Genomic DNA, 57,671 nt, shown 5'->3' with positions numbered 1-57,671 from the left:
TCCAAAAATAGTTATCTATGGAACCGAACTCCTCTATGATCTTTAAAAACCTTTTTGCGTTTTCTATGATGGAGGTTATCTTTGGCCTGCTTTTGATAACCAGTCCGCTCTCAATGATACGGTCAATATCTTTGTCATCGTATTTTACGATTTTAGCGATATCAAACTCTTCAAAAGCCTTGCGGTACCCTTCTCTTTTTTTCAGCACCGTCAGCCAGCTGAGCCCTGCGGATTGTGTTTCCAAAGAGAAAAGTTCAAACAGCGCCCGATCGTCATGAAGAGCTCTGCCCCACTCTTTATCGTGGTATTGCACATATAGGGGATCGCTTAGTTTGACCCAGCCGCAGCGATATCTGTCCATCTCGTCTCTTTTAAAGATTTGTTGCTCTAAATGCGCTCAGATCGGGAGGCGTGGCATTTTTCACTTCATACGCACGGAGTTTGCCTTCGCGTTCCTGTTGTACGCAAAACTCCCTGTTCTGTTCGCGTTCGCCTTGATACTCCATATAAGGCACGCTCATTCCGCAGCTGTGTTCGACACAATAGATATGCAGTTTGACAAAACGGCGCATCCCCTCCAGATCTTTTTCATCATAAAGCATACGCATCTTTTCATCAGACTTATCGATGAGCTCTCCTTTACAAAAAAGCCTTAAGATACGGGGTTTTCCTTCAAACGAGCAAAACATCACCGTAACTTCGCCGTCGGCTTCGATATCTCTTGCCGTTCTGTTGCCGCTTCCAACATAGTCTAAAAACACGGCTTCGTTATCGCCAGTGACGCGAAATACGTCATATCCTCTTGGACTGAGATTGACTTCACCTGCGTTACTTGCACTTGCTATAAAGAACATATGCTGCTTTTTGATGAACTCTTTGTATTCCTGGCTCAACCCTTCATATCGTTTTCCCATATTTTTACCTTTTTATCATATTTTGTATTGCCACAACACGGATATAAGCATATCCACCGTATCCTCGTAATCTTTGACATCACCGCTGGCTTTTGCGGAGAGGATAGCGCCTTCTACCGTCGATGTTATAAAAAGTGCCATCTTATCGGTGTCGCACTCTTTCATCTCTTTTGCTTCAAAAGCCTTGTCTAAAATGCGTTTCAGATAATCCCGAAACTTCTTGTATATGGCTTTCATGGCACGATCGAAATCTTCATCCAGATTACTCATCTCCTGCACGATGTTCGCAATAGGACAGCCTCTGCGAAAATCCCTTGCTTTCGTATTTGAAAGGGTATCTGCAAGTGCTTGCAAATATCCGTTTTCAAGTTCTAGTATTCTTACATATTTGGCAAGATTTCTTTCAGCCACTTTTTCCTCTATGGCAGCAAGTGCCATCTCTTTTTTACTGCCGAAGAAGTGATACATGGAACCTTTATGCACACCTGCGTTTTTTAATATCTCCGTGAGTGCGGCACCTTGATAACCGTGCGAATACACCTCTTCAAACGTAGCGTCTATGAGTTTTTGTCTGGTTGTTTCTTTCATAAGAAGTATTATAGCACATCCTCTTGACTAATCGGTCAATTTTTTACTATAATGACACTTGACCAAACAGTCAACAAACTTCCAAAGGAGAAAAAATGCCGCTTATCAAGACATATGAAACGAATGAAGCAACAGGTGAGCTAAAAGCTCTTTACGACGAGATAACAGCTCTTAGAGGAAGAGTTGGGAACAATGCCAAGCTCTTTAGCGTCAGCCCCGAAGCACTGCGCCAGCAATTGGACTTTATAAAATACTATATAAACCACCCTACGCTCTCCATGCCGCTTTTAGCAGCCATTCGCATACTTGTCTCAAGCGGTGAAAACTGTGAGTTTTGCGTGGATTACAATACCGGACTGCTTGTGAACATGATGGGATGGAGCATAGAAGATGTTCATGCAATGCGTAAAGACATTGACAACGCCAACCTGCAAGAAAAAGAAAAAGCGCTTTTGAAGTTTGTCGTAAAAGCGGTGCAAAATGCACACGGTGTCAATGCGAACGATCTGGACGAACTCAGAGAGATGCAGTGGAGCGACAAAGATATCTTCGATGCAGTTGCACACGGAGCGAAAATGCTTGCCACAGACATCCTTTTCAATGCATTTAAAATAGAAAAAGATTTCTAAAATGAAACGCGCTCTGATCATCATAGACGTACAAAACGAATACTTTACGGGAGCTCTTCCCGTGACCTATCCGCAAAACAGTATGCAAAACATACAAAGCGCCCTAAAAGCAGCAAAACAAGCAAATGTTCCTCTTGTCATGGTCCAGCATACCGCGACGGCAAAAGACGCTAAAGCTTTCGTGAAGGGAACATACGGCTGGGAGCTGCACGATTCTATAAAGGATATCGATGTCGATCATTATGTAGAAAAAGAACTTCCGAGTTCTTTTGTAGGCACAGATCTTGAAGAATGGCTACGCAAAAACAATATCGATACGGTTGTCATCAGCGGATATATGACACAGCATTGCTGCGATACAACGGCAAGATATGCTCATCATCTTGGCTTTAACGTCGAATTTTTGTCCGATGCTACGGGAACACTGGATTTTGAGAACAAAGCCGGGAAAGTCATTGCAGAAGAGCTTCATCGTGCCGTGCTCGTCGAACAGCAGTTTCGGTTCAGCGATGTTGTGAGCACAAAAGAGTGGTCGGATAAGCTAAAGGTCTGATGATTACATAAAACTTGTTTTCAATGGCTGTCACAGGCAATTACAATCTTTTTATCCCGTGCATACTCCACGCCCCAAGCACTCATCATCGCTAAAATAGGACGAAGAGCTTTGCCGTGTTCTGTCAGACTATATTCGACTTTTGGCGGTATCTGTTCGTAAATGACCCTCTCTACCAGGCCGTTTTTTTCCATCTCACGGAGCTGCTGCGTCAGCATTTTTTGGGTTATTTTCGGCATAAGGCGCAGCATTTCACCGTTACGCAATACTTTCTTATCGTGCAAATGCCACAAAATAAGCCCTTTCCATTTACCTCCTATGACCTCAATGGCCAGTTCAAACGGACAATTTAGCATATTGTTTGTCATTTATAGTTACCTTTTAGTATGTACAGTACTTTTTAGTACGTTCTTGATTTAATAACAAGTATAATATAAAATGCCTCCTTGTAAAACAATAAAGGAGCTTATCTATGAACTATCTCTGCATAAACGGCAGTCCGAGAAAAAATATGAACAGTGCCAAACTTCTTGATGCGGCAGCAGCCGAGTTAAAGAAAAATGGCAAAGAAGTAAAAATCTATAATCTTTATGATCTAAATTTCAAGGGATGTCACAGCTGTTTTTCATGTAAAAAAGAGCATAAAAAATCGTATGGCGAATGTGTTGTTAAAGATGACTTGCAAAATATACTACAAGAAGTAGATAAAGCAGAGGGCCTTATACTGGCTTCACCAATCTATTTTCAAGATGTATCCGGCGAGATGCGATCATTTCTTGAGAGATTGCTCTTTAGAAAATTTATCTATTCGAATCCGCCGAGAACATTGGTCGAAGAGGAAAAAAGGGTCGGATTTATATATACGATGAACATAGCCTCTGCGGTATTTGAAAAAAGTCCGTTAAAAGGACATTTAGAGGGCTTGGAAAGATATATAAGGTTCATCTACAAGGATATAAATACGTATCATAGTTTCAGTACAAATCAATTAAAAGACTATACCGGAATTGAATACACTTACTTCGACCCTAAAGAAAGACTCAAAAACCACAAAGAGAACTTTCCAAAAGAGATTGAAAATGTTAAAAATTTTATTCAAAAGGTACTACATTAAACGGATGCTCTTTTGTCATATTATTATAAATCCGGAAAATTACAGATCATCTCATCGTAGCTCTTATACTTTTTAAGAGCATCCATGACTACAGCCAAAGGCTCGTCGTAGATATCAGGAATATCCGTCTCGCCTTTTTGCAGTTCAAAGGCCAGCTTCTCCTCTGGAGGTGTGAACTGCGCATCCATTCCCTCTTTGTTGCCTCTGGCGTCTATTCGGTACCAGCCGTATTTTTTGAGATACACGGCGTTTAGCCCATGCAGACAATAAACGTCTTTTACATACTCAGAACATGAAAGCCTTTGATAACAAAATCCGGCAGGTATGCCGTTTGCCCGTAAAAGTGCTGCAAGCAAAATGCTTTTTGCATAGCACCACCCCGTCTTGTACTTTAAGACATCACTTGCTTTATATGTGGTGATATCGTCTTTTGCATCTCCGCTGTGACGTATCTCGTCTCTTACATACAAAAAGCATATTTTGGCGATCTCTTCATCCGAGGTCAAACCTTCTGCCAAAGTATATGCCAAGGTTTGGATATCGGGATGAGAAAGATCTACAAGTTCGCTCTCTTTTAAAAACTCTTTCATTCCCTGCACTCCTTATTTTACAACTTAGATGGCTTTGATATATCGCAAAGCCTTTTTTTGATCTTCAGCATCTCATTGGCCCCTTTTTGAAACTCGTAATCCGTCTTAACGATCTTTGCTTGAAAGCCTTGCTTTAATAATCTTTCCATCACTGCTTCTATATGTTGCGACTTTTGATTGTAAAGGTCGTAAATAGGAAATATTCTCACCTCTTGTCTTGCGACTCTACACATTTCAAGTATGGCATCAATATGAAACTGCAGATCAAGATGCTCGCTATATAAAAACAAAAAATGTGAACTTAGAACCAAATCAAAACTCTCATCATCAAAAGAGAGCCGAGGCAGCTCTTGATGGATATATCTGTTTTCTTTTTTACCGTCTTCATAATCCTCTAGAAAATCACGCATGGCATTTAACCTGATACTCACAAGTGCATCGACAGACTTTATCTTTTTCCAGACATAATCATCTTCATGTTCTTGAAGCTGTTTTATAACGACTGATGATGTTTCATCAATCCTCTGCCCTATCTCATCTTTTGTAAATTGATATATCGGATCTATTGAAATCACATTGCATCGGAGTTTCGTAACTTCTGCATTGAAGCTGGATGGACCATCGCCGCATCCTAGTATATTAGATTGCAGATCTTTGTCCGAAAGTCGAAACATTTCCCTGTACTCTTCAAGATTTCTTCCCCAGGGGACTACATTTTCTAACGTCACTGTATCTTTCCATGGAAGTTTTTCACTTTTTCATACATCTATAACCCCTTCAAGATATTTTACTCCATACCCTGCTATCTCGACTCTTTGTCCTTCAATTCTACAAAACACCTCACCGCCCCTTTGCGAAGTTTGTTTAGCTTTTAACCCGTTTTTTGCTAAAACATTACTCCAGTACGGTACAAGCTGAGTGAAAGCAGAACCCGTCACCGGATCTTCGTCGATGCCGTATTTCGGAGCAAAAAAACGGCAGATAAAATCATACTCCTCACTTTTGGAAGTGATGATAACTCCTCTGGCGTCGATATTTTTGAGTTTCTCAAAGTTGGGCTTCGCATTTAAAACCTCTTTTTCATTCTCAAAGATCAAGAGATAATCCATAGCTTTGTAGCACTCTTTTGGCTTTGCTTCAAACGCTTCGCGCACGGCATCGGGAAGGTTACATGTCAAGATCTTTTGAGCGGGAAAGTCCATCACGAACAGCTGCCCCTCTCTCTTTATACGCAGGTCACCGCTTTTGGAACTGAATACTATCGTCTCGTGTTCATATTTCAAGATCTCAAACAGTACAAAGGCGCTCGCTAAAGTGGCATGCCCGCACATATCGACTTCGCTCGTCGGAGTAAACCATCGTATATGAAACTTCTCGCCCTCTTTGACAAAAAAAGCCGTATCGCTCAGATTGTTCTCTAAAGCGATCTTTTGCATCAAAGTATCGCTAAGCCACTCGTCCAACGGACAAACCGCCGCAGGATTTCCTTTGAAAACTTCTTTTGCGAACGCGTCTATTTGGTAGAACTTTAGATTCACTTTTTGCTCCTTACGAATATATCTGTATACAAAAACCCTCTGCGTTGCCGGGTGCTTCAAAATATCCGGTGATCGCGTCAAAAGTTTCTTCGCTCGTCAAAGGCGCATCTTTTGGCAGATTTTCGTTTCTTTTTCTTAATTGGGCTTTGCAGACATCATCTGATTTATCTACAAAATGAAGCACATGTTCTACATTTGCACTCTCAAATATCTCTCTAAACCAAGCTCTTTGATTTTTTGTATTTGCAGGAAAATCCAAGACTATATCGTTTCCTTTTTTCAGCAGTTCTACTATATGCTCTTTGAGCAGTTCTTTTAATCTCTGAGAGTATTTCAAATAGTCGTGAATAGTCGTGATCTCGGCAGGATAGAGTTTTTCCAGCATCGTATCTTCACACAAAAGAAGCGCATCATGTTTTTCGGCCAGTTTTTTTGATAAGGTCGATTTTCCGGCCGCCATCTTTCCGCATAGAAAATGTAATTTATTCATACTTTTCATAGCATCGTTTTCATCTTCCGTCCGCCGGTAATTTCAAATGATTCTTTTTCATAAAAAGACAGAGTTTCATCAAACTGCGGCAACGGCGGAGTAGTGACTTCCAAACGTTTCCATCCGCGTTCACTTCCAAATATTTTAACCTTTTCAATCAACATCTTACCGATCCCCTGCGAACGATACTTTGGACAAACATACAACTCTGCTATAGTTCCAAACGCTCCTTCGGCATAAAGAGCAAAACTTTCATAAACCGATATAAAACCCCTGATCTTTTCCTCTTCTTTAGCTATAAAAACAAAGTTTTTCTCACTCTTTATAAACTCTTCCAAGCGTTTTGTTGTTTGCTCCAAGTCAAAGTTAAAAGCATTTGTATTTATTTTCTGCATTATCTCTTCAAGTAGTTTTTCCACAAACTTGGCAACAACGTGTGCATCATTTTCTTTTGCACGGTGAATGGTGATCGTTTCTTTCATTTTCAATCTTTATATATTTAAAATGTTCAAAATTCAATTATAACTTTATTTCATTAATTATAAAAACACTTTCTCCACTCCTGCACTTTCTTTTCGCTGTAAAACCGTGAAGGCGTCGAAAGAAAACGAAACTTTATGCCGTGCGCGTCGCAATACTCTTTTATCTTATGTATCTCGTCTCTTATGCCCGCAACGCTTTTGTCAAACGATTTTCTGGTAAAATAGACCTCTTTCGTTTTTCCTTTTTTTAGAGATTCCAAGATATTGTCCGTGTTGTACTTGATGACGTTTTGAAGCTTGTCATCGCCGTAGCTGCAGAGCTCCTTTTCATCCATCTCGACCGTAAGTATGAGATCCGTGAGTTCTATGCCGCGTCTTTGCAAAAACTCTTTTTGCCCTGCAGTATCGCCTTTAAGACTCGGCTCATCGAACATTGCAGGCAAAAGCCTCCAAAAGAAGTTTTTTGCTCTTCCGTAGAAAAAAGCGGCATCGTTACACTCTACTTCGGGATTAAACGTTCCGATGATGAGGATATTCTTGCATAAGAGAGGCTTGTCTTTTAAAAACCTGTGTCTGATTTTCATAAGGTTATTGCAATGCCTTTTCAAAATCACCTAAAGGCATAGGCTTGTGATAGTAATATCCTTGAATGGAATCTATACCGTTGTCTTTCAAAAACTCCAGCTCTTCTTGCGTTTCGACGCCTTCTGCAAGAACTTTCATGTCCAGCCCTTTAGCCAAGGCGATCATCGTTTTTACTATGGTCTGGTTCTTTGGCTCTTTTTTGATATCCCTTATGAAAGACTGGTCTATTTTCAGCTTGTCGATCGGCAGATTTTTGAGATACGCCATAGAGGAATATCCCGTCCCGAAATCATCGATAGATATATGAAAGCCTATCTTTTTAAGCTTATTCAAAAGAACGACCATCCCGCTTGGATTTTCAAGTATGGAGCTTTCCGTTATCTCCAGCTCTATAGAAGACGGATCACATCTTGTCTCTTTGAGTATCTCTTCCAACGACGACAGAAAATTCGGATGTACGAGCTGGCGAACGGATACATTAACAGACAGTCTTCCGCTTAATAGTTTTTTATCAGACAGCTCTTTTGCGGCAGTAAAACTCTCTTTTAAAACAAACTCGCCGATCTCGAGGATAAGCCCCATCTCTTCGGCGATGGGAATAAATATCGCAGGAGATACCGCTTCATCCTCTAAAAACCAGCGAAGAAGAGCTTCGACGCCGATTATCTTTTGGCTATACGGATCGATCTGCGGCTGAAAGAAAAGCATCAAGTCTCTGTTGAAAAGAGCTTTTTTTAAATTTGTGGCAACGGTGGTTTTGTGCAGAGCATTCTGAGTCAAAGAGACATTATAAAAGCTAAATGTATTTTTACCCATCTTTTTTGCATTGTACATCGCAGCATCCGCATTTTGCATCAGTTCTTTGGTTGTTTTGGCATCGTCCGGATAGATAGCTATCCCGACACTGGCGGTTATATATACTTCGATGGCATCTATCTTGAACGAATGATTCAAGATATCGATCAGGTCGTTCATATATATGTTGATTATATCGTCGTCATTTTGACACTCTATTACCACGACGAACTCATCTCCTCCAGTCCTGACGATAAACGCTTCGGGAGGAAAGACCTTTTTGAGCACGCCTGCTATCTCTATGAGCAGTTTATCTCCGAACTGATGCCCGTATGAGTCGTTTATCTCTTTAAAGCCGTCCATGTCAAAAAACATGAAAGCAAATCTGTTTTGTCTGGAACACTGCGACTCCAGGTGTTCTATAAGACTTAGTCTGTTAGGGAGGTTCGTCAAAGAGTCATGATGTGCGAGATATCCGAATTTTTCTCTTTCCATCATCAGTTTTTTCTGATCTGCCTTTTGTTTGGATATATCGGCAAATGTCACGACCGAGCCGATGAATACGTCGTCTTTTATGATCGGGGCAACTGTTATGAAAACCGGCAGCAGACTGCCGTCTTTGCGAACAAACTCCTCTTCGATGTTTTTAGGAATACCGGAAATGACAGCCGTTTGAACCGGACATTTTTCGTTTTCATATACGTTTCCGTCGCTATACTTGCTGTGAAAGACGTTATGCGGGTTTTTACCCAAAATATCCTCCTCTTTTAGTCCTAAAAGGTCCAATGCGACATCGTTGATAAAGGTACACATGTTGAATCTATCGACCGCATATACGCCCTCGGCGATATTGTCAAAGATGATCTTATGCTGCAAAAGCCTGATCTCGTTGTTTTTACGTTCGCTGATATCTCTGGCAGAAGCATAGATGTAGTTTTGATCATCGATCACTATGCCTTTTGAAAATATTTCTACATCAAAAATGGTTCCGTCTTTTCTGGTATGTTTCGTCTCAAATATTCTAGGCGCGTCCATGACCTTTTTTATCATCGTCTTTATCTCGTTGTGATCAAAATAGTGATCCCAATCGTAAAGGGACAGTTTTGAAAGTTCTTCTCTGGTATAGCCGAGCATATTTGCAAACGAATCGCTGAACATAAGCAGGTTTCCGTCAGGATCATGCACATGTATCCCGTCGCTCGCATTTGAAAGAATCAGCTTTATCTGTTCGGACTGCTTTTCTATATGCAGCATCTGATAACGGTAGATAACTGCCATAACGACTCCGCCAAACGCCAAAAAGAGCAGCAATCCGATGATCTCGTAAAAATAAGTTTGGATCACCTCTTTTATACTCATCCGCGTCTGTTCAAAAGGAAAAACATGATATTTTTGCATCAGTTCTCTGGTTGATTTGTAAGAGAGCGGCATGCTGAACTCATGATATGCCAGACTTGTACCCGAATGTATCTGATAGAGTGCAGCGGTGACGGCTTTTACCGTTTTGGCTTTTGGCTTTGATGTCGCCAAGACCGCCCACTCAGGATAAAGCGGCGTGGAGTGGGCATAGGGATAATTGTCATTTACTATCTTGTGTATAATCCTTAGCTCGCCGGGTTTAATTTTGCCTCTTGCAATCAGCTCCTCGATATAACCCGTTCTAAAAAATCCGACATCCGCTTTATGCTCCCTGAGGCTTTCTACCACTTTGTCCATCGGCTGACCCGTATAGAGAATATTGCACTCTTTTGTTATATCTACACCTGCATTATGAAAAAGTTCTCTTTGCACGAGCATAACGGCAAACCCCTCTTTATGCGTCGTTGCTATGGTCTTGCCTATAACATCTTTTAAAGAATGGATATCTTTATTTGAGGAGAGCACCGCTATAACCCCGCCGTAATTTTTAAGATGATATTTTCCGTCTTTTGTCTGACGCACAAGAGATGCGATGTTTGAAACGCCGTACTCAGTTTCGAGTTCAACATAAGCGCCCGGATGAACAACGGCAAAATCAAATTTTCCCTGCGCGATCTTTTTGACAAGTTGATTTTGCGGGTAAGAGGTTATATTAAAATCAAACTGCGGTGCATATTTGTGAAGCTCTTCTCTCAGCGGAAGCCAGATCTTTTGATTTTCCGATATGGGACGAAATGAAAGGACGCCGATATTTATGACCTGTTTTTTATCTAAGGTCGAAGCATATAGATCGAGCCCGAGAAGAAGCGATAAAAAAAGATATATAAAATACTTCAAAAATCACCTTCATAAGTTCTAGTTCGTTTATTCTAACACAGATTTATAAAGAAAACAACATTCGTTTTTTCAAATTCTTCTACAGAGGTATATAATATTTTCTAATTTTAGGTAGAATATTCGAAGACGCTTATTTAAAAGGCTTGCTATGAAACATCAAACAGATACTATAGATGCGAATGAAGCGGTGGCACGAGTTGCCTATAAAATAAACGAGATAATAGCCATCTATCCGATCACTCCGGCTTCGGTGATGGGAGAGCTGTGCGATATCTATGCCACGCAGTCTCAAAAAAACATCTTCGGAACAATTCCCGATATAACGGAGATGCAAAGCGAGGGAGGAGCGAGCGGCGCCATTCACGGGGCGCTTCAAAGCGGTGCGCTGACGACGACCTTTACGGCTTCGCAGGGACTCTTGCTGATGATGCCAAATATGTATAAGATCGCAGGAGAGCTGACCCCGACCGTGTTTCATATAGCAGCACGTTCCATTGCCGCACAGGCACTTTCGATCTTCGGCGATCACAGCGACGTTATGAGCGTACGCCAGACAGGTTTTGCAATGCTTTGTTCCAACTCCGTCCAAGAAGCGCATGACATGGCGCTTCTCTCGCAGGCAGCCACTTTGCACTCACGCATCCCTTTTTTACATTTTTTCGACGGGTTCAGAACTTCGCATGAAGTTGACAAGATAGAGCTTCTCGACGACGCTGTGATGAAAAAGATGATAAGCAAAAAGCTGGTACAAGAGCACAGAAAACGTGCATTGACACCGGATAATCCATTCATACGGGGAACTTCTCAAAACCCGGACGTTTATTTTCAGGGAAGAGAGAGCGTAAACAGCTACTATCTCGATACGCCCCGCATACTTCAGGAGTATATGGACAAATTTGCTTCACTGACGGGAAGGGCTTATCATCTGTTTGATTATGTCGGACGAAGCGATGCACAGAGGATCATAATCATCATGGGGTCCGGTGCGGAAGCCGTACATGAAACGGTTGAATACCTAAACAGTACGGGAGAAAAAGTCGGTGTGCTCAAAGTAAGACTGTACCGCCCTTTTTCCATCAAAGACTTCATATCGGCCCTGCCAAAGACCACAAAAGCCGTCGCCGTTTTGGACAGAACAAAGGAGGCGGGTTCTGTAGGAGAACCTCTGTATCTTGATGTCGTGAGTGCTTTTAACGAAGCAAAAGAGGAAGGAATTCTGGATTTCAAGACGCCTTTCATCATAGGCGGCAGATACGGTCTTTCATCAAAAGAGTTTACGCCGTCCATGATAAAGGCCGTATTTGATGAACTGAAAAAAGATGCACCGAAGATACACTTTACGATCGGTATAAACGATGACGTAACACATACCTCGCTCTCATACGACCGCAGTTTCGCACTGCCAAAAAAAGATACTTTTGAAGCCATATTTTTTGGCTTAGGCTCGGACGGTACCGTAGGTGCGAACAAAAACTCCATCAAGATCATAGGAACGCAGACCCAAAACTACGCTCAAGGATATTTTGTCTATGATTCGAAAAAATCGGGTTCCATGACAACCTCGCACCTTCGTTTCGGGCCCTCGCCGATACACTCGACCTACCTTATAGACAAAGCCGATTTCGTAGCGTGCCATCAGAGTGTTTTTATGGAGAAGTTCGATATTTTGCAGCATGCAAAGCATAAAGCCGTTTTTCTGCTCAACTCCCCTTTTGACAAGAAGGAGATCTGGGATCATCTTCCAAGATCGATACAAGAAGAGATGATAGAAAAAGAGATAGAGTTTTACGTGGTAGATGCCTACAAGGTAGCAAAAGACAGCGGAATGGGAAGACGAATCAATACCGTTATGCAGACCTGTTTTTTTGCGATATCCGGAATATTAAAACGTGATGAAGCTATCAAACAGATAAAAAAATATATACAAAAAAGTTACGGCAAAAAAAGCGATGAGATCGTCAAACTCAACTTCGATGCCGTAGACAACGCACTAAAATATCTTTATCAAGTGAAGCTGCCAAAAGAATCGACCGGGACAAGAACCCTCCGTCCTCCGGTAAAAGGGCATGTCAGCAAGTTTATAGCCGACGTAACGGCAAATCTCATTGAAGGAAAAGGCGATGAAGTACCGGTAAGTTTGATACCCGCAGACGGGACATGGCCAAGCTGTACCACGCAGTATGAAAAAAGAAATATCGCACTTGACGTACCCGTATGGGAGCCGGATATCTGCGTACAGTGCAATGAATGTGTTCTTGTCTGTCCTCACGCGGTCATACGCTCGAAAATAGTCGATAAAGCTTTTTTAAATGATGCACCCTCCTCTTTTAAGAGCATAAAAGCAAAAGGAAGAAATTTCGGGGAAAATGAGATGTTTACTATACAAGTCGCGGTCGAAGACTGTACGGGATGTTCTCTTTGCACCGAAGTCTGCATAGGAATAAACAAACAAGACCCAAAACGCAAAGCCATCAATATGACACCCATAGAACAGGTACTCGACGAGGGTATAAAGACCTGGGACTATTTTTTGAGCATTCCCGAATATGACAGAGCAAAACTCGATCATTCAAAAGTAAAAGAGAGCCAGTTCCTCCAGCCTCTTTTCGAATTCTCCGGAGCCTGTCCCGGATGCGGAGAGACGCCTTACATCAAACTCGCGACTCAGCTTTTCGGCGATAGAATGATAGTTGCCAATGCAACGGGATGCTCCTCTATCTACGGAGGCAACCTTCCTACCACACCATGGGCGAAGAACAAAGACGGTCTGGGACCTGCCTGGTCAAATTCCCTTTTTGAGGACAACGCCGAATTCGGTGTGGGGTTCAGGCTAACGATAGACAAACATGAAACCCAGGCAAAAGAGTTGCTGGAAAAACTTTCCGATAAACTCACAAAAGAGTTCTGCGATACGATACTGTATGCACCTCAGATTGAAGAAGAGGATATCTTCGCACAAAGAAAACGGGTCAAGGAGCTTAAAGAAAAAAATAAAAAGCCTAAAAAGCGAAGATGCACAGAATCTTCTCTCGCTGGCAGATTATCTCGTAAAAAAATCCGTTTGGATCATAGGCGGCGACGGCTGGGCATACGATATAGGATACGGCGGGCTCGATCATGTCCTTGCAAGCGGCAGGAACGTAAATATCCTTGTCTTAGACACACAGGTCTATTCCAATACGGGCGGACAACAGTCAAAAGCCACACCTACCGGAGCTGTCGCCAAATTTGCAGCGGGAGGAAAACCCTCTCTTGCCAAAGATCTGGCGATGATGGCCATGGCATATGAAAACGTTTATGTCTCACGGGTAGCGATGGGTGCGAACTATGCCCAGAGTGTAAAAGCATTTATGGAAGCAGAAAGACATGAAGGACCCTCGATCATCATCGCCTACTCCCACTGTATCGCTCACGGATATGATCTCAAAAACGGAATGAAACAGCAAAAACTTGCGGTAGAGTGCGGATTATGGCCTATTTTCAGGTACAATCCTGCGCTAAAAGAGCAGGGGCGCAATCCTATGAAACTTGATTATAAAGGTCCTCAAATCCCTGTTCAAAACTATATGTATAACGAGACAAGGTTCAATATGGTCGAAAAAGCAGACAGCATAAGCGCGGAGATATTCTTAAAGACAGCCAGCGCCCATGCGGACGCGATGTTTAAAAAATACAGCGATCTGCAGGAAGATTACGACAGGTGATCACTTGATGATCTTACGGGTGTTCTCGTTCATCCATTTTTCCAGCTCTGATGCCGTAAGCGGCAGACTGTACAGATATCCCTGGACTTTTTTACAACCCTCTTTTATAAGAAAGTCTGCCTGCTCTTTCGTTTCGACGCCCTCGGCAATCACGTCGAGATTCAGGCTTTTCGCGAGGCCTATAATGGCTTGCGTTATATTCATATCGTCTTTGTCAAAAGGAATTCCGCTTACAAAAGACTGATCGATCTTCAGTTTGTCGATAGGAAGATGTTTCAGCCTCGACAAAGATGAATATCCGGTACCGAAATCATCGATGGAAAGACGGATGCCTATCTCTTTTAAACTGTTAAGCAGATCGATATAAAGCTCGTCTTTCATAATGACGCTCTCCGTTATCTCGATCTCGATATATTTGGGATCGAGGTCTGCGTCTTGCAGCGCCTTTTTTATAGTCTCTATGATATTGTTGTGTGCAAGCTGACGGCCCGAGACATTGACTGCTATATACTGTAAAGGCCTCCCCTCATCCAGCCATTTTTTCATCTGAAAACAAGCTTGACGAAGTATCCATTCGCCAAGAGGAACGATCAGTCCAGTATCTTCAGCCAGCGGTATGAAGCGGATAGGTGAAACCAGACCCATCTCCGGGCTGTTCCATCTCACCAGTGCTTCGGCTCCAAGGATCTTGCCCGTTTTCATTTCATATTGAGGCTGGTAGTAAACCAAAAACTCCTCTTTGTTCAGTGCATTATGTAAAGCGCTGTGTAGATACAAAAGATCAAAACTCGAAGAAGCCATGTCGGCAGAGAAAAATTCAAAACTGTTTCTGCCAAGCTCTTTTGCACGATACAGCGCCGTATCGGCATTTTTTAACAGCGTCACGGCATCTTCGCCGTCCATCGGACTGATAGCAATCCCTATACTTGCTGTTATCGTGACTTCATGCTCTTTTAAGAAAACGGGACTGTTTAACAATACTAAGATCTTTTGGGCAACTATAGCCGCATCGTTTGGCGAATTTAGATCTTCGATGACCATAACAAACTCATCACCGCTTACACGCGCGACGGTATCCTCGTCGCGAAGAAGTTCCGATATCTTTTTAGAGACTTTTTTCAACAGCAAGTCACCGTAAGGATGCCCCAGAGAGTCGTTTATCTCCTTAAACCTGTCGATATCAAGGTACAAGACAGCAATACTTTCATTTTTTCTATGAGAGCGCTCTAAAGAATGCTCCAGACGCTCGTTTAAAAGCAGACGGTTAGGCAGATGCGTAAGAGCGTCGTAATGGGCTAAGAATCGTAGTTCGTCTTCCGTTTTCTTTATCTTGGAGATATCGGCGAACACGGCGATATAGTTTATGGTCTCGCCTTTTTCGTTTTTTATACAGCTGATGGAGAGCCATTCGGGATAGTTTTGACCGTTTTTACGTTTGTTCCAGATTTCACCCTGCCATTTTCCCGTCTTTATAAGCGTATCCCAGATATTTTTGTAAAACTTGTAATCATGTTTTCCCGATCGCAATATCTTCGTATCTTTGCCAATCACTTCTTCCTTTTCATATCCGGTTATTTCGGTGAAAGCGGGATTTACGGTTATGATTCTCGATGCGGCATCGGTTATGATGATACCTTCGGCTAAATTCTCAAATGCCGTCGATGATTGAAGAAGCTGCCTCTCTTTCTCTTTTTGTTCACTGATATCTCTCACAAAAGCTATCATATATGTTTTATCTTCTTCATGCAAGATACCGACCTTCACATCCATATCTATCACATGTCCGTCTTTGTGGGCATGAACTATTTCAAAACGCCCATGTCCGTTTTGCACTATGCTTTTTATATCGCTTTTTATCTCTTTTTTCGTTTTGGATAGTACCAGCTGATCTATTTTCTTAGAGACAAGCTCTTTTTTCGTGTACCCTACAAGATTGCAGTAAGCCGTATTCACATCCAGTATTGTGCCTGAGAGATCTATCATTATATAGCCGTCAAGAGTACTTTCCAAGATCAGGCTCGAGCGTTTGTATTCCTGTTTCAGAGTATCTTCGATTCGCTTTTTTTCCGTGATATCTTCAGATATTCCAAGAAGATATTTTGCCTCTCCGCTGTCATCTACGATCGCAACCTTTTTCGTATGCAAAACACGTTCGCCGCTTTGGGTATGTATCGGTTCCTCTTTGATGTCCAAAACGGTTTTTTTCTCTAACACTTCCCTGTCACGAGACGTAAAGAAATCGGCTTCCTCTTTTAAAAAAAAGTCATAATCGTTTTTTCCCAGCAGAACATCTTTTGATATCCCGGTAAGCTTCTCTCCCGCTTTATTGAAACGAACATAACGCAGATCGTCGGACCTTTTAATAAAGATCATCATCGGGATATTGTCGATAATGTCGTTAAGTTCCTGTTCCTTTTCTCTCAAATCGTTTTCGGCACGCTTGCGGTCCGTGATGTCAATCAGCGAGACCAGCGTCTGTGAAGTCTCCGGCAAAAACACCGCATTGAGCAGACCCACACCCTTTTTTTTATCTTTTGTTACAAAAGCCAGTTCATAATGTTCGGGAATCTTTTCTCCGCTCAGTCTTTTTTTGTGGTATTCGTATACCCGCTTTTTATCGGTATCGTCTATCAGATCGATGAAGCTGCTTCCGATCAGTTCCTCGACCCTGCAATGCGCAAGATCGGCAAAAGTTTTGTTTACCAGAGAAAACGTTCCGTCAGATTCGATGATCGCCATACATGTACCCGTACGACTAAAAAGGGTATGATATCTCTCTTCAGCCTCTTTATGCTTCGTAATATCTTCTGAGAAGATTATGATACCGCCGATCTCACCGCTTTCTATGAACCAAGGATGTGTCTCCCAACGGAGCCATTTTTCGCTCCCGTCTTTACGTGTAAAAATTTCTCCGTCACTCTTGGTCGACTCTCCTTTGAGAGCCTTTTCATACGCTTCTTTCCAATGTTTTGGTATATCCGAAAATATATCGTAATGCGATTTTCCTATAATATCTTTTCCGGCAAGGTCATAATCCGTTATCCACCGCTTACTTACCGCGATATATTTCATCTCTTTATTTAACATTGCCATCGCAAAAGGAGCAAACTCTATAAACAGTTCCAGTTTCCGATCTTTTTCACAAAGAACGATGTCAACTTTTTTATCTCTTTTTATCATACTAATTCACCAACTCTTACTATTTTAGCTCATATCCGCTTTGAACTTTCGCTTTTTTCGCAAGTTCGGAGACCGTACTTGTAACCTCACGGGATGCGATATGATAATGCGACTGAAGCTTTTCAAGCGAGATGTCTATCTTTTCTATAAGTTTTTCACTCAGCTCGTCCACTCTGTTTTTCATAATTTCCAGCTGCTCTTTTTCCGTACTGTTTAATGTATTTGCAAGCCCGCTTAGTTCTTTATATGCGGTTTTATACTCAAGCTTTACGGATTCTATCTCGCCGATAAGATCTTTTAAAGGGTTATAAATATTGGTCAGATTGCGGCTGTGTTCTTCTAGTATCTTCATATTGTTGGATGAAAGAACTATCTGTTTCATGACCATTTCACTTTGCTTTCGGATAGAATCAAGTATGTTTTCTCCCTCAAAGAGCGAAGTGGAAACACCCTCTGTCTGTGCACGAAGATGGTTGAGCTGTTTTTCGAACTCCAGGGTGACGGCAGAAAGTTCTAAAAGGGTTTTTTCCACGATGGAGCTCGATATCTCCTGTGAAACGTTTTTTATCGACTTTATATCTTCTCTTACTTCGTCCATCTCCTCTTTTATATCGTTTCTAAGAGCATCTGCTCCGTCAAACGCTTTTTTAATGCGGTTATAATGATCCTGTTCGGACACACGCAGCATATCGATATGCGAGTGCATTATCTCATCAAGCTCGGGAAGTTGAACCGTCCTAAACTGTTCTACGCTGTGCATGACCTTTGACTGCTGCTGGGTCATGGTTTCAAACTCTCCGATAAATTTTTCCTGATTTGCCTGAATCGATTTTAACGACGCAATATCCTTTTTTATCTGTTCTCTTATTTCAAAAAGCGACCGCTGCTCTTCATCATGCATAGAAGTCGCTTTGTCTTCGAGTACCGCAATATATTCTTTCATCTGAGCAACTTTAGAGGATAAAGAGAGCGCAAACTCTTTTTGAGTTTTATCATCTTCGGTCTTTTGCGCCTGATGCAGTATGTTCATGATTATAAAAAGAGACAGGGCTATAACGATGACGGATAGAGATTCTTTTAAAATGAAGACTATGTTGCCCGATTGTATGAAGAGCATAAAATGTACAGTCGCAAACAGCGCACCGATAGAAAGCATCAAAGGGGCATAGTTTATCTTATTGGGACGTTTTAAGATACTGACCTGTCTTAAGAACAAAAGCGCCATAAAGGTATATGAGACCATCAAATCAAGCTCGAGCATAGCCACACCTCTCTTTTTGCCCTATTTTATCATAAAAATTCTATTTTACGATTTCAAGTACCTTTAAAGGATGTGAGGCCACATAATCGCCTTCTCCGTGGCTGCTAAATCCCCAAGTGGCAAAGATTGATGAGATGGATATACTTTTTGCGGCTTCTACATCTTTTGAATTGTCTCCTACCATCCATGTCGTTTGGGGACGATGCTTTGAACCGTAATTTGAAAGAATGATCTCCAGCATCTTGGGATCAGGTTTGGAAGCGCCTGCCTCATCCGCGCCTATGATCGTATCGAACATATCGCTGACTTGAAGGTGCTTTAACATCCTCTTTGCAAATATCGTAGGAGCATTTGTCGCGACGTTGATATTTATCTGAGAGGATTTTAATGCCTGCAGGGTCTCTGCGATCCCGTCGTAAAGATAGGGAGAGCGTATACACTCCTCGAAATAATGTTCTTCAAAAAGATCTCTGTCGCTTTGCAGATAAACGGGTGTGCTGTAAAAAAGTTCGGGAAGGTTCCTCACGGGCATATTGATGGCGTCTACCACGAACTGCTCATCTACAGGAGGCAGGCCATGATGGGTTTTTCTGACATAGTTTATGGAGGTCGTTATATCTTTTTTCGTATCGATAAGCGTACCGTCCATGTCAAATATTACGATCTTCATACTACTCTTTTTTCATCTTGCCGTATATCTCTGCGAGCGCTTTGACAAAGAGTTCATGATCGTTTACGCATCTGCAGACCCTGTAATCTTTTATGCCGAGATCATGAGCGATCTCTTTGTACTCCATTGCCAGCTCGTAATCGGTTTCGGAGTTGTCGACCGTAAACGCTATGGGATAGATGACGACGTTTCTTTCCTTTAGCGTTTTTAGCATCTCTCCAAGCGAAGGTTCAAGCCACTTCATCGGCCCTACTTTGGACTGATACGCCAGATGCACCCCTTTAAAATCCATACCGCTTTTTGTCATCATCTCTTTGAGTATATCTACGTTTTTTATGACATGCTCTTGGTAGACATCGCCCGCATCGATTATCTTTTGCGGGAGTCCGTGAGCCGAGAATACGATATCGTAATCCTCATACCTTTTATCGCCGACACTTTCTTTGATGCGGCTTAAAACAGCTTCGTTGTAACTTTTGTTGTCATAGTATTCTTTTACGTAGACCGTTTCGGCTTTTATCCCGCTTTTTGCAAAAGCATCTAAAAAGTCTTCGACGGATGATTTTGTAGTCGTCGTGGAGTATTGCGGGTACATAGGGATGAGATACACTTTTGATATCTCATGCTCTTTGAGCGTTTGAATGACTTCGTCTGCAAAGGGCGGTGTGTAACGCATGACAAAATCGACGATCACGCCCTCTTTCAGCATATCCTGAAGTTTTTTCACTATATTCTTTGTCAGATCGACAATCGGAGATTTTCCGCCTAGAGTTTTGTATATCTCTTTAGAAGATTCTGTTCTAAAAAACGTTATCATACTCGCCACAAACCTGCGCAGCAAAGCACTTTTCATAGTGAGGATGTTTGGATCGTTGAACATGTTTTTTAAAAAAAGTTCGACCTCGTCCAGATTATTCGGTCCACCCATATTAAGTAATATGATAACATCTTTTTTCAACTTAGTACCCTTTTTACTAGATTTATCGTCTCATCCGAAAACAAGATTTCATCGTGGCTGCAGCCTGAAAGCTCTTTGTATTCCGTCAGTTTTTTTATTCTGCTCTTGAGGTTGCGCGCGTTTTCTATCGGCACGACATCGTCGTCTTGGCTTGATATCAGATAGGTATCTGCATCGACATCCTTAACATATAAGGCTGTGTTAAAATCGTACTTTATCAAAAAAGAGGGAAATCCCCTTTTTAAAAAAATATTCCTGACACTGTCAAATCCGCCCAGCAAGAACAACCGCTGTACTTTGAGCTTCGAAGCCGCATACGCGGCGGCGCTGCTTCCTATGGAAAACCCGATTATACTGAAATCTCCGTAATGTGCCAAAAATCTTTTTGCGACGTGTAAAACGTCGCCGTAAATGTTCTGTTCGCTAGGCATGCCTTTTGAATCGCCGTATCCGCGGTAATTGAAAGTCAGTATCCTGCAATCTTCAAAACTACGGGAAAGCTTGTGGATAAGTCCGACCGTATCTTGAGATCGGCCGCCGACATAAAAAAGCGTATGTTTAAAGTTCAAAGGACAATACTCCGCTCCTTCGAGCAAAGTGCCGTCTTCTGCTTTTATCTCCAAAAGAGAAAACTTTTCGTCAAGCTCCTCTTTTCGGTGTTTTTTCGGATCAAACACTATGAAGTACTGCACCTGATATAAAAAGACCGCCAGTATCAAGATCGTTGCGATAAAAAAAAGTAAATATATCATCTTTTTCTGCCTGGCGTCCGCAAAATCTTAAGGGCGCTTAGGAAACGGATATCTCTTTAATATCCGCTATATGCAGGAAGCTTTTATATATCAGTGCTACAAGGGATTTTCTATTGTTTCTGACCTCTTCGTCATCGGCATTTACCATGACGTTGTCAAAAAATGCATCCAGCTGCGGTTTTAATTCCAAAAGCATATCGAGCTCTTCGATGTAGCTTGCATAATCTCCCGCCAATACGGCGATATAAGCATTAAAGAGCTCGTTTTCCGCATCATCTTCAAAAAGAGCCGGGTTTACCGAAAGCTCCTGACTCATGTCCATATCTTTTGTGATGTTGGCAAGACGTTTGAAAGTTGAGAATGTCTGCGCGAAACTCTCGCTTTGCACCATTGTCTCGACCGCGGCTATCTTCTTGCCTATCGCTAAAAGTTCACGTTCTCCAGAAGCCAGAACAGCTTCGATGATCGACGGATTTACCTTGTAGTACTGTCTTAAACGCTCCAAGAAGAACTCTTCAAGTTTAGAAAGATCAAACGCTTTATAGTTGGACGCAAGCTGCGTGAACGTTTTGACGATATCAAACTTCAGTTTGTGTTCATTGACTATTCGCACTATCCCGTTGACCGCACGGCGGAGTGCGAACGGATCACGCGATCCTGTCGGGATCTGTTCGATACTGAAAAGCCCTATAAGCGTATCGAGCTTAATGGACATGGAGATGATAGCGCTCAATGGAGTCGAAGGAACGTCACTCTCTTCACCCTCCGGCAGGTACTGTTCTTTTATGGCAAGCGCCACTTCGCTCTTTTCACCCAGAGCAAGCGCATAGTAGTACCCCATGATTCCCTGGAGTTCGGTAAACTCATAGACCATCTCGCTCATAAGATCGGCTTTTGCCAGCGTGATGGCACGTTCTACGATATCTTCGTCTCCTTTGATATCATCTTTGTAAAGATGAAACAGCTCTTTGGCTATAAGAGTTTCACGTTTTATTTTCTCTTTTAACGTTCCAAGACCATCCATGAACACGACTTTTTCCAAACCATCAAGCGTAAGTCCGCGTTTGAGATCGTTGTCATAGAAGAAAAGACCGTCTGCAAGACGCGGACGCAGTACTTTTTCATTTCCCTCGACCACTTTGGAAAAATCATCCGTTAAAGCGTTTGAAACCACAACGAAACTGTTTACAAGTTTGCCGCTTTTAAAGACGGGAAAATAGCGTTGATGCTCTTTCATAGATGTAATGATAACTTCTGGAGGAAGACGCAAGAACGCCTCGTCGAAATTACCGACAAGAGCTGTCGGATGTTCTGTAATAGCCACGACCTCTTCAAGCAGATCTTCATCTATCTCGATCTCTATATCTTGTTCGTTTTGCAGTTTTTCAAACTGTGCAAGGATATTTTTCTTTCTTTCGTCCGGATACAGCGTTACCGCACCGTTTTTCAGTGTCTCGAAATACTCGGCTATCGTAGATATATCTTTTACCTCAAACGAGCTGATTCTGTGCACATAGGTCTGTTTTGACGATACGACATCAAAAAGCTTCATATCGACAAGATCATCGTCAAACATGACGTTTACCCATCTGATCGGACGGATAAAACTCTCGCTAAGACTTCCCCAGCGCATCGCTTTACCGAAATCCAGAGATTTTACCCACTCCTCTATCATCACAGGCAGAAGCTCTGCAGAAGCTCTTCCCTTGATCTCTTTTTTGTAGTAGAGAACCTCTTTTCCGCCCTTTTCACCCTTGCCTATCTCGCTGATATCCACACCGCATTTTTTAGCAAAACCGAGTGCCGCGGGCGTAGGCTCGCCGTCTTTATATGCCATAGCCATCGGAGCTCCGAAAAACTCCAATTCACTGTCTTCTTGAGATGTCTTGAACTCTCTATGCCAAAGAACCAGACGGCGGGGAGTGTAATAAAACTCGAACTCGCTGATAAGAGAGTTCTCCTCCAGTATCTTTAACCATTTTTTTTCAATATTTTTCAGCTCTTTTAAAAGCGGAACCGCCGGCAGCTCTTCCACTCCTATTTCGATTAGTAAAGGTTTTAACATTCTCGTCTCGCATATATTATTTATCGCGATTTTAACCTTTTTTTGCTTTAACTCCAATTATGGCAAAGCCGATCAAGCTGTCAATGATGTACGACTTTAGACTGCACTATCAATAAAAACAGATCAAAAAATATTATAAGCGAACTAAAAAAAGCCGCCGTCAACCTGACTTTTAACGAGGACGTAAAAAGCCCCGTACGCGTATACATCAAGATCATGCTCCAGATCGCAGCCACATACCCTAAAATACCGAAACTATGCACCCAGCCGTCTTTAAACGATGCCAAAGGCTTTACAATATGCTCGCTGCCCATCAGCCATAGGTACGCTTTTGCAAGTTCACCGCTGTAGCTTACAAAGAAGAAAGTCCCGATATGAGACAGAGAACTTATGAGCATAAGCGGTATAAGAGCGTAGCTCATAGAGTGCAAAAACTCTTTATAATCCGCTTTTACTATCTTCGAAGCTATATAAAAACCTCCAAATACCAAAACAAAAGTAGAGACAAGCGCCATGGATAAAGCACTAAATCCGACCCAGTCTACGCCTGCAGGCATAAAACTCTCCATCCATTTGCCTGTTTTGTACCATGGAAGCGTCGTCTTGATGGAGGAGTGCCCCAGCCCATGGTGAAAGCGCATGGTTATGAGAATGACCGCCAACAGTAAAACAAACACCCATGTATGCGAAGTCGATCTGTCATTGATATTTTTGCTTAAGGTCGATGCCGGTCTGACAAAAGAAAAAGATACCGCTTCACAAGCCTGTGCACAATCCATACATAAAGTACAATCGCGCATGGAGTTCCTTTTTTCAAACAGATAGGGTTGCAGACCGTATGTACAGGCAGAAGCACAATCAAAGGTCTTACACTCCGAGCACTCATCTTTGTATGTTTGCAGCTGCGTCATACCCATTTTTCCGTATCCCTTTGTAACCGAACCGATGGGACAGAGGTATTTGCAGTAGCTCATCTCTTTAAAAAGATAATAGTTCCCCGCCGCAAATATCGTCAATACCAAAAACAGCAAGGAAGATGTAAAAGGCGATTTTAAAAGATCGGGAAAAAGATATGCGGGCGTCCAGTAGGCAAAAAGCAGTATTCCAAGTCCTATGCCGCGGTGACGCAGCCATTTGGGCATCTCTTTGTTCAGAGAAAAACGGCTTATGAATCTCCCCATAACGCCATGAGGGCAGATCCCGCAAAATGCAGGACCTATCAGTGCGAGGGAAACGATCATGAAAAAAGGCCAGAATAAAGACCAAAAAACAGCCGTCGTATATGGATTTTGCTGCAATGAGGGATATGTGAACCCGAAATACAAAGCAGACACAAACAAAAACATCACGAATGTTCTTACCAAAAACAGCGCCGTTTTGTTTTTAAACAGAACTCCCAAGAGAGGCCAGCCGAAGATATCGCTCTTGGCTCTTTTTACGTAATCAACCATTTTTCAGCCTTTGCTTAGAACTCGTAAGTATACGTCAGCATCGCAAAACGAGGCGACGCCGGAGTGTAGTAATAGGTTGTAGTGAATCCTGCTACTTTTTCAGCCTCGGTCGCATATCTTTGATCAAAAAGATTGTTGATGTTGAGCTGTATCTTGTTTTGTTTGTATTTATATGCGAGCATCATGTTCGTGACCAGCGTGTATCCGTTGTATTTTTCCGTATTTGCATCATCCATATAGTAAGGACCGTAAGTGACGCCCTCTACACGTCCGGAGAAACCGCCTGTCGTAAAGCCGCTGAAAAGAGAATATTGATAATCCGGGATAAATCTCTGTTTGTTACCGGAAAAATCTCCATCGGAACTCACATAATCGACATAGGTATAATCAAAATACGAGCCTGTTCCTCCGACATGCAGACCGTCTGCTACTACGTAGTCCAAACTGAGTTCGGCTCCAATGCGTCTTGTTTTCCCGGCATTTTTATAATAAGTGTTGTTAAATATATCTTTGACCGCCACTATCTCGTCTCTGACTGCGTTATAGTAAACAGAGAAGTCCATGCTCAAGTCTTTGCTTCTTTCTTTTAAACCGACCTCATAGTTCGTCGAAGTAGAAGCTTTTAAAGAGGCAAGCGTAGGATCGTAGGCACGGTTTGCTTTGATCTCGTTGTCCGTCGGTGCTTGGTTTGCAGAAGCAATAAGCCCGTAAACGTTCAACGTATCAGTAAGACCGTAGGTGATACCTATCTTCGGCGAAAAGAGGTTATAGTTTTCAGATATGCTGTATGTACCTACACCCGCTACATATTTACCCGATGAGTAATCATATTTTGTTATCTCGTTTCCGTCTGCACTGAACGAAAGAGCATCGTATCTCAGACCGATATCGATCAAAAGTTTATCGACGGGAGAAACGGTTTCTTGCGCATAAAAGCCGTAAAGCTTGCTAAGAGCGTCTTCGGTACTTGCAAGAGTCCCCTCTTTATCGGAGAGAACTTTCGTTATACGTCCTCCAAAACCGGTCGTATAATCGCGGTATTGATATTTTTTTGCATTATCCTGTATATCCGCCCTCGCCGTCAATCCGAAGACCAGATTCGCTTTACGGTTGAACATATTGTGTTTGTAGTCAAATGCCAGATCTGCTCCTGTCACATAGTTGCCATCAGCATCGTTGATAATTCCCGTTACGGGATGGTAATGGCTCCATTTCGTCAAATAAGCCTGTGGTCTGAATGTGATATCTCCGAAATCTTTTTCATATTTGAGATTTAAAAAGTAGGTTTTTGAGTAGCGCCCGCTTTTTTGCCAAGCTCCCTCATCATCCCCATCATTTGTTTTTCCATTGTCTTTATAGTAGTCAAATCCCGTCTGTTTCAAGGTTTGAGGAAGCTGCAGGTTTGCGTCTGTGTAGGAGAGTTCCATCTCCAGCGACGAATCGTCTTCAAAAAAATGTCCGTACTTCAGACTCACCTGCGTTGTATCGAATTTGTTCCACTCCCTCCAGTCATTGTCGGATTGACGGCGGGAGATGCTTACACCCATGTAGTTGGATTTGTCTATCTCAAAAGATGCTTTTATATTTGCATTTACGCTCTTAAATGAACCGTAGCCGAGTTTTATGCGGTTGTTGTCCGTATTAAATACGGATTTTGATTTTATAAATACGACCCCTCCGCTCGCATTTGCCGCATATATGGAACCGGGCCCCTTAAATACTTCGACACTTTGCATATCGTCGATATCCACGAAATCCATACGCGTGAAGCTGTCGGGATCTGTCATCGGAACACCGTCGCGCATGACCATGACCTCGCGTATGCCGTAGTTCGCTTTTAATCCCGCTCCGCGGATTATCAGACGGCTGTCATACCCTCCGCTTTTATCTGCTGCTATGACACCGGGAATAGTGCTGATCGCATCTTTTACGTTTAGAACGTTTTTGTCTTCGATCTGTTCTGTATTTACAACCGATACACTTTGAGGAACCTCTTTTGTCTCACGTTCGAACTTTGTTGCCGTTACACTTATCGAATCCAGGGACAGATCTTCGGCATAAGCCAAGTTTAAAGCAGAAACAACCGCTAAAGACAAAGCAATTTTGTGTACGTTTTTCATTTTCACTCCATAATATATAATATAACGGCACCGACATTACATATTATGTTTACTAAACGATGATACAATATTGCCGGTGCCAGTCGCCATTTCCTGTCTTGTAGTCGCCAAACTAAATGAAGACAGGAAACTTTTGAACTAAAATTCTAGTTAAGAAATGTTACGAAAGTGTTAAGTTTCTTTGACCGAAACAGGACCAATATTGTCCTGTATACGGCTGTTTTCGAGCATTTTGAAGACAACCTTCTGCCATAAAAATCAAAAAAAACAATCAGTTTTCTGAATAATAAATATTACTTTTTATATATAATTTAACATTAATGTAACACTTTTTTCATAATATAGGGCAAATTTTTTAGGAGCTCGTCAATTATGAAAAAAACAATAATCACCCTTAGTTTTGCAGCTATGGCGGTACTAGCCGATTCTTCCGTCATCGAGTTGTCGCCGGTAAGCGTAACGGCGACGGGAAGTGAAGAAAAAGTCCTTGCTCAACCGCTGAGCATATCCAAAAAAAGCGAAAGCGAGATCAAGCTCGATCAGGTAATATTCCAAAAAGACCTTCTTAACTCTCTTGCGGGTGTGCGCATAGTGCAGACCGGTTCGGTTATCGGTAATACAACCTCCATACGTATGCCTAACAATACGGATTCTTACTATCTGTTCATGCAAGACGGCATACCGGTACAGTCATCGGGCTTTTTCAACCACAACGGTCTGGCATATACTACTTTTGAATCCGCGACGTCTGTGGATGTGCTCAAAGGCCCGGGTACGGCGCTATACGGTTCCGATGCGGTGGCAGCGGTCATAAATGTACAATCGGTAAAAAAACCCTCAAAACAAAAAGAGATCACCTTTAAAGGGATGGGAGGCAGCAACGGATACGGTTCCACTTTCTTGGAAGTAAGCGATACCGTCGATGAGAACAGCTCATACCGCGCGAACGTGAACTATATGCACAGCGACGGCTGGCGCGACCATACGAATACAGACAGATTCGAAGCAAATGTCCGTTATGATCATAAAATAAATAGCGACAACGATGTCAAAGTCATCTTCAATACAAGTTACACCGACGCAGAACAGGCAGATACCTTCAATGATTATGACAACATAAAGAACGGTTCGACCGCCGCGAGCGATGACGCTACCTATTTTAGCGCTCTTCAGCAGACGGATGTGAGAAGAAAATTTGACTATGCCCGTCTCAGTGCGGAATTTACCAACTATTCGTTTAACGATCTGGATATATCGTTCACGCCGTATCTCCGCTATAACAGAAACAGATATGTCGCTACATGGGAGAAGAACCTTCCAAGCAACGACAACAAAATGTTTACCGCCGGTTTTTTACAAAAGAACAAATATACAACCTCTTGGGGCCGTCTGATAGGAGGAGTCGATGCAGAGTTCACAAAGTCCACGCTTTTGTATAATCAGGATTTCGATATCACGACCGGAGGCAAGACATATCTGCAAGGCGCCATTTACGACTATGATGTAAACTACATGGCCATAGCTCCTTACATACACGGCGAATACGATATCACCAGCGATCTCATGCTGAGCGCGGGATTAAGATACGATTACAATCAATACGAATACAAGAACAATCTTACTGCAGACAGTACGGACGCTTCTGGAGTATATTATCGTCCCGGAGACAGAAATGATCACTTCTCGCATCTAAGCCCGAAACTTTCACTCAACTATAAAATAAACAAAGACACAAACATATATGCGCGCTATGCGAACGGTTTTAGGATCCCGCAATCTACTTTGCTGTATTCGATGAAAGCCGGATACGAGAACGTAAAACTCGATCCGGAGACCTCTAACACATACGAGATCGGCATCAAATCGGAAATGGGTAAAAAAAGCTATACCGAACTGGCCGCTTACTATATGACTATAAACGATACCATTACGAAATATAGGGACATCCCTTCAGGTTATTACTATTATGATAACGGCGGAAGCACTACGCATAAAGGCGTAGAACTGACAACACAGATTCAGGCGACGGACGAGTGGGCCGCCCGCATCGCTTACTCTTACTCTATGCACAACTATGTGAACGATTCCAATTATGGCGACAATGAGATATCTCAGGCGCCGAACAATACGGGAAATGCCCGCTTGGTATACACTCCAAAAAACATCAAAGGTTTATCGGTAATGGGTGAATATATCTATGTCGGCTCATACTGGATGGATGATGCACATACCGTCGATAAATACAAAGGCTACGGTATTGGCAACTTAAAAGCCGATTATGTCTATTCAAAACATCTCAGCCTGTTTGCAAAGATCACAAACATAACGGATGAGAGATATGCCGTCAGCGCAAGCTATGCTTACGGCAAAAGCGATTATACGCCGGGTGATCCGCGTCAGTTCTATGCAGGACTTTCATATCTATGGTAAAAGCCGTTACCTTACATAAAATTGCCGGGATCGGCACAGGGCTCGTTTTACTCCTTTTGGGTATCACGGGCTTTTTCCTCGACCATAAACAATGGGATTTTTTATATACGACTACATTCAAACATCTTCCAAAAGCGGCACTAGAGGAGGATAAACGATTATTTGAAGCCTATTGGCAGGACCCGGTATCTCCAAAACATAATATCATTGGCGGAAAACGGGGTATATTCGAGACATTTGACGGAGGAGCAACCTACCGTAAAATGTCAAATATTCAATGCCAGGCGATCAAAGACGACAAAAATAAGATGTTTGCAGCTACCTCCGATGGTATCTATGTACTAAAAGACTCTATATGGAGCAACTACGCATTGTCCGGCGAATATGTAAACGCTCTTTGCCTGTCACCAAACGACATTGTCGCCGTTGTCGATAAGCGCGAGATAGTAAGGCTTACAAAGACCGATGCACAGATACTCGGCCGAAGCAGCGTTAAAATATCATCCTCGAAACTGCAAGAGGCTATTACCCTCTCAAGGCTTGTCAGAGACCTGCATTACGGCAGAGGTTTGCTTGAGGGTGACTGGTCGCTGTACATCAATGACTACGGAGCTCTTTTTCTTACTGCACTGGCATTTGGAGGCTATCTCATCTGGTGGCTGATACATAAGAAGAAAGCTCCCAAAGTCACCAGAAAGCTTATACGTCTGCATTCAAATGTTTTTTCGCTGGCGGCTCTTATACCGCTTGTCATACTGGCGGTGACAGGAGTATTCTTAGACCATGCAAATACGCTGGCAAGATTTATGGCATCGGTGAAGATACCGCATGCAATACTGCCTCCCGTATATTCTACCCTGCAGCATGATATCTGGTCGGTGGACTTTGACGGTAAGATATATCGCATAGGCAACAGATACGGTGTATATAAAAGCGAAGATCTGCGCGATTGGGAAATGGAGAGCAAAGGCTTTGCGTTTCGCATGATCAGAAAGGACAATGTGCTGTATGTAAGCGGAATGGGTTCATCCAACCGTAAATATGACGGCAGATGGGAACGTTTAAACAACACGCCCCATATGTTCAGAGATGTCGTGAACAATAACGGCAAAATTAGCTATTTTGCGGCTACAAACGACAAATTTACCCTGCCTGTTTTTAAAGATGCAACGCTGTACTCTTTGTTTTTTACTCTGCATGACGGAACTTTTTTTGCCTCTTGGTGGATTTGGATAAACGATATTTCCGTTCTGGCTTTTTTCGTTCTTGGCGCCACGGGCGTTATCCGTTGGTACAAAAGACGCAGAAGTCATATCAAAAAGAAAATCCCGGTATGAGTTTAGATTTTGGTTAATAAGTATCATTTCAATATGAAATTTAATTTTTTAAAAGCGAATAAGGATATACTGCCGCTATAAAAACCAATTCGAAAAGGAATAGAAAATGCCAAAGATCAACAAATACGTCGACATAGACACGGTAGAACGCGAAGCGAAAAAAGACTATATCGACCGCCATTCACCGTTTATCCATTGTGCTAAAGAAGCCAAAAAAGGAGAGATGTTCGCAGTAACCGTAAAAATGGGTAACGAATATCCTCATCCAGATGATTTTGACCACTATATAGCAAACATGGCTCTTTATAACGGTGAAGTCCTTTTAGCAAGAGCAGATTTTGTAGCGGGTACTTTGGGAAATGAGAAATCTCATACGGAAGTAACTTTCAATATCCGCCCTATGGGGAAAAAACTTGATCTTGTAGCTCATGCCTACTGTACAAAACACGGTGTGTGGGAATCAACGCCGGTTGAAGTAACCGTCGTCGACTAACTCTTAAGCCCTCTTTTTAGGGCTTAAATTTCAAAATACTCTTCATCTTTTCTTTTACTTTTACGACTCCGAGTCTTACGCCGCTGTAGCGCATAACTTTAGCCAGCTTCTTCCATTCGTTCTTTTCATAACATGGGTTCGGGCATGTTCTGCATCTTGGCTTGATCTCATGAGGACACTCTTCTAGCCTTTTAATGGAATAATCTATAAGCGTTCGGCACTTCCCGCAAAGGTCGAGTTCCACCGTATAGGAAAAATCTTTATGGGTACATACAGAGGAGTTTATAACTCTGTTTTCATGTTCGTTTGAGTGACAGTAGGTTTCAAAGAAGCTTTTTAAGGTTTTGACTTCGGTTTCAAATTTATTTTGTTCCATAATCGGGTGCCTTCTTTATTATTCTTGAATAATAATTATATCCATGCACGATATTGTATAAAAGCAGTGACGAGGATACAAAAAATAGTCCTGCTGCTGCTACGATCAGAGGTTTAAACAACAACGCGGCCATAAAAAAACCGTAACTTGCCATGAACACATAGTACTGAATACGGATCATCTTGGCTTTGATGACCTCTCCCATTTCTGCTTCGTAAATATATTTTGAACTCAGATGAAACCATGTCAAAAACGGCACTATCTTATATATCATCCCGTTTATAAGAGCAAAGACAAATCCCAGTCCCAACACTACGCCGAAGATAAGATCGGCTTGCAGATCAAAAAGTACGGTGATTATCCACAGCAGCCCGCCAATGGCAAGGTTTACACTCGAAAAATAAAACAGGTTTACCGTTATGTCGCTTCTTGCTCTTTTTCTCTTTCTTAAAAGATTGACGGTCAAAACGGAAAAGCCGATGATCAAAATGCCAAGCAGCGTTTTAAAAATCTTCAATGCCGTGACATATTCAAAAAGTGTAGCAAAAACGATGGATAAAAGGATGAGAGACAAGACGAGAAACAAACCGTTCTTTACGCTTGAAGGGTACTCCTGCGTAACATAAAACATAGGAATGATTTTGTACACTACGGCCGCAAACAGCATAAATACGACACCGAATATCATGACAGTGAAGTGGATGTCGCCAAACTTCAAAGCACCCAACATTCCCATATGCTGCAAAAATGCCAAAGCTCCAAAGAGCGCACCTATGATCAAAAAAAGAAACACGGCTATAAAGCTTTTTACGACCTCGTTCTTATCTTCCGTCCTTAAGACGGTACCGAGGGAATACAGCGCAAAATAGATAAAACTGCCCGATAACAACACAATACTCACATAGGCGGATGATTCGATATTGAAAAGGAAATAGCCAAGAAATCCCAATATACCGATATTCAAAACGATAAGCAGGATCTGAGCATTAAGATTGACATTTTTATAAGCTTCGCTGATTATTACGGGCATCATCTGAAACAATGTCCCGAAAATTATATGCGTAAAAAAGCCAAGCGTCATAATATGCGTGACGGCGATGGCTTGAAGGTAGTATCTGTTATCTATATGCGGGGCATACAATAACACCGCTATGGAAAACCCCAACAGATAAACCGCTCCGACTATATAAAAAAGAAGCGGAATCCTATAAGGCGGTGCTTGCTCTAGCGAGAGTCCCTGCATATTCATAATTTATATGTCTTTATTTGCCGTAATTCATAAGTTTATCGACGATCTCGTCATTTTGCTCGGACAAGACGCTTTGCATCATCGTATAAAGCATTTGCTCCTCTTTTGCATTATGCTGCTGCAAAAGGATCATCAACGACTCCGTAAGCCCGAAAAATCTGTCACCATCTTTTTGCGCGATCGTCTCGTCAAGTTTGGAGAAAAGCATTCTGACCTGTTCATGCTCCATTCTCATCACTTGTGTCGGCCCATGTCCGCCCATACCGCTTTTTTCTTCAAATGTAGGGAACAGATATCCCTCTTCCATATCAAAATGTTTCAGTGTCTCGTCTTTAAACTTATTATACTTCTCTTGCGCATCTTCAAAATCTTTTTTATCGACAGCTTCCTCCGCTGCAGCCAAAAGCTGATCGCAATCTCTATGATGGTGTGTCATAAAATCTTTAATAGTCATTATATCCCTTTATTTTTTTTGTATTTTTGCATACAATGTTAATAAAAAGATTGACGAACGTCAAGAAATGGGACAAAAATGGAATTAGAGAAATTTTGGTTTTTTGAATCGCTTGACGAGCAGGAAATAACAGAGTTAAAAAGCATAACCGTTAATAGAAAATATAAAAAAGGAGATATCCTTTTTTATGCAAAAGATGAGCCGAAATATCTTCATCTGCTTGCCAGCGGCGTAGCAAAGCTGTATATTTACGATTTCAAAGATAACGAGGTGGTTTTACATAATCTCTGCGCACCCAATCTCATAGCCGAAATAGCAAATTTCGAAGAATCTCCCTACCCCGCCAACTGCTCATTTGAAAGCGATGCTGAGATCTATCTCATCGACTACAAGAAGTTTAAAGAGAAGTTCTTAAGCAAAACGGAGATATCTATGGTTTTTATAAAATCGCTGACGAAAAAGATCAAAGCTCTTGAAAGCTTCATAAACTACTCTATCACCGCTGATAGTTACACCAAGATCGCAAAGTTTTTATATGAGAACGAAAGCATACTCAAAAGCCTCAAACAGATAAAGATCGCCTCCATTTTAAACATTGCGCCCGAAACATTGTCGAGAAACGTAACGAAGCTGAAAAAAGAGAAGATCATAGATAAAGACGGCGGCTACATCAAGATCATCGATCATGGAAAGCTTAAAGAACTGATCGCATAAAGCATATTGAATCAATAAATCAACATATGTTGATTTATTTATGTTATACTTTCATAATCTAAAATCCGGATTTAAAAATGACTCAAAAAAAACAGATTCTTATTCTTTGTACGGGCAACAGTTGCCGCTCTATCATGGCTGAAGCACTTATCAATGCAAAACTCAGTGATTGTGCAGAAGCACAAAGCTCGGGAGTAAAGGCGAGCGGAACCGTTAATCCGAATGCGCAAAAGCTTTTAACGGACAACGGGCTTTGGAGAGATGAATACCATTCAAAGCTCATCGAAACTGTTTTAGACACTCCATTTGATCTTGTAGTGACCGTTTGCGACAATGCCAAAGAGACCTGCCCTATGTTTCCAAAAGCGGTCAAAACCATACACGTCGGTTTTGAGGATCCGAGCGGAAAAGAGTATGCAGAGTATGAAAAGACTTTAAAACTTATAGAGCAGCAGCTGCTCCCCGTCATAAAAAAAGAGCTTTGCTAAGTGCTTAACTAGGAAGTTTCGGTGTAGGTTCGTCTATGTAATAGCCCTGCGAATAATCTATTCCGAGCTCTTTAACCACCGATTCGACGGTACTTGAGTGTACATACTCCGCTATGGTCTCGATACCCATCTTTTTGGCAAACTCTACGATGGTCTGCGCTATAAGCCTCGAATTTTTGCAGATATCGATATCTTTTATGAGCATCCCGTCTATTTTGATGTAATCTACCTGTATCTTGGTAAGATATGAAAAGTTCGAATATCCGCTTCCAAAGTCGTCTATGGCGATCTTTGCTCCAAAACGTTTTACTTCCGTTACGAATCTCGTCACTTTATTATAATCGATGATCGCTTCTGATTCCAAAAGCTCGAACGTTACGCGGTTTCCAAGATCAGATTGCTTCAAGCGTTCTATGATAAAAGTGTATATCTCTTCGCTCATAATATCTTCGATCGAAAGATTGATGCTGAACTCGAACTCGTTGTCCTTAAAGATATCGAACGTTTTTTCTATTACGCTTTTTGTGACCACAGTATAGACTTTTATGGTTTTAGCTATAGGTATGAATTGTAGAGGAGAAAGTATATTGCCGTTTTCATCCTTGAGCCTCGCAAGAGATTCAAATCTCACTATCTTTCCTGTTTTGTTCGATACTATCGGCTGAAAATAGGGAATGACCCCCGAATTCTCTATGGATTTTCTGATCTTGAACGACGTGATGAGATTTTGCTCATACTCGTTTTCGAAGTTCATTCTGTCTTCATATATCCAAAAAGGCAGTTTCATCTGTTTTGCATATTTTAAAGCCATATTCACTTTAGAGAAAAGATTTTCAAAGTTTCTGCCCGCAGAAGACGCCAAAGTCACATCGGTATAGATCACATTGTTTTGATACTCAAACGATGAGTTTTTAAGCATACTGTTTAGCTCTTTCAAATAGCTTTTTAGCGTATAAAAATCCATTATCTCATCAATCAGTATTCCGAATTCGGCACCGGAAATTCTGTAGACTTTGGAGTTTTTCACATTGTTTTTCAATTTAAACGCCATCTGTTCAAGCAGATAATCACCGACGACAAAACCGTAAAAATCGTTTATCACCTGAAAGTTATCCAAAGCAACACAGATGTAGGTCCTGTCTTCTATGTCCTGCATGTCGCGCCGCATCTGGTAAAGATTGGGAAAGCCGGTCAGAGGGTCGGTGAAAAATCTTTTTAAAAGCTGTACTTTACAATCTTGTACATCTGTTTCTACTATTTTATTTTTGTTTTGCAGTTTGTAGAGTATCTCGTCTTTGGTAAGCTTCTCATCCGAGCTGTAGACCACTATGTTTACGTCATTTTTGTCTTTTGATTTCAGAAGTGCTATTTCAATGCCGTCTTTTGAGTTTTTCTTAAGATAAGAGGTAAGATTATGAACAAGGACGGTATTGTGGATATATGCCGCTATCTGGATATATACATGTTCCTTGGACTCTTTATATATCCTCTGTACTACATTTTCGACTTCACTCGAAGAGGATATCGTATATTCGTTTATCATAAAGCCGTTTTTCATGTCCGTCCATTTTATCTATATTTAACACCTCTTAAACTATACTACAAAATATTTTAAAGAAGGTTAGAGAAACGTATTATTGAAATCATATCAAAATCTTGCGATGTTACAAAACCTATATCGGCTTAAATCATTAGGGTTTGAGTATACTGACCTTGTTTCGGTAAATCAAAAGAGCTTAGATGTTCTGCCCGACGATATCGGCTCTTTGCATGCAAGTATCGCATCATGCCATCTTTGCGATCTGAGCAAATCCAGAAAACAAAGTATGAGCGGATACGGGAGCGGCAAGGCAAAGCTGATGATCATCGACTCTATCGTATCAAGCAACGAGAACGATTCGGCAAGCTATTATACGGGAAGAGCCGGCACTTCGCTTAGAAAAATGGTCGAAAACGTACTTGAACTCGATATAGACGATATCTTTTTTACGCATGCGGTAAAATGCAAACCGCTTGGCTCAAACAAGCCTTCCGATTCGGAATTCAATAGCTGTAAACCCTACCTTTTTAAACAGATTGAGCTCATCAAACCGAAAGTTATCGTAACTTTAGGAGATGAAGCCTATAATATCTTTTCTCAAACAAAAGAGGAGTTTAACAGCGTGAGAGGACATATCATCGACCTGAAAGATTATAAGCTCGTTCCTATATATCATCCTCAATTTCTGCTGCGCAATCCCTCTTTAAAAAAAGAGACCCTTAACGACCTTAAAATAATAAAGAGCCTGTTATGAAATTGAAACTTTTTTTACTTCTTTTGCTGCTACCCGTTTTCGTATCCGCAAAAAGCTATCTCGCTTCTCCGATTCCCCTTCCTAAAACATATATGCAGGATCTTGATCCTTACGTATGCGACGAAGAGTGTCTCAAAGAGGAGCTGCAAAAGGGATATATCTTTTCATTTCTGGCACATTCACCGACAAAACTCGATAATAAAGAGCTTAACGAACAGCGTCTTTTAAATCTTTCTCTCTTTAATATCGGTGCACCGATATCCACGGATAAACTAAAGATAGCTATCATCATCCCCTATAAGATCATAGGCAGATATGCGGCTTCCACGACAAACTCCGTCTTTGCGTATCTGCTCACCAAAAATCGTGCATTTGACATCAAAACCTTCAATATCGACTCTCAGGACAAAGACGTTTTAAGCAAGACGATTCATGAGATCGAAAATGAAGGTTTTTACTACGCGATAGCACCGCTGACAAAAGACGGTGTCGATACGGTTATCGGTATAGATCCGCAGATAAACATATTTTTCCCGACCGTAAACAAAGATGATGTAGTCTCATCGTCGAACTACCTGTATTTCGGAGGGATAGACTACAAAGCACAGACAAACCTTTTACTAAAAGAAGCCGTCTCCCCTCTTGTGGTCTTCAAAGACAAATCGATCTTGGCGGACAGGCTCAGTAAATACGCCGAAGACAAATATCTGCATAAAGACATCGATTCGACGGGCTTTGAGCAAGCAGATCCTCAATCAAGAAAAGTCTTTACGTTCAGTATCGATAAAAGTTCTACGAACCTCAAAGACGAGCTGTTTGAGAACAAGGACGTCCAATACGGTTCCTTCTTGACAAATACACCCGTCGTCAAAACAGGAATGATCATGTCGCAGCTGACACTTTACGACGTAAACGAGACGAACGTCCTCTCCACGCAGATAAACTATGATCCGCTGATACTCTCGATGACCCAGTTTCAAGACAGAGAAAATATGATCATCGCCAACTCGATCTCCAAAAACAACAATATTATCATAGAGACAAACTCTCTTTTGAGCAATGACATAGTATATGATTGGATAAACTATGCCACAACAGTCGGTATAGATTACTTTTTCAATCTGATAACAAACGTACCGCGTGAGTATCCGCTGCAGATGGTAGACCACCAGATCATCTATCCTATAACTCTTGTCAAGCCCTCATACGCAAGGTTCAGGACGTATAAATCAGGTGAAAAGTAGGTTCAGTATCTCTAGATTTTGAGGTTCCAGTTTTTTGATTTTTCCCTCAAAATCGACAAATGCAAGTGTTATATCCATCTCAAAAAGTTTTTCTTCGTCTCTATATACCTCCTGACGGAGTTTAAAAGAGACTCGCTTCAATTCCATAAGAGCAGTTTTTACATACAAAATCTCTCCCAATTTTGCCGAGGCGATATACGACGCCTGAATATCTTTGACGACAAAATGTCCGTTTTGCATCACAGGTGACATCCCCTTCTCAAAAAAAGCTTCGCTTCTGGCTCTTTCGCAAAAATTCAGATAGTTTGAGTGGTAAACGACACCGCCGACATCCGTATCTTCATAATAGACTCTAATTTTCATTTACTAAATTCCGATCATAAATATTTCACTATTTTATTAAGATAGCCCTTTAACACCGCTTTTTTTTATTAAGGCTAAAGGGAACAAATATATTATTGATAATAGTTAATTATAACATAAGGAAAAATTCGTAATCGTTTAACTCTACAAACAGGAAAAGCATAGCGGATCGCTTTTTCGCCGTGCTTCGGCAAAATACGGTGCAAATATCCTCAAGGATATTTGTCAAAGAACAAAACAGATAGACTCTGACAAGGGAGACAATCATGCAAGATTCAAACCGAAGAAGTTTTTTCAAATATATGGCCCTACTGGGAATGGTAACTTTTAGTGCCACTCCTTTGCTGGCGAAAAGCCCTAAAAAACAGTTTTTGTATCAAGATCATCCAAAAGACGGCAAAGAGTGCAGCGAATGTCTGCAATTTTTTCCAAAAACAAATGAATGCAGGATAGTAGAAGGTTCTATCAGTCCTCACGGCTGGTGTGTGGCGTTTAGCAAAAAGCCTTAGTAAAACGCCCTGTTCTCTCATCCGTTATTTAGTATTTGAATCCGCTCCGAAGCAAAAGAGAAAAGGCTGTCTGCTAAACCGATTTTTGCAACATCTCTAAAATTTGCCTATAATTGGAGGATTCAAATACCAAAGGATAAAAAAGATGGACGGTAATATCGTGGTCACATACAAAATATTGTGTGAGACGGACCTAAACAAAGAGATAACGATCAAAGAGCTGCTACAAAACGAAAAGATAGCAAAAACGATAAAATCGGAATTTGCCAAAGGGTATAGAAATATAACGCTCTCTTCAGATATAGACGCTGCAGTGAAAATCGAAACCTCAAAAGAGCTCCACACGGTAGAAGTATCTAAAAATGACTTTGCAGATCTTCTTGTACTTGCCGAAGAGGACGCAAACAACAAAAAACTTCTAAAAAAAGATTGCGAACGCGTTGAGCTGGTCAATATCGAAACTTTATAAAATATATTAAAAAAGACTCTTTTTTTAAATAATTATAGTATATCATTGCAGATTATTTTTTAGGAGAATCTCTTTGGTACAGATCAGCGAACATATCTTTTGTGACGACTCTATACAAGAGTGCTATATGGAAAGCAAGCTGCTTCCAAACCCGTATCATAAATACCCGTTTTTAATCATCGAAGATTTTTTTACGCAAGAAGAGTGCAATCTGATCGTAAGCGATGTAAAAAATGACGCCCAGGCGGATAAAGCCATGGTGAAAACGACTCTTTTAAACAGCGTAGTTTCTCCCTCTGTCGTAGAGGAGATAAGAAAAACTTCGATCTACGATCTCGACGAACACTTTAAATCTCTCTATTACAAAAATTTTCAGTTGTATCAGCCAAAGATAGAAAAGTTTTTTTCGATGGCTCTCACCACGGCAACGGATATTCAGGTTTTGGAATATAAGACGGGAGATTTCTACATCAAACATGCCGACGATTCAAACGAGATTCTCGATAAGAACGGCCATACGACGGGCTTTATCTGTGTGGCTCCGCAGAGAAAACTGACAACGGTTCTATTTATCTCCTCGCATAAAGCAAATGCAGACGAAAAAACCGTAAACAGCTTCGAAGGAGGAGAACTGATTTTCAATTATCTTTACGATGCAAAAGGCCATCAGGTAAAACTGCAGCCCAAAGCGGGGGATATGCTCGTATTTTTAAGCAACCCCGTCTTCAGTCACGAAGTACTGCCGGTAAAATCCGGATATAGAGCAACATTGGTCCAATGGCACAATAGCATAAGTTGATTTTTAACACATATTACTATATAGTATATATATGAAAAAGATCATCTTGCTCCTGACAATATCTGTTTCATTATCTTCAGCGGCCGAGTTCAGCTACAGAAAATATCCGCATGTAAAAAAATTTTACAAAGAGCTGGCTCCACAAGCTATAAAAATAGCACATGAGTACCATCTTCCACCGGCAGCCGTTTTAGCTATATCTGGACTGGAATCAGGTTACGGCAGAGGTTACGTAAGCCGTATAACGGGCAACGTCATGAGTCTTGGAGCCTTTAAATCCGACCATGAACTGCCTTCTGTATTTTTGCCCTGGTGCGACACGCATGAAAAAATACTCATAGACCCCAAAGAGATCGAAAAACATCCCAAAGAGGTATTACATTACAAAAAACGGGATAACAGCCTAAAAAGAGATTACCGCCCCGCCCCTTTTGCCGGTACCTGCAAAGATCTCGAATATTTCAAATACCATCCCAAAGAAAGATCAAAAGCCAGATACAGATGCATGGAGGATTTTGCAACAAGATGGATAAGCAAAACAAGCAATAAAAAAAGCTTTGCAAAAGCCAGAATATGGCTGGACGCACTTGTTAAAAAAAACGGAGAAAAGATACTGTATGAAAAAAGGACGAACGAACAGTTTATAAAAATGATAGGAGGACATCCCGATTCTTTCAACTATAGAAAAAATTGGCCTAAAAAAGCGTTGCAGATAATGAGAAAAGCGGGCTTGGTGGAACTTTGCAGAGATATGTATATCGGTAAAAAAAGTTTTATAGCGAGCTGGAGCAAACAACAAAACAGCAGGAGGATACAGTGAAAACAGTTACACTTACGGACAATCAAAATAAAAAAAGTTATGAATTTGAAGTATTACAAGCAACTGCGGGACATAATGTCATCGATATAAGAACGCTGTTCACACAAACAGGACTCTTCACTTATGATCCGGGATTTACTTCAACGGCAAACTGCAGCTCAAGCATAACCTTTATAGACGGCGAAAAAGGCAAGCTGACATATCGGGGATACGACATCAGCGAACTCGCCACGAAAAAAAGCTATCTGGACATCTGTTATCTTCTGCTCAATTCCGAACTTCCATCCCAAAACGAAAAAACTGCATTCGATCTGGAACTTCGAAAAAGATCGTTCGTACATGAAGGGATCAAAAACCTCTTTGAAGCTTTTCCCGATAAGGCGCATCCGATGGCGATGATGGCTTCGGCGATATCCGCTCTTTCTACTTTTTATTTCGAACACCTGAACATAGAAGATGAAAACGAATATCAGGTGATGGCAAGACGCATACTGGCAAAGATTCCGACTCTTGCCGCTTTTTGTCACAGACGCTCATACGGACTGCCATTTATATATCCCGATCTCAACCGCTCTTTTACGGAAAACTTTCTATATATGATGAGGGCTTATCCCTCCGGCGAACTTGAGATTCCGGAAGTCGAAGTACGGGCGCTGGACACCATCTTTACCCTTCATGCAGATCATGAGCAAAACGCTTCCACTTCGATCGTCAGAGGAGTCGCTTCTACGGGTGCTCATCCCTATGCGGCGATATCCGCCGGCGTCAATGCGCTGTGGGGAAGAGCACATGGAGGCGCGAACGAATCGGTCATAGCGCAACTGGAGTATATCGGCGATATAGAAAATGTGGACGAGTTCATAAAAAAGGCAAAAGATCCTAACGACAAATTTAAACTGATGGGATTCGGACACAGAGTCTACAAAAATTTCGATCCCCGCGCAAAAATTCTAAAGATGCTTTTAGATGAATTAAAAGATGAACTCGGAGTCGATAACAAACTGTTGCAGATCGCACAGAAAATAGAGGAGATCGCGCTTAACGACGAATATTTCATAAAAAGAAAACTCTACCCGAACATAGATTTTTACTCAGGTCTTATCTTAACGGCTCTTAAGATCCCAAAACCTATGTTTCCCATTATCTTCGTTATCGGCAGATCGGTAGGATGGATAACACAGTGGATAGAGTTAAAACATGACAAAGAGATGAAGATAGCACGCCCGAGACAACTCTATGTCGGCGAAGTAAACCAAGAAATTTAAAAAAAACTGTAGTATAATCTCGATATGAACAAGAAACAACAACTCATACAAGATATACAAAACCTTCTTAACAGCTATGACGATATGAAAAAAACAGACATCAACCCCTCGTTATTGGAGTTTATGGATGAAGAAACGTTAAAGGGGATCATCTCATCGCTGCTTGATCAAAAAGAGCAGGAAAAAGAGACAGACAAAGAGTGGTTAGAGCAATTCAAAAAATATACACATTAAAAATTATTTGATTCCGTTTTATTCTATATAGAAAGTTAACAGAATATGATGTATAATTGCAACACGAATTTTAACAGGGAGAATAAAAAATGTCAAGTATAGATTTAGTACAGCTCACAGAACAAACAAAAAAACTTACCGCTATGGTCGTAGAGGACGAAGCTGTAGCCAATGAGCTTTTGAGTTCTACGTTTAAAAACTTTTTTGCCGATGTAACGTCTGCTTTTAACGGAAAAGATGCTTTGGAGATGTACGAAAGACTTATGCCGGACATCGTATTTTTAGACATCATCATGCCGGAAATGGACGGAATCGAACTTTCCCGCCGCATCCGTGAAATCAATCCAAATCAGATCGTCATCATCATATCTGCAAGCAACGATATTCAAAAAATATCCGAATCTATCGAGATCGGCGTAAACAGCTTCATTCAAAAACCGATAGATACGAAAAAAATCATAGAGCTTATCTCTAATATAGTCGCAATGATAAACAAAAAGAAAAAGATAGAAACAAAAACATTTTCGATCTCTTTACCGCTGGACCTGTATGAGATGGTCGACGAAAATGCAAAAGCAGAAAGTATCTCCAAAAACGCCGTAATAATAAGAGCCCTCAGAAACTTTTACAACGACTGATTTTATATGCATACATCCCCCTGTATGCGCATATAAACGACAAAGATGATTTTTATATTTTCTTAAGATTTTAAAAGATATAATTTCGGCGCAGATACACGTATCTGAAAGAACGGCTCCATCATCTAATGGTTAGGATTCAAGGTTTTCATCCTTGCCATAGGGGTTCGAATCCCCTTGGAGTCACCACTTTTTCTTTCTAACTCCCTATTTTAGCCACTTTAACAATTTAGTGAATGTCACATAGCGCGTTTTGTACACATTTTTGTCACACACGGTGGTCAAATTATGAGTAACTTTTTTCTACAACGCAATAAAACTTTCTATTTTCGCAGAAGAATCCCCAAAGAATGTTTAAAATACTTCAAAAATCGTGAAGAAATCCGAATCAAAGTGTCGCAAAGCAGCCATTTCCAGGTTACACTGTCGATAAAGGTACTAAATTCAATCTATGAGGAGCTTCTCACTATGCTAGTTTTATATGGCGGAAACAATAAAGATGCACTTGTTATGCAGTACATGACACGGATGAAAGAGTTTGCAGAACTCAATACTCCAACTCTTCCAATCATCACCTACTCAACAGAGCAGTTCTACCATGAACAAAACGAAGAAATCAACGATCAGATATTAAACAAGATAGGAAACTATACTCTCCAAGAAAAAAAGAAACTCCTCAAGAACCTCGATGCATTAGAGACATTCACGCAGATCATTGATGTGCGTTCAGACTTTGCACCTCAAATAAAAGAGGAACCAAAAGAAGTAAAAAGAACGACCATCACCTTTAAGGAACTCTATGAGCTTTTCATAAAAGAGAAAAAGCTCACAGCTCCAAATACTACTCAAAGTACATGGAGAGATTATGAAGCTGCATATCAAGACTTTATCTATGTCATTGAAAATGCAGAGGCTAGAGACATTACCTCCTTTACAAAAGAAGACCTAAGAACCTTTGCAGATGCACTGCATAACCACCTTCCCTCTAGCAGAACTAAAAAACCACAGTTTAAACACCTTACCTACTCTGAGCTTAAAACCATAGAGTTAAAAGAGAATGAAAAAACAGCATTCGCTACAAAGCAAAAGAAGATGCTCTCAATAAAACAGATATTCGATATTGCAAGCGATGCGAGATACAGCTATATAACAGAAAACATAGTCGAACCATTCTTGATGAAAAAACCAAAAAACAGCAAGAAGATTCAAAAAGAGAGAAAACCACTAAGCGAAGAGAATCTTAAAAAGCTTTTCACTTCTAAACTCTATACGGACAAGCTGAAGCATACCCTCACATTTGCACCTGAGAAATACTGGATTCCTATAATTGCTGGTTATTCTGGTATGCGACAAAACGAGATATGCCAGCTCTATGTAGAAGACCTTAAAAGTATTACAACAGACATGGGTGAGATTATATGGTACTTTGACCTCAATGAAGAGAAAGACAAACATCTTAAAAATGAGAATGCCTTCCGTCTAGTGCCACTTCATCCTAAGCTTATTGAGCTTGGATTTATTGAATACTACAATTCCATAAAAAATAAACAGCCAAGACTATGGAAAAACCTGAGCTCCACCCGAAAGAGGAAAGGTACAACACGGACTATGGCAAGAATTTTATGAAGTATTTCAGGAAGCATGTAACTGAAGAAGAAGATCAGGTATTTCATAGTCTTAGACATAATGTTGGAGACCAGCTTATGAAAAATGCTGTTCACTATAAGCTGCCAAAAGACCTTATGAATCGCATTATGGGTCACGAACCTGACAAAGATATGACCTCTGTTGTTTATTCGCAAGGGTATGGAGTTGAAGAGCTTTATGAGGGGATTAAGACACTTGACTTCAAAGATCTTATTCACTTGAAATTAAATTCAACCTGCGCTATGCTTCCTTTTCAGAATTAAAGCTCCTGGTGTTTTAGACATGATTCGATAATTATTGCGGATAGCTTTAAGGCCAACTATTCCGCCCATAACCACTCCTAAACTTATCATTGCAATCGCCGCAGGCATACCAATCAAAACTGACACTCCACCAGCGGCGATAGCTGATACGGGAGTTGTACTTCCTCCTGTTGCTGGTGTTGCAAGGAGACTATATATACCTGCTGCCACTAGGCAAATTGCCACACTCCATGTAACTTGTTTAATTCCATGAATAAGAATAATCCATTTTTCTAGCTCTGGATTGTCAACTTTAATTTCATCTTCACCGCTTAGAATAGCATCTTTCAATGTTTGCTTTGATTTTACTTCTACCACTATTAGATATTTCCTTATAAATAATACAAATAGATTCACCTAAAAAGATAAGTGATCTATACTTAAAAATCGCCTATTAATTTATCTGTTTCACTTAAATATCTAACAACATAATTATCTTTAATCTCTTGTAGATTAGTTGCATTATTAACAACCTCAGATACTGTAGTAATAATCGTTTGAATATTTTTTGCACCTAATTCTTTGATGGCAGTATACACACCATCTTGATATGTATTTTTATCACCATCAAAAGGACTATCAAAAGCAACAAATTTTATGAACTCTTTATCTTTATATGATTCTGCCAGTGCAGCAGCAAAAACAAAACATAAAAGCTTTTTAAGCGTATGCCCTTCATCTAAAGCATTATCAAAACCTTGACTATTTTCTACCTTCAAGTCAAATTCAATATTATCTGAAGTATTAAATCCTATTGAAAAAGCCAATTCTCTATTAAAAACAAGCTTACCGTATTTAATTAAATTAGATTTCAATTGAGTTATAAATGGACTAGTTATTATTCTTTTATTTTCTTGAATTGTCTTACTAAGCTCTTCTCGTCTAGAAGTTAAAGTTTCTTTCATTAGTTGTATCTCATCAAAAATATTTAATCTATCTTTGTGAACTTCTATCTTTGTTCTAAAATTAATGATTTCTTTTTCTAACTCTTTGAATTTGGCCATTGTATCTGTATTTTTTAATACAGATAGGATCTTACTTCTCTCTTCATTCAAACCAAGTAATTCTTTTTCAATATTTTCAATTTGTGCTAAAAATTCTGTCTTATTTTCTTTAAATACTACTATTCTTTCTTCCAAAATTTGTTTGTTAAAAGCAATGACACTGGTATAGTTCTTTTTTAAATCTGTAGGAAATAGAACTTTCATTTCATCAAATAAACCATTAATATCCTCTTCATCAATTGCTATTTCTTCTTCCAAAGATTTATTTATATAATCTATTTCTCTATTGAGTGAGTTTCGCTCTTGGTTTAATAATGATATTTCTGTTTCTATGTTGTTAATAAGTTCTTTACTTATATTCTTTTCACTTAAATAAAAGTCGAAATTAGCATAGAGTTCTTCTTTTTCGCTTAATTGCTTTTCATAAACAGATATTTCTTCTATAATAGATTCTTTAGTTCTATAATTGCCTAAATCATTTTCTTTTACAATAATTTGTTTTGATATCTCTTCTATTTCATTATCAAGTTCATATTTTCTTCTTATCTTGTTTCCATCAATGCCTAATAGATTTGAAATTATTGGCTTATAATGAATATCTCTCTGTCTTATAAATTTATTTAACCTAAAAACATCACTTTGATTATCTTGATCTCTTAAAAAGTAACTCACATATTGTCGGTAATCATCTAAACAAAATCCTATGCTTTTTTGAATGTACGCTTTAACTACTTCGACTCCACCTACAATATCAAATGTATCAGTATCTAGTAAAAGATCTTTATGATCTAAAATCTTTGCTGTAATATTGCTTGAACCACGAGTTGGTCTTTTTATTGTCAAATATTTATTTGAATTTACTTCCAATTCTAAGTAAAATGTAAAGTTTGAAAATTGTTCTCTGCTTAAGAAATCTTTACTTCCTTTTAACAAACAAAAGTCAATTAAACTAAATAATGTACTTTTACCAACACTATGATCATCTGACAAGATAAAATTTATACTATCTCTAAATACTATGCTTTTAAAATTCTCATTATCTGAATATATTTTTGATAATTTCATTTAGATAACCTTATTGTGTCTTCAGCTTTAATATATTCTAACTTGCCTAAGATATACAAAAAATTCAATGTATAAACAAAATCTTTTTGTTGTATTTTTAATTTATTTTTCAAATATTGATACATATCATTTAATTTGTATTCTTTATGTGTTTTCATTTCCATCATAAGATGATATGACACTACCAAAACACTTCGCTTCAAATCTTTACTTCTATGAGTCATAATATATCTAGGCATCTTTAAGCCCTATATAACAATATCTATATAAATAATATATTATGAGTTTCATAATACCTTTTTCTTGACCACCTGATATTGGCTTTGTATGTTCTTGAATGATTGCATTAAAAATCATAGGCTCTAACTTCATACTATTTCTATTGGCATAAGTGAATATAAACATCTTAATTGAATCAGCAGCACTTTCAATATCATCTACATAATCATTCTCTTGAAAAAATTTATCTAATGCCAAAAGTTTTTGTTCTATTCTTTTTATAAAGTTTTCGTAGAATTCTTCTAATCCATTCTGAAGATTTTTATCACTGATAGGAATTGTTCTTTCATCTGGAGCAAATTGACTTGGAATCGTATGCAACTTAGTAAGTGATGCTTTTATAACAAGAGGATTATTTTCTAAAATATCTTTTAAAATACCAATATCTAAGTCTACATGGTTAAGAACATAGGTCTTTTTATCACCCATGACTTTGTCACCAATGACTTTATCACCATGAACATTATCTCCTTCTGTATGATCAAATAAGCTCATGATTTATCTTTCTCATTGACGATTTTATCACCCATAACTTTATCACCACCAACTTTATCACCCATAACTTTATCACCATTAGTTGCATCACCAATTCCAATTACTTTGGCCGTTGACGGATCCTTTTTCGTAAATGACTTGTAAGTGTAAAACACACCAATAGCAGTCACCATTAATGTCAAAAGTGCAATAACCATCATTGTAGAATCATTCATAAATTACCTTTTACATTTATTTGCTTATTATAGCAAAATCTTTCAAGATACCTGATTTTTGAGTCACTTTTTAATTAATAATATAAACATCTTTCTAAAAAGTATTTCATCAATTTTTTATGTACATCTTTCACTATACTTCGTTCACAACTTATACAGAAAATAAACACAGTATTTACGGCACTATATATATTATTTTCCTTCTCTTACTGACAAAATAATGCTTTATGAATAGATTTCGTTTCACCATCTCTTTTTATGTTATTTAACACCAAAAGAGATGGTGTCACTCGGACTACTCCAACAACCAAGAGTAAACTATTTCGTATTGCGGTTCAAGATATATTTTAAATACTTTGTCTTCAAAAATAACATCAATGACTCTTATTGTAAAAAAAGCTTTCCAATAATCTTGATCGTAGAACTTGCCAGGGATCAGATGCCCCTGAAAGTTTTTAAAGTTATAGCCTAAAAGATCTTGTGGCAATGGCACAAAATCTGTTTTGGAAGCTTTCCACTGGAAACTTCCAAAAGAGGTAAACTCATAATGATCTCTCACTTTCAGTTTACCTCTCCTTTGCATTTTTGCAAGTGTATATAAGCTATGTTTGTCTTCCTTGGATATGACTTGTTCTTTAATCAGCTTGTTTTTAATCGCCCGAAACTTTGTTAATGAAAACAGTACTCCCCGTTTGAAACTAAATGGTTAATTCGTAAAAAACTAAATACTGCTCTCTGTAATGATGCTTTTGTATGTTCACTTGATCGAGTCTTGAGCAGATATTTCATTATGTATCTGCTGACAGCTTTTTTTGACTGTTTATTGGATTCTTTCCTCTTTGTAAGCACTCTTATTATGAAGCCTTTACCTGCATCCTGATGGCCTTTTTCAAAGAATTTTACATGTGAATAATCCACTAAAAGGTACTCATTTGTACTGATTCTTTTGTATTCAAGTTTTCTTGATATCTCTTTCCACGAGCGCGGATCAACAGTAAGATGTGTTCTACCAACAAGTGGGAAGTCCAGCCATTTTCTGCCGATTAGTTCTATCATATCTATTAGGTTATCTCTCTTGATATACAAAGCTTCGTGCAAATGAGCATTTCCGATCTTGGTGAACTCTAGCATTCGCATCCAAAAAAAGTTTGGCATTTTGTACTTTGTCAAGCGATCTGAATAAATCAATTTCATAAAATATCTTAGAATTTTCACTTGATCATATACTACAGTTGCGTGTTCTAAAAACGATACATTCGAACTTTTACTTTTCAATTCTTCATTTGTTAAAGTAAGCGTCAGCATATACGGTTCAAGAGTAAACTCGTCTGCGTGTGCTTCCATTGAGCTCATTAGATTTTGTACTTCTGCTCTTTGTGCCTTCTCTTGTGTGTCATGTAATTCTCGCATACCACATATATAACGATCATTTTCTCTTTTTATTACATACGCTTTATCCAAAAAATTATTTGTTCTTTCATCCGCATAATCTCTGTAAATATTGCAGTAACTATGGAACGCATTTGTTGTCATAGGTGCAAATGTCAATGTGTCCGAGAAGTCAGTATAAGGATACAAGGAGGTGGGGAAATCATTATTTTCTTCTTGTATCTTTTTCTCTTTTATGAAGCCCGAGATAAACTGTAAACGCTCTTGTATAGTGTCAAACATAGATAGGTCCTTAAAGGAAGATATCTATGTTGTAAACTGTAAAAATTTTTTTGATTTTTGAAATTAGAAAGAAGTTTGGGAAAGATACCAGGCTGTAATGCTTGGTCTTACATGATTTATCTCTTTTGACACAATAGCAAGGGCTTCTTTATAGCTTGTTGTCTTTAAAAGCTGTTCCATACGGTTTCTGACATAGGTGAAACGCATTCTATGACTTGTCAAACCCAAAGATTTTAAAGCGTTTTGGTAAGACTGGTAGCTTACTGTTTGATTTTGCTTTAATAATTGTCGTAATTCCATCGTTAATGGCTTTGGTTCGTACACATGATTACCTTTACCGACCAACCCTTGAATAGCATTGTCTTGTTTAATATACTGGTCTGAATTTTTTAAAAGTTCTATTCCTTCTGACACTCTAAGACCCAAACTGCTTTGCAACTTTGCCATAGCAGCAAAAGATGGGTTAATTTCATATAACTCGTTGATTACACTTTCTATATCTTTAATATCTCTATTCTGTGTTTTTTGCTGATTTCGCTTGCTTTGCTTGACCTTATTTACATGTAAATCGAAGACATTTTTATCTACATTAGCAGTGACTCCTGTACTTTTCAAAGCATCCACTAAAGCTGAAAATCCTCTGATAAAATTGATTGCAGATTTTTGACTTAAGTGAGCTGTTTTTAGAGTAAGAAAATCATTAACAATCTGATTATTCATATAGTTGTTTAATTTCGTCTCATTTAACTTCAAAGAACTCGCATACTCTGCAAAAGATTTCAACCAATAGTCTCGCTTCAAGGCTAGGGCGTTGCTATGGGTAAGATGTAAATCTTGTTTTTGATACCTACCAATACCTCGAGCTTCTATGCGTATTTTTGCATTCACTATTTGTTTCGAAAATGTACTTCCTTTTAAGTTTGCCATAATTGCCACTCCTGATATTTTTGTATATAGGCCCTGATTGTTTGTCGAGAGACTTTTATATTATGTAGCCTTTGTAATTCTGCTGTAATCCATCCCCAACCTTTTAATGTTCCAATTGTTGAATTATAAAGTTCAACAATGTCAGCTCGATATTTTCTAACTACAATGTGCTTCATATCAAAATCCGGATATTCAACCACATCTTTTTCTTTCGTGTTTTTTGTAATTTATCAGCAAGAATACTTATGGTCCGTGCCACTGTATAAGTGTTTATATTGTTCTCTTTCAGATAAGCAGTACACATGTAAAGTGCAGAGTGAACATCCTGTTCAGAACATTCAAAGATGTGAGATAATCTTTTTACATCATTTTTTTTGAATGCCATATCACTTAACCTTCTTAGAATACTTAAAATTGATATCTATATCTTCAAATTCCCAGATAATGGCATCTATTGAAGAGAGCGTTGCTTCTAAAATAATCCAAGCATCTCCGATATGTAATCCATCTAAATAGTAGAATTGACGACTAAGGTTTTTTATATTTACGATAAGCAAAGTTTTTTTTGCAACATTGATAAAATATTTATCACCGTAAAATTCGAAATGTAGTTTATGTGGCATAATGGCCTCCTTTTATTGATTTACTACTTCATTAAAAAGAGTCCTAGAAGGACATAATAATAATTATGTGTACAGCGCAAAAAAATTAGACAAGTATAGTTTTTATAGTGGGAACATATACCGAAAACCCTATTAAAATGAACACACAATGCACGATCAGCAGAGTATTTATATTATGAATAGTATGTCACTTTGAACACACAAACTCGAGCTAATATGATGAGAGTATAGCTGTCACTCTCTCTATGCTTTTACTTATTTTTTTATTTTTCTCTCCTTTTTTCTTTTATTTAAAGACTAATAGTCCTTACATTGTTATAAACCTTACAAAAAAAAGTTTTTTTCTAAATATATGGTTTCTAAAATTATAAGTGAAGTTTATAAAAATAATTAGTGTAGTTTCTTGACATTTCAAGAGAAAAAAGGATAGAATCGGTATATAAATTTTGTACACAAATTTGTACACACGAGAGTTGTGATACTCAATTAAGGGCCCTAAAATTGGGCTGGAAAGTGATGGAGTGACCCTCCCCTTGGAGTCACCACTTCGTCAATATATACAACCGCAACGAAAAAGAGATCCTGCACATATTTCACTGAAGATTAAACTTATATATACCAAAAATTAGATACAATCTCATAAAAATATTTAGGAATTTTTATGTTACGATTTGCCCCAAGTCCGACAGGAGATATGCATATCGGCAATCTTCGCGTTGCCCTGTTTAACTACATAGTTTCAAAACAAAGAGATGAAGTGCTGCTGGTTCGTATCGAGGATACCGACAAAGAACGTAATATCGAGGGGAAAGACAAAGAGATACTGGATATTCTGGGCGTGTTTGGCATAGAATATAAAGAGCTTGTCTATCAAAGCAATAACTTCAGATTCCACAGTATGATGGCACTCCAGCTTCTGCATGACAAAAAAGCCTTTAACTGTTTTTGCAAGCCTGAGATTTTGGAGAAAAAAAGAGATGAAGCGAAAAATGCAAAAAAAGCGTACCGTTATGACGGAGCATGCGTTGAACTTTCCGCCGAAGAGACCATAGACAATCCGAATCCTTTCGTTGTCCGCCTGAGAAAACCCGAAAAAGAGATCGTCATAGACGATCTTATCAAAGGCAGCATAACGTTTTCGCCCGATGATATAGACAGTTTCATAATCATGCGCCAGGACAAGACGCCGACATATAACTTTGCATGTGCAGTCGATGATATGCTGGGTGACATTTCGCTCGTTATCCGCGGAGAAGACCATATGAGCAACACTCCAAAGCAAGTCGCCATCAGAGATGCGCTTGGATATGAAAAAAAGATTCAATACGCTCACCTTCCCATCATACTCAACGACGAGGGCAAAAAGATGAGCAAGCGTGATAATGCTTCAAGCGTAAAATGGATGTTTGAAGAGGGATTCCTCCCGTCTGCCATAGCCAACTATCTCATCCTTATAGGCAATAAGACTCCAAAAGAGATATTCACGCTGGATGAAGCCGTAGAGTGGTTTGACATAAACTCCATTTCAAAAGCCCCTGCCCGTTTTGATATGACAAAACTGAAGTTCCTTAACCGTGAACATCTGAAAATGCTCGATGCAAAAGAGCTTTCACGCTACGTCGGATTCGCCGATGAAGATATAGGCAAAGTCGCAAAAATATTTCTTGAAGAGATCAGCACATTAAAAGAGCTGAGAGAGAAGATATCACCTATTTTTGCGGAAAAAGAGGTTGCTGACGAGTTTTTTGAAGCTGCACAAAAGATAAAAGAGATCATAAAGAACGCTCCGTTCTTTGAAGAATACGATGGTTTCAAATCTTATATAATGGAGCAGACGGGATTAAAAGGCAAAAACTTTTTTAAACCTTTGCGTCTTCTTATGACTGGTGCAGAGCACGGGCCTGAGCTTTCAGACCTTTACCCTCATCTCAAAAATTATATGAAGGAGATAGTAAAATGAGCGAATTGATCATAGGACTTGTCGGTATTTTAGTAAACCTTATCAATATCTATATCTGGATTATTATCATAGCTGCGCTTTTAACATGGGTAAATCCCGATCCGCACAACCCGATTGTGCAGATACTGTACCGTCTTACCGAGCCGGCGTATAAACTCACCAGACGCTACATTCCGACCGTTTTTAACGGTATCGACCTTGCGCCGCTTATTATCGTAATAGCTTTGCAGGTCATTATGGTCGTCATTCAAGCGGTTGTGCGAAGTCTGCTTTATTAGATGAAACTCTGGATCTTACTGCTTAGCACCCTGCTCTGCGCTCAAATAACACTTGAGCAGATCGATTCCAAACCTGCTTCAAGAGCAAAAAACTTTATGATCTGGCAGTTTCTTCAGCAGGACATCTCTGCAAAAGAGGCCGACAAAGCATTTGCGCAGATACAAAACGTAAACAGAAAACTGTTTTTGACCTATGCTAAAAAAAGTGATTCTAAAGATGTCAGGTATGTTGCAAAATGTATGACCATGAAGATCGACGAGCTTCTAAAAACAGGTGACGACAACTGTCTGCAGATAGCCATCTCCCCTGCCAAAGCAACATACTTTACAAAAGAACAGAGAAAAAAACTTATCGGCAGAGTCTTTGTGAAAAAGACAAAAGAGTATCTCGCGCTGATGAGTTCGGACATGAGCGAAAAAGCTCTCTTTCAATATGATCCGACCCTTGTTTTAACGGTAATGATCGATACCGGCAAACAGTTCAGAGAAAAAAACTTCAATCGCAGATACAGCAAAGCGTTTGTAAATTTCTTAGCAAAATCATGGAAGATCTCAAGATTGATAGACTTAACGGTCACCAATGACAATATGGATAAACTGCAAGAATCGTTTTTGCTCATGAACGGCGACAAGTTAACAGCCGGAAGCAACTTTATGCTTGCAATGAACTATCTCAAACATGAGAAGAAAGAGGAAGCCCTTGCCTATCTGGACACCTCTTACAAGAAAGCCGGTCATCAGATAAACAGAGACAAAGCCCTCTTTTGGAAATACCTGATAACAAACGACAAGAGATATCTAAAACAGGTCTCTTTGAGCATGGATATAAACGTATATACCTTATATGCCAAAGAGATACTGCATATGAAAGTACAAAACTATTTTACGGAGAAGCAAGAATCATTACCCGTCAATGCATATGAAAAAAACATCAAAGATCCCTTTGTATGGCTCGACATCAGAAATATGATCAAAGCGGCACCGAAAAATAATCTCTTTAAGCTGGCAAACAAGTTCAATCAACCAGATCTCTTACCGATCAAGACATTTATGCTTGAACGTGCCTATGCATACAGAGTGCATGGATTTATCATGCCCTATATGAAACATACGGAGTGCCTGCCAAAAGACGAACGTGCTTTTATGTATGCTTTGATGCGTCAGGAAAGCCATTTTATACCTTCGGCGATCTCATCTTCATATGCACTGGGATTGATGCAGCTCATGCCGTTTTTAGTCGATATCCTAAAAGAAAAGATGCCCAACAAGATCACCTGCTACAGTGATATGTTCGAGCCCAAAAACAATATCTCTTACGCGGCAAAACATCTGGAGTGGCTCGACACACAGCTTGACAGCCCTCTTTTAAAAGCTTACGCATACAACGCAGGGCTTGGATTCGTAAGAAAATATATAAGATCAGGCAAATTCACGGACAAAAAATATGAGCCCTTTTTAAGTATGGATACGATGTCCAACGTCGAAAGCCGCGAGTACGGGAAAAAAGTTTTGGCAAACTATGTGATGTACAAAAAGATAATGGGACAGAATATCTCTATTGTTCACCTTTTCGATAAATTAAAGGCTGAGAATAAAAATAACCGCTTTGCAAAGTAAGTGAAAGCTTTTCGCTGTCATCTTCATCGAACGCTACGAGATAGTAGCTGTTCCAGTTGTTATTGAGTGGTATCAGTCCTTCAAATTTACCGCCACTTTCCAACTTCTTTATTTTTACGGGAAGCTTCCCGTTGAGCCTTAACGTCATTTTTCGTTTATCCAAAAGATTCGGATCAAAAAGCTTGGCACCGTCTTTTGTATATATCGTGATGTAAAAGTACTCCATCCCGTTGTATTTTTCAGGTATGACCTCATTGAGATAGACACTGGAGAAAACTCCGTATATCTGATCACCTCTGTTTATCTTAGATGTCCTGAGACTTGAAGTTGCCCGCTCTTTTACTTTGCTGAAATCAAACCTTGTAAAAGCGTTCGTACGGGCGCAGCCAGAAAATAATGAAATTACGATAAAAATGATACCTGTATGAAAAAAAATACGCATATACAAACCTGATATTTAAGTAAGCAATTATATCTATAAATCGATTAAACAACTTTTTAATGAGGATTAAGTATAATCTCTCCATGAATAAAAGAATAGCAATCGCATTTACGGGTCCATCAAACAGCGGCAAAACGACACTCATTTTAAAAGTGGCAAGAAAGCTTATACACGAACATAACAAAGAGGTCGCGATCATTAAACATGATCCAAAAGACAAGGCAAGGTTTGATGTCGAAGGCAAGGACAGCTACAAATTTTCCGATACGGGCGCAGAGGTCATCGTAACCTCTCCAAGCAGAACGACCTACTTCTCTCAAAGACACAACGAGCTTGATGAGATGATACGGATTTTTGACAAATTCGACGTATTGCTGGTCGAGGGATTAAAGAACCTTCCTTTGCCGAGGATCAGCGTTTTTAGAAACATGATCGACGAAGATTATTTTAATTATATGAACGCACTGGCTATCGACGGCAGCATTGACATTAACGAATACAATCTGCCAAACGGTGTCGACGTACTGGATTTAAACGACGCTGACAAAGTCATAGAATGGATATTTAAAAACGCAAAGGAAGTTTAATTGAGAGATATATTTGACGCCATCCAAAGAAGTGCAAAACGCATTAAAAACGCTATCGATGTAAAGGACATAGGGTATTCGCAGTCTGAAAACAGCTCGGGCGAAACACAGCTTCAGCTCGACATAAAATGCGACATGATCATCGAAGAGGAGTTTAGCAGCGTTTCCTCCGTAAACACGATCGCAAGCGAAGAGAAAGAAGATGCAATGAAGTTCAGAGACGACGCGCCCTATTTCATCGCTTACGATCCTCTTGACGGTTCGTCACTCATCGACGTCAATCTAAGCGTCGGTTCCATTTTCGGCATCTACAAAGGCAGTTTTGACGCAAAAAATATGGTCGCATCCTGCTACGTGGTCTACGGCCCTCGTGTCGAGATGGTCTTTGCAGAGAATAAGGTAAAGCTCTACCTTCTTCAAAGCGGCGATTTTGAATTTGTAAAAGAGATACAGCTGGGAGAGAAAGGAAAGCTTAACGCTCCCGGAGGAACACAGCAGAACTGGGCGCCTTATCACAAAGAACTGGTCGATTCCTTTTTTAAAGAGGGGTACAGACTGCGCTACTCGGGAGGGATGGTTCCCGATCTGCATCAGATACTGCTTAAAGGCGGGGGACTCTTCTCCTATCCGGGAACATCGGATAAACCCGAGGGCAAACTTCGCAAACTTTTTGAAGTCTTCCCGTTCGCGTTCATCTACGAAAAAGCAGGCGGAGAGGCGATTGACGGAACAAACGCACTTTTGGATTTGACATGCGCACACGTGCACGACACTTCGCCATGTTTCTTTGGTTCAAAGTATGAAGTATCAAGAGTAAAAGATGTCTACAGAGCAAACTGATATCTACGAAGAGAATCTTGATAAGATGATAATAGAGGTAAACGAGTGTCAAGAAAAACAGGCTCTTCACACATGCAGTAAATGCGAAAAATATATCGGCTGCGAACTAAGAAGCAGATATATCATGGCCGTATACGACTCGATGTCAAAAGGCCAAACCGGCGGATTTGAATTTTAAAGGGATAGGGATTTTATGAAAAATTACATAACGACACCGATTTATTACGTAAACGGTGAGGCGCACATAGGCCATGCATATACGACGTTTATAGCCGATACGCTTGCAAGATACGCTAGACTGAAGGGAGACGATGTTTTCTTTTTGACGGGAACGGACGAACACGGTCAAAAGATAGAAGAGTCCGCAAAAAAAAGCGGCAGATCGACAAAAGAGTTCGCCGATGAGATAAGTGCTTCTTTTAAAAACCTGTGGGACGAGTTCGGGATAAGCTACGACAAATTCATAAGAACCACCGACGCCGATCATATGCAGGGAGTTCAAAAGGCTTTTCAAACGATGTACGAAAAAGACGACATCTACAAAGGCGAATATGAAGGACATTACTGTGTCAGCTGTGAAACTTTTTTCCCCGAGACTCAGCTTTTAGACGGTGAATTCTGTCCCGACTGCGGCCGATCCACAAGCATCGTAAAAGAGGAAAGCTACTTTTTCAAGCTCTCAAAATATGAAAAACAGCTTTTAGAACATTACGAGAACAATCCCGATTTCATACTCCCCCGTTCTAAAAGAAACGAAGTCATAAACTTCGTTAAAAACGGGCTTAACGACCTCTCCGTAACGCGTACGAGTTTCAGCTGGGGCGTGAAACTTCCCGAATCGCTCAATG

60 protein-coding genes, 1 tRNA gene and 1 pseudogene (2 of these 62 cut by a window edge) are annotated in these 57,671 nt (G+C 40.0%); 28 read left to right on the top strand and 34 right to left on the bottom strand.

Going from position 1 to position 57,671, the window contains the following annotated elements:
* The 3 genes in view from WCY03_RS05635 to WCY03_RS05625 are tightly spaced (at most 15 nt apart) and all read right to left on the bottom strand, a layout consistent with a single transcriptional unit that may run on beyond the window.
* Positions 1–361 carry the 5' portion of a DNA-3-methyladenine glycosylase I gene (locus WCY03_RS05635; protein ID WP_345994015.1) on the bottom strand. Its footprint begins 203 nt before the window's first position, so only the first 361 of its 564 coding nucleotides appear in the window; the start codon lies at positions 359–361; its stop codon lies off the left edge, out of view.
* A gap of 10 nt (positions 362–371) precedes the next feature.
* Positions 372–914: a pyridoxamine 5'-phosphate oxidase family protein gene (locus WCY03_RS05630; protein WP_345994014.1), complete on the bottom strand. Its 543-nt coding sequence runs from the start codon at positions 912–914 to the stop codon at positions 372–374.
* Between the two features lie 15 nt (positions 915–929).
* Positions 930–1,502: a TetR/AcrR family transcriptional regulator gene (locus tag WCY03_RS05625; protein WP_345994013.1), complete on the bottom strand. Its 573-nt coding sequence runs from the start codon at positions 1,500–1,502 to the stop codon at positions 930–932.
* 95 nt (positions 1,503–1,597) lie between these two features.
* Here WCY03_RS05625 and WCY03_RS05620 point away from each other — a divergent pair, with 95 nt between their 5' ends.
* On the top strand, positions 1,598–2,131 hold the full coding sequence (locus tag WCY03_RS05620; RefSeq protein ID WP_345994012.1) for a hypothetical protein: 534 nt from the start codon (positions 1,598–1,600) through the stop codon (positions 2,129–2,131).
* 1 nt (position 2,132) lies between these two features.
* Positions 2,133–2,684, top strand: a complete 552-nt coding sequence (locus WCY03_RS05615; protein ID WP_345994011.1) for a cysteine hydrolase family protein — start codon at positions 2,133–2,135, stop codon at positions 2,682–2,684.
* A gap of 20 nt (positions 2,685–2,704) precedes the next feature.
* Here the strand turns inward: WCY03_RS05615 and WCY03_RS05610 are convergent, their stop codons facing one another.
* Positions 2,705–3,052: a helix-turn-helix domain-containing protein gene (locus WCY03_RS05610; RefSeq protein ID WP_345994010.1), complete on the bottom strand. Its 348-nt coding sequence runs from the start codon at positions 3,050–3,052 to the stop codon at positions 2,705–2,707.
* Between the two features lie 104 nt (positions 3,053–3,156).
* Between WCY03_RS05610 and WCY03_RS05605 the strand changes: the two genes are divergently transcribed.
* A complete protein-coding gene (locus WCY03_RS05605; RefSeq protein WP_345994009.1) occupies positions 3,157–3,798 on the top strand; it encodes a flavodoxin family protein in 642 nt (213 codons plus the stop codon).
* Positions 3,799–3,821: 23 nt separating this feature from the next.
* Here the strand turns inward: WCY03_RS05605 and WCY03_RS05600 are convergent, their stop codons facing one another.
* From WCY03_RS05600 to WCY03_RS05570, 7 genes are read right to left on the bottom strand one after another with little or no spacing between them, the layout of a single operon-like run.
* Entirely contained in the window at positions 3,822–4,388 is a 567-nt protein-coding gene (locus WCY03_RS05600; RefSeq protein WP_345994008.1) for a transglutaminase family protein, read from the bottom strand.
* Between the two features lie 17 nt (positions 4,389–4,405).
* The gene (locus tag WCY03_RS05595) at positions 4,406–5,116 is read right to left on the bottom strand and encodes a class I SAM-dependent methyltransferase (protein ID WP_345994007.1); all 711 of its coding nucleotides are present in this window, start codon (positions 5,114–5,116) and stop codon (positions 4,406–4,408) included.
* A 30-nt stretch (positions 5,117–5,146) separates the two neighbouring features.
* Positions 5,147–5,926, bottom strand: coding sequence for a PhzF family phenazine biosynthesis protein (locus WCY03_RS05590; RefSeq protein WP_345994006.1), 780 nt, complete (start codon positions 5,924–5,926; stop codon positions 5,147–5,149).
* Positions 5,927–5,936: 10 nt separating this feature from the next.
* A complete protein-coding gene (locus WCY03_RS05585) occupies positions 5,937–6,416 on the bottom strand; it encodes an ATP-binding protein (protein WP_345994005.1) in 480 nt (159 codons plus the stop codon).
* 5 nt (positions 6,417–6,421) lie between these two features.
* Positions 6,422–6,898 (bottom strand): GNAT family N-acetyltransferase, encoded by a 477-nt coding sequence (locus WCY03_RS05580; protein WP_345994004.1) that lies wholly within the window; start codon positions 6,896–6,898, stop codon positions 6,422–6,424.
* A gap of 53 nt (positions 6,899–6,951) precedes the next feature.
* A complete protein-coding gene (locus tag WCY03_RS05575) occupies positions 6,952–7,482 on the bottom strand; it encodes a hypothetical protein (RefSeq protein ID WP_345994003.1) in 531 nt (176 codons plus the stop codon).
* Positions 7,483–7,486: 4 nt separating this feature from the next.
* Positions 7,487–10,534, bottom strand: coding sequence for an EAL domain-containing protein (locus WCY03_RS05570; protein WP_345994002.1), 3,048 nt, complete (start codon positions 10,532–10,534; stop codon positions 7,487–7,489).
* Between the two features lie 148 nt (positions 10,535–10,682).
* On the opposite strand from WCY03_RS05570, the pseudogene nifJ reads away from it, so the two are divergent.
* Positions 10,683–13,490, top strand: a pseudogene (gene nifJ / locus WCY03_RS05565) (pyruvate:ferredoxin (flavodoxin) oxidoreductase); the annotation flags it as partial.
* Positions 13,381–14,238, top strand: coding sequence for a thiamine pyrophosphate-dependent enzyme (locus WCY03_RS05560; RefSeq protein ID WP_345994001.1), 858 nt, complete (start codon positions 13,381–13,383; stop codon positions 14,236–14,238). The pseudogene nifJ and the gene WCY03_RS05560, both read left to right, overlap by 110 nt.
* Here WCY03_RS05560 and WCY03_RS05555 read toward each other — a convergent pair whose 3' ends face one another.
* The 8 genes from WCY03_RS05555 to WCY03_RS05520 all read right to left on the bottom strand — a co-directional run bounded on the left by WCY03_RS05555 (position 14,239) and on the right by WCY03_RS05520 (position 26,695).
* Complete coding sequence (locus tag WCY03_RS05555) at positions 14,239–17,418, bottom strand: PAS domain S-box protein (protein WP_345994000.1); 3,180 nt, start codon at positions 17,416–17,418, stop codon at positions 14,239–14,241. It lies immediately after the preceding gene.
* A gap of 19 nt (positions 17,419–17,437) precedes the next feature.
* Complete coding sequence (locus WCY03_RS05550; protein ID WP_345993999.1) at positions 17,438–18,679, bottom strand: hypothetical protein; 1,242 nt, start codon at positions 18,677–18,679, stop codon at positions 17,438–17,440.
* Between the two features lie 40 nt (positions 18,680–18,719).
* On the bottom strand, positions 18,720–19,349 hold the full coding sequence (locus WCY03_RS05545; RefSeq protein ID WP_345993998.1) for an HAD family hydrolase: 630 nt from the start codon (positions 19,347–19,349) through the stop codon (positions 18,720–18,722).
* Position 19,350: 1 nt separating this feature from the next.
* Positions 19,351–20,307 (bottom strand): ferrochelatase, encoded by a 957-nt coding sequence (gene hemH / locus WCY03_RS05540; protein ID WP_345993997.1) that lies wholly within the window; start codon positions 20,305–20,307, stop codon positions 19,351–19,353.
* Positions 20,304–21,059, bottom strand: a complete 756-nt coding sequence (locus WCY03_RS05535) for an alpha/beta hydrolase (RefSeq protein WP_345993996.1) — start codon at positions 21,057–21,059, stop codon at positions 20,304–20,306. The genes hemH and WCY03_RS05535 overlap by 4 nt, the downstream gene beginning before the upstream one ends.
* A gap of 37 nt (positions 21,060–21,096) precedes the next feature.
* The gene (gene glyS / locus WCY03_RS05530) at positions 21,097–23,124 is read right to left on the bottom strand and encodes a glycine--tRNA ligase subunit beta (protein WP_345993995.1); all 2,028 of its coding nucleotides are present in this window, start codon (positions 23,122–23,124) and stop codon (positions 21,097–21,099) included.
* A gap of 80 nt (positions 23,125–23,204) precedes the next feature.
* The gene (locus tag WCY03_RS05525; RefSeq protein WP_345993994.1) at positions 23,205–24,575 is read right to left on the bottom strand and encodes a 4Fe-4S binding protein; all 1,371 of its coding nucleotides are present in this window, start codon (positions 24,573–24,575) and stop codon (positions 23,205–23,207) included.
* A gap of 14 nt (positions 24,576–24,589) precedes the next feature.
* Positions 24,590–26,695: a TonB-dependent receptor gene (locus tag WCY03_RS05520; protein WP_345993993.1), complete on the bottom strand. Its 2,106-nt coding sequence runs from the start codon at positions 26,693–26,695 to the stop codon at positions 24,590–24,592.
* 372 nt (positions 26,696–27,067) lie between these two features.
* Between WCY03_RS05520 and WCY03_RS05515 the strand changes: the two genes are divergently transcribed.
* The 3 genes from WCY03_RS05515 (at position 27,068) to WCY03_RS05505 (ending at position 30,955) form a co-directional block, all read left to right on the top strand.
* Positions 27,068–29,125 carry a TonB-dependent receptor gene (locus WCY03_RS05515; RefSeq protein WP_345993992.1) on the top strand — a complete coding sequence of 686 codons (2,058 nt, stop codon included), beginning with the start codon at positions 27,068–27,070 and terminating at the stop codon, positions 29,123–29,125.
* Positions 29,119–30,462: a PepSY-associated TM helix domain-containing protein gene (locus tag WCY03_RS05510; protein WP_345993991.1), complete on the top strand. Its 1,344-nt coding sequence runs from the start codon at positions 29,119–29,121 to the stop codon at positions 30,460–30,462. Before WCY03_RS05515 ends, WCY03_RS05510 begins: the two co-directional genes overlap by 7 nt.
* A 106-nt stretch (positions 30,463–30,568) precedes the next feature.
* Positions 30,569–30,955 carry a class II SORL domain-containing protein gene (locus tag WCY03_RS05505; protein ID WP_345993990.1) on the top strand — a complete coding sequence of 129 codons (387 nt, stop codon included), beginning with the start codon at positions 30,569–30,571 and terminating at the stop codon, positions 30,953–30,955.
* 16 nt (positions 30,956–30,971) lie between these two features.
* On the opposite strand, the gene WCY03_RS05500 is transcribed toward WCY03_RS05505, so the two are convergent.
* Genes WCY03_RS05500 through WCY03_RS05490 form a run of 3 tightly spaced genes read right to left on the bottom strand, consistent with a single transcriptional unit; the run spans position 30,972 to position 33,034 of the window.
* Positions 30,972–31,331: a nitrous oxide-stimulated promoter family protein gene (locus WCY03_RS05500; RefSeq protein WP_345993989.1), complete on the bottom strand. Its 360-nt coding sequence runs from the start codon at positions 31,329–31,331 to the stop codon at positions 30,972–30,974.
* Positions 31,318–32,580, bottom strand: coding sequence for a hypothetical protein (locus WCY03_RS05495; RefSeq protein WP_345993988.1), 1,263 nt, complete (start codon positions 32,578–32,580; stop codon positions 31,318–31,320). Before WCY03_RS05495 ends, WCY03_RS05500 begins: the two co-directional genes overlap by 14 nt.
* A 13-nt stretch (positions 32,581–32,593) precedes the next feature.
* Positions 32,594–33,034, bottom strand: a complete 441-nt coding sequence (locus tag WCY03_RS05490; RefSeq protein ID WP_345993987.1) for a hemerythrin domain-containing protein — start codon at positions 33,032–33,034, stop codon at positions 32,594–32,596.
* Positions 33,035–33,112: 78 nt separating this feature from the next.
* Between WCY03_RS05490 and WCY03_RS05485 the strand changes: the two genes are divergently transcribed.
* Positions 33,113–33,748: a Crp/Fnr family transcriptional regulator gene (locus tag WCY03_RS05485; protein WP_345993986.1), complete on the top strand. Its 636-nt coding sequence runs from the start codon at positions 33,113–33,115 to the stop codon at positions 33,746–33,748.
* Positions 33,749–33,825: 77 nt separating this feature from the next.
* A complete protein-coding gene (locus WCY03_RS05480) occupies positions 33,826–34,236 on the top strand; it encodes an arsenate reductase ArsC (RefSeq protein WP_345993985.1) in 411 nt (136 codons plus the stop codon).
* A 4-nt stretch (positions 34,237–34,240) separates the two neighbouring features.
* Here WCY03_RS05480 and WCY03_RS05475 read toward each other — a convergent pair whose 3' ends face one another.
* Complete coding sequence (locus WCY03_RS05475) at positions 34,241–35,794, bottom strand: EAL domain-containing protein (protein WP_345993984.1); 1,554 nt, start codon at positions 35,792–35,794, stop codon at positions 34,241–34,243.
* A gap of 103 nt (positions 35,795–35,897) precedes the next feature.
* On the opposite strand from WCY03_RS05475, the gene WCY03_RS05470 reads away from it, so the two are divergent.
* Positions 35,898–36,530, top strand: coding sequence for a uracil-DNA glycosylase (locus tag WCY03_RS05470; protein ID WP_345993983.1), 633 nt, complete (start codon positions 35,898–35,900; stop codon positions 36,528–36,530).
* Positions 36,527–37,774 (top strand): hypothetical protein, encoded by a 1,248-nt coding sequence (locus tag WCY03_RS05465; protein ID WP_345993982.1) that lies wholly within the window; start codon positions 36,527–36,529, stop codon positions 37,772–37,774. The genes WCY03_RS05470 and WCY03_RS05465 overlap by 4 nt, the downstream gene beginning before the upstream one ends.
* Here WCY03_RS05465 and WCY03_RS05460 read toward each other — a convergent pair.
* The gene (locus WCY03_RS05460) at positions 37,760–38,137 is read right to left on the bottom strand and encodes a YbgC/FadM family acyl-CoA thioesterase (protein WP_345993981.1); all 378 of its coding nucleotides are present in this window, start codon (positions 38,135–38,137) and stop codon (positions 37,760–37,762) included. The genes WCY03_RS05465 and WCY03_RS05460 overlap by 15 nt on opposite strands.
* Before the next feature lie 266 nt (positions 38,138–38,403).
* Between WCY03_RS05460 and WCY03_RS05455 the strand changes: the two genes are divergently transcribed.
* From WCY03_RS05455 to WCY03_RS05415, 9 genes are all read left to right on the top strand, one after another.
* Positions 38,404–38,646 (top strand): iron oxidase oxidoreductase, encoded by a 243-nt coding sequence (locus WCY03_RS05455; protein WP_345993980.1) that lies wholly within the window; start codon positions 38,404–38,406, stop codon positions 38,644–38,646.
* Positions 38,647–38,791: 145 nt separating this feature from the next.
* The gene (locus tag WCY03_RS05450) at positions 38,792–39,115 is read left to right on the top strand and encodes a hypothetical protein (protein ID WP_345993979.1); all 324 of its coding nucleotides are present in this window, start codon (positions 38,792–38,794) and stop codon (positions 39,113–39,115) included.
* 73 nt (positions 39,116–39,188) lie between these two features.
* Entirely contained in the window at positions 39,189–39,914 is a 726-nt protein-coding gene (locus tag WCY03_RS05445) for a 2OG-Fe(II) oxygenase (protein ID WP_345993978.1), read from the top strand.
* Positions 39,915–39,945: 31 nt separating this feature from the next.
* Complete coding sequence (locus tag WCY03_RS05440; protein WP_345993977.1) at positions 39,946–40,734, top strand: glucosaminidase domain-containing protein; 789 nt, start codon at positions 39,946–39,948, stop codon at positions 40,732–40,734.
* Positions 40,731–41,999 (top strand): citrate synthase, encoded by a 1,269-nt coding sequence (locus WCY03_RS05435; RefSeq protein WP_345993976.1) that lies wholly within the window; start codon positions 40,731–40,733, stop codon positions 41,997–41,999. The genes WCY03_RS05440 and WCY03_RS05435 overlap by 4 nt, the downstream gene beginning before the upstream one ends.
* A gap of 24 nt (positions 42,000–42,023) precedes the next feature.
* Complete coding sequence (locus WCY03_RS05430) at positions 42,024–42,233, top strand: hypothetical protein (RefSeq protein WP_345993975.1); 210 nt, start codon at positions 42,024–42,026, stop codon at positions 42,231–42,233.
* Between the two features lie 89 nt (positions 42,234–42,322).
* Positions 42,323–42,871, top strand: coding sequence for a response regulator (locus tag WCY03_RS05425; protein WP_345993974.1), 549 nt, complete (start codon positions 42,323–42,325; stop codon positions 42,869–42,871).
* A gap of 114 nt (positions 42,872–42,985) precedes the next feature.
* Positions 42,986–43,060: transfer RNA gene (locus tag WCY03_RS05420), tRNA-Glu, on the top strand.
* A 279-nt stretch (positions 43,061–43,339) separates the two neighbouring features.
* Positions 43,340–44,497, top strand: coding sequence for a hypothetical protein (locus WCY03_RS05415; protein WP_345993973.1), 1,158 nt, complete (start codon positions 43,340–43,342; stop codon positions 44,495–44,497).
* Positions 44,498–44,748: 251 nt separating this feature from the next.
* Here WCY03_RS05415 and WCY03_RS05410 read toward each other — a convergent pair whose 3' ends face one another.
* The 9 genes from WCY03_RS05410 to WCY03_RS05370 all read right to left on the bottom strand — a co-directional run bounded on the left by WCY03_RS05410 (position 44,749) and on the right by WCY03_RS05370 (position 51,099).
* Positions 44,749–45,138 carry a hypothetical protein gene (locus tag WCY03_RS05410; protein ID WP_345992384.1) on the bottom strand — a complete coding sequence of 130 codons (390 nt, stop codon included), beginning with the start codon at positions 45,136–45,138 and terminating at the stop codon, positions 44,749–44,751.
* Between the two features lie 62 nt (positions 45,139–45,200).
* Positions 45,201–46,889: a hypothetical protein gene (locus WCY03_RS05405; RefSeq protein ID WP_345992385.1), complete on the bottom strand. Its 1,689-nt coding sequence runs from the start codon at positions 46,887–46,889 to the stop codon at positions 45,201–45,203.
* 231 nt (positions 46,890–47,120) lie between these two features.
* Positions 47,121–47,663, bottom strand: coding sequence for a hypothetical protein (locus WCY03_RS05400; RefSeq protein WP_345992387.1), 543 nt, complete (start codon positions 47,661–47,663; stop codon positions 47,121–47,123).
* Positions 47,660–47,878, bottom strand: a complete 219-nt coding sequence (locus WCY03_RS05395; RefSeq protein ID WP_345992389.1) for a hypothetical protein — start codon at positions 47,876–47,878, stop codon at positions 47,660–47,662. Before WCY03_RS05395 ends, WCY03_RS05400 begins: the two co-directional genes overlap by 4 nt.
* A gap of 295 nt (positions 47,879–48,173) precedes the next feature.
* The gene (locus tag WCY03_RS05390; protein ID WP_345993972.1) at positions 48,174–48,437 is read right to left on the bottom strand and encodes a hypothetical protein; all 264 of its coding nucleotides are present in this window, start codon (positions 48,435–48,437) and stop codon (positions 48,174–48,176) included.
* Positions 48,438–48,547: 110 nt separating this feature from the next.
* A complete protein-coding gene (locus tag WCY03_RS05385) occupies positions 48,548–49,549 on the bottom strand; it encodes a hypothetical protein (protein WP_345993971.1) in 1,002 nt (333 codons plus the stop codon).
* 63 nt (positions 49,550–49,612) lie between these two features.
* Positions 49,613–50,476: a hypothetical protein gene (locus tag WCY03_RS05380; protein ID WP_345992393.1), complete on the bottom strand. Its 864-nt coding sequence runs from the start codon at positions 50,474–50,476 to the stop codon at positions 49,613–49,615.
* Complete coding sequence (locus tag WCY03_RS05375) at positions 50,464–50,676, bottom strand: hypothetical protein (RefSeq protein WP_345993970.1); 213 nt, start codon at positions 50,674–50,676, stop codon at positions 50,464–50,466. The genes WCY03_RS05380 and WCY03_RS05375 overlap by 13 nt, the downstream gene beginning before the upstream one ends.
* A gap of 186 nt (positions 50,677–50,862) precedes the next feature.
* Positions 50,863–51,099: a hypothetical protein gene (locus WCY03_RS05370; protein WP_345992396.1), complete on the bottom strand. Its 237-nt coding sequence runs from the start codon at positions 51,097–51,099 to the stop codon at positions 50,863–50,865.
* A gap of 661 nt (positions 51,100–51,760) precedes the next feature.
* On the opposite strand from WCY03_RS05370, the gene gltX reads away from it, so the two are divergent.
* Genes gltX through WCY03_RS05355 form a run of 3 tightly spaced genes read left to right on the top strand, consistent with a single transcriptional unit; the run spans position 51,761 to position 54,954 of the window.
* Complete coding sequence (gene gltX / locus WCY03_RS05365; RefSeq protein WP_345993969.1) at positions 51,761–53,059, top strand: glutamate--tRNA ligase; 1,299 nt, start codon at positions 51,761–51,763, stop codon at positions 53,057–53,059.
* A complete protein-coding gene (locus tag WCY03_RS05360) occupies positions 53,056–53,337 on the top strand; it encodes a YggT family protein (protein ID WP_345993968.1) in 282 nt (93 codons plus the stop codon). Before gltX ends, WCY03_RS05360 begins: the two co-directional genes overlap by 4 nt.
* Entirely contained in the window at positions 53,338–54,954 is a 1,617-nt protein-coding gene (locus tag WCY03_RS05355) for a lytic transglycosylase domain-containing protein (protein WP_345993967.1), read from the top strand. It begins immediately after the preceding gene.
* On the opposite strand, the gene WCY03_RS05350 is transcribed toward WCY03_RS05355, so the two are convergent.
* Complete coding sequence (locus tag WCY03_RS05350) at positions 54,893–55,396, bottom strand: hypothetical protein (RefSeq protein ID WP_345993966.1); 504 nt, start codon at positions 55,394–55,396, stop codon at positions 54,893–54,895. The genes WCY03_RS05355 and WCY03_RS05350 overlap by 62 nt on opposite strands.
* Positions 55,397–55,479: 83 nt before the next feature.
* On the opposite strand from WCY03_RS05350, the gene mobB reads away from it, so the two are divergent.
* The 4 genes in view from mobB to metG are tightly spaced (at most 15 nt apart) and all read left to right on the top strand, a layout consistent with a single transcriptional unit that may run on beyond the window.
* Positions 55,480–55,983 carry a molybdopterin-guanine dinucleotide biosynthesis protein B gene (gene mobB / locus WCY03_RS05345; RefSeq protein ID WP_345993965.1) on the top strand — a complete coding sequence of 168 codons (504 nt, stop codon included), beginning with the start codon at positions 55,480–55,482 and terminating at the stop codon, positions 55,981–55,983.
* Entirely contained in the window at positions 55,984–56,823 is an 840-nt protein-coding gene (locus tag WCY03_RS05340; protein ID WP_345993964.1) for a class 1 fructose-bisphosphatase, read from the top strand.
* Complete coding sequence (locus WCY03_RS05335) at positions 56,804–57,001, top strand: hypothetical protein (RefSeq protein WP_345993963.1); 198 nt, start codon at positions 56,804–56,806, stop codon at positions 56,999–57,001. The genes WCY03_RS05340 and WCY03_RS05335 overlap by 20 nt, the downstream gene beginning before the upstream one ends.
* Before the next feature lie 15 nt (positions 57,002–57,016).
* Positions 57,017–57,671 carry the 5' end (the start) of a methionine--tRNA ligase gene (gene metG, locus WCY03_RS05330; RefSeq protein WP_345993962.1) on the top strand. It continues 1,295 nt past the right edge of the window, so only the first 655 of its 1,950 coding nucleotides appear in the window; the start codon lies at positions 57,017–57,019; its stop codon lies off the right edge, out of view.

Source organism: Sulfurimonas sp. HSL-1716 (genome assembly GCF_039645975.1).
Classification (GTDB): domain Bacteria; phylum Campylobacterota; class Campylobacteria; order Campylobacterales; family Sulfurimonadaceae; genus Hydrocurvibacter; species Hydrocurvibacter sulfurireducens.
This window is presented reverse-complemented; position numbering and strand designations above follow the sequence as displayed.

Excerpts from the sequence above, each read along its gene's own strand:
- WCY03_RS05555 (WP_345994000.1), bottom strand. The coding sequence starts at position 17,418 with ATGATAAAAAGAGATAAAAAAGTTGACATCGTTCTTTGTGAAAAAGAT.
- WCY03_RS05630 (WP_345994014.1), bottom strand. The coding sequence starts at position 914 with ATGGGAAAACGATATGAAGGGTTGAGCCAGGAATACAAAGAGTTCATC.
- WCY03_RS05350 (WP_345993966.1), bottom strand. The coding sequence starts at position 55,396 with ATGCGTATTTTTTTTCATACAGGTATCATTTTTATCGTAATTTCATTA.
- WCY03_RS05425 (WP_345993974.1), top strand. The coding sequence starts at position 42,323 with ATGTCAAGTATAGATTTAGTACAGCTCACAGAACAAACAAAAAAACTT.
- WCY03_RS05450 (WP_345993979.1), top strand. The coding sequence starts at position 38,792 with ATGGACGGTAATATCGTGGTCACATACAAAATATTGTGTGAGACGGAC.
- WCY03_RS05505 (WP_345993990.1), top strand. The coding sequence starts at position 30,569 with ATGCCAAAGATCAACAAATACGTCGACATAGACACGGTAGAACGCGAA.
- WCY03_RS05550 (WP_345993999.1), bottom strand. The coding sequence starts at position 18,679 with ATGCTCGAGCTTGATTTGATGGTCTCATATACCTTTATGGCGCTTTTG.
- WCY03_RS05610 (WP_345994010.1), bottom strand. The coding sequence starts at position 3,052 with ATGACAAACAATATGCTAAATTGTCCGTTTGAACTGGCCATTGAGGTC.
- WCY03_RS05575 (WP_345994003.1), bottom strand. The coding sequence starts at position 7,482 with ATGAAAATCAGACACAGGTTTTTAAAAGACAAGCCTCTCTTATGCAAG.
- WCY03_RS05370 (WP_345992396.1), bottom strand. The coding sequence starts at position 51,099 with ATGCCACATAAACTACATTTCGAATTTTACGGTGATAAATATTTTATC.
- WCY03_RS05455 (WP_345993980.1), top strand. The coding sequence starts at position 38,404 with ATGCAAGATTCAAACCGAAGAAGTTTTTTCAAATATATGGCCCTACTG.
- WCY03_RS05620 (WP_345994012.1), top strand. The coding sequence starts at position 1,598 with ATGCCGCTTATCAAGACATATGAAACGAATGAAGCAACAGGTGAGCTA.
- gltX (WP_345993969.1), top strand. The coding sequence starts at position 51,761 with ATGTTACGATTTGCCCCAAGTCCGACAGGAGATATGCATATCGGCAAT.
- WCY03_RS05500 (WP_345993989.1), bottom strand. The coding sequence starts at position 31,331 with ATGGAACAAAATAAATTTGAAACCGAAGTCAAAACCTTAAAAAGCTTC.
- WCY03_RS05360 (WP_345993968.1), top strand. The coding sequence starts at position 53,056 with ATGAGCGAATTGATCATAGGACTTGTCGGTATTTTAGTAAACCTTATC.
- WCY03_RS05605 (WP_345994009.1), top strand. The coding sequence starts at position 3,157 with ATGAACTATCTCTGCATAAACGGCAGTCCGAGAAAAAATATGAACAGT.
- WCY03_RS05520 (WP_345993993.1), bottom strand. The coding sequence starts at position 26,695 with ATGAAAAACGTACACAAAATTGCTTTGTCTTTAGCGGTTGTTTCTGCT.
- WCY03_RS05510 (WP_345993991.1), top strand. The coding sequence starts at position 29,119 with ATGGTAAAAGCCGTTACCTTACATAAAATTGCCGGGATCGGCACAGGG.
- WCY03_RS05475 (WP_345993984.1), bottom strand. The coding sequence starts at position 35,794 with ATGAAAAACGGCTTTATGATAAACGAATATACGATATCCTCTTCGAGT.
- WCY03_RS05625 (WP_345994013.1), bottom strand. The coding sequence starts at position 1,502 with ATGAAAGAAACAACCAGACAAAAACTCATAGACGCTACGTTTGAAGAG.
- WCY03_RS05415 (WP_345993973.1), top strand. The coding sequence starts at position 43,340 with ATGCTAGTTTTATATGGCGGAAACAATAAAGATGCACTTGTTATGCAG.
- WCY03_RS05355 (WP_345993967.1), top strand. The coding sequence starts at position 53,338 with ATGAAACTCTGGATCTTACTGCTTAGCACCCTGCTCTGCGCTCAAATA.
- WCY03_RS05380 (WP_345992393.1), bottom strand. The coding sequence starts at position 50,476 with ATGGCAAACTTAAAAGGAAGTACATTTTCGAAACAAATAGTGAATGCA.
- WCY03_RS05395 (WP_345992389.1), bottom strand. The coding sequence starts at position 47,878 with ATGAATGATTCTACAATGATGGTTATTGCACTTTTGACATTAATGGTG.
- WCY03_RS05480 (WP_345993985.1), top strand. The coding sequence starts at position 33,826 with ATGACTCAAAAAAAACAGATTCTTATTCTTTGTACGGGCAACAGTTGC.
- WCY03_RS05485 (WP_345993986.1), top strand. The coding sequence starts at position 33,113 with ATGGAATTAGAGAAATTTTGGTTTTTTGAATCGCTTGACGAGCAGGAA.
- WCY03_RS05335 (WP_345993963.1), top strand. The coding sequence starts at position 56,804 with ATGTCTACAGAGCAAACTGATATCTACGAAGAGAATCTTGATAAGATG.
- WCY03_RS05430 (WP_345993975.1), top strand. The coding sequence starts at position 42,024 with ATGAACAAGAAACAACAACTCATACAAGATATACAAAACCTTCTTAAC.
- WCY03_RS05460 (WP_345993981.1), bottom strand. The coding sequence starts at position 38,137 with ATGAAAATTAGAGTCTATTATGAAGATACGGATGTCGGCGGTGTCGTT.
- WCY03_RS05600 (WP_345994008.1), bottom strand. The coding sequence starts at position 4,388 with ATGAAAGAGTTTTTAAAAGAGAGCGAACTTGTAGATCTTTCTCATCCC.
- WCY03_RS05525 (WP_345993994.1), bottom strand. The coding sequence starts at position 24,575 with ATGGTTGATTACGTAAAAAGAGCCAAGAGCGATATCTTCGGCTGGCCT.
- WCY03_RS05385 (WP_345993971.1), bottom strand. The coding sequence starts at position 49,549 with ATGTTTGACACTATACAAGAGCGTTTACAGTTTATCTCGGGCTTCATA.
- WCY03_RS05560 (WP_345994001.1), top strand. The coding sequence starts at position 13,381 with ATGAAACCCAGGCAAAAGAGTTGCTGGAAAAACTTTCCGATAAACTCA.
- WCY03_RS05465 (WP_345993982.1), top strand. The coding sequence starts at position 36,527 with ATGAAATTGAAACTTTTTTTACTTCTTTTGCTGCTACCCGTTTTCGTA.
- WCY03_RS05405 (WP_345992385.1), bottom strand. The coding sequence starts at position 46,889 with ATGAAATTATCAAAAATATATTCAGATAATGAGAATTTTAAAAGCATA.
- WCY03_RS05490 (WP_345993987.1), bottom strand. The coding sequence starts at position 33,034 with ATGACTATTAAAGATTTTATGACACACCATCATAGAGATTGCGATCAG.
- WCY03_RS05495 (WP_345993988.1), bottom strand. The coding sequence starts at position 32,580 with ATGAATATGCAGGGACTCTCGCTAGAGCAAGCACCGCCTTATAGGATT.
- WCY03_RS05535 (WP_345993996.1), bottom strand. The coding sequence starts at position 21,059 with ATGATATATTTACTTTTTTTTATCGCAACGATCTTGATACTGGCGGTC.
- WCY03_RS05470 (WP_345993983.1), top strand. The coding sequence starts at position 35,898 with ATGTTACAAAACCTATATCGGCTTAAATCATTAGGGTTTGAGTATACT.
- WCY03_RS05615 (WP_345994011.1), top strand. The coding sequence starts at position 2,133 with ATGAAACGCGCTCTGATCATCATAGACGTACAAAACGAATACTTTACG.
- WCY03_RS05545 (WP_345993998.1), bottom strand. The coding sequence starts at position 19,349 with ATGAAGATCGTAATATTTGACATGGACGGTACGCTTATCGATACGAAA.
- WCY03_RS05515 (WP_345993992.1), top strand. The coding sequence starts at position 27,068 with ATGAAAAAAACAATAATCACCCTTAGTTTTGCAGCTATGGCGGTACTA.
- WCY03_RS05440 (WP_345993977.1), top strand. The coding sequence starts at position 39,946 with ATGAAAAAGATCATCTTGCTCCTGACAATATCTGTTTCATTATCTTCA.
- WCY03_RS05585 (WP_345994005.1), bottom strand. The coding sequence starts at position 6,416 with ATGAATAAATTACATTTTCTATGCGGAAAGATGGCGGCCGGAAAATCG.
- mobB (WP_345993965.1), top strand. The coding sequence starts at position 55,480 with ATGAATAAAAGAATAGCAATCGCATTTACGGGTCCATCAAACAGCGGC.
- glyS (WP_345993995.1), bottom strand. The coding sequence starts at position 23,124 with ATGTTAAAACCTTTACTAATCGAAATAGGAGTGGAAGAGCTGCCGGCG.
- WCY03_RS05580 (WP_345994004.1), bottom strand. The coding sequence starts at position 6,898 with ATGAAAGAAACGATCACCATTCACCGTGCAAAAGAAAATGATGCACAC.
- WCY03_RS05400 (WP_345992387.1), bottom strand. The coding sequence starts at position 47,663 with ATGAGCTTATTTGATCATACAGAAGGAGATAATGTTCATGGTGATAAA.